This window comes from Pseudomonas antarctica (assembly GCF_900624995.1).
Classification (GTDB): domain Bacteria; phylum Pseudomonadota; class Gammaproteobacteria; order Pseudomonadales; family Pseudomonadaceae; genus Aquipseudomonas; species Aquipseudomonas antarctica.
Map to the genome: position 1 here is coordinate 1 of NZ_UYXQ01000006.1, position 55282 is coordinate 55282.

Consider the following 55282-nt stretch of genomic DNA (forward strand, 5'->3'; position numbering starts at 1 on the left):
GCCGCCGCCTCCTCAAACACGCCGACTGTCGGCATGGCCCCCGACGGCCGTTTTCTGCCGTGGTGGTACCGCAACGCTGATGGCAGCCTGGGCCTGGATAAACTCGCCGACGTCAACGACCAGAACATCCTCGCCACCGGCGTGCGCGCCAGCGAGTACTACCTGTGTTCCAAAGAGAGCAAGAAGCCCTGCGCCATCGACCCGGCCCCGTATAAGGTCGGCAATGCGATGGTGATGCTGGCCTCGTTTATCGAACCGATCATGATTGACGGCGCCTTCCAGGGCATCGTCGGCGCCGACCTGTCGGTCAATTTCATCCAGGACATGCTCACCCGCGCCGACCAGAACCTCTATGAGGGTGCCGGCGAGCTGGCGCTGATCTCCAGTAACGGTCGCCTGGTGGCCTACACCAAGGACGCCAGCAAGCTCGGTGAAAAAGCCACCGACCTCCTCGACAGTAACGAGCTGGCCAACCTCAGCCAGTTGAAAGTCGGCGAAGTGCGCTACGACATCGACAAGGAACACGGGCATATCGTGCTGTTCCTGCCCTTCAACATCGGCCAGGCTGAAGCGCGCTGGACCTTGATGATGCAACTGCCGCTGAGTGCAGTAATGGCCGATTCGCAGAAACTGCAAAGTGACCTGCAAGCCCAGCGCAAAACCGACACCTTCGGCATGGCCATGGTTGGCCTGTTGATCGCTGGCATCGGCTTGCTGGTGATCTGGCTGGTGGGCCACGGCATCGCCCGCCCGCTCAAGCAAATGGTGGCCATGCTCAACGACATCGCCCAAGGCGAAGGCGACCTGACGCGCCGCCTGACCAGCGACCGCGCCGATGAACTGGGCGCGATTGCCACAGGCTTCAATACCTTCCTGATCAAGCTGCAGGGCATGATTACCCAGGTGGTGAGTTCGGTGCAGAAGGTCAGCGATTCGTCGGAGCACACCGCCGACATCGCGATCCGCACCAATCAAGGCGTGCACAAACAAATGGTCGAGATCGACCAAGTGGCCACCGCCGTGCACGAGATGACCGCGACCGCCCAAGACGTGGCGCGCAACGCCACCCAGGCTGCGCAAGCTGCCAGCCACGCGGACCAAGCCGCGAGCCAAGGCATGCGCATCGTGCGCGACACCTCGACGTCAATCGGCGCGCTGGCGCAAGAAATCGGCCGCGCGGTCGTCGTGGTGCAAACCCTGGCCAAGGACAGCGAGAACATCAACGCGATCCTCACGGCGATTCGAGGGATTGCCGAGCAGACCAACCTGCTGGCGCTCAACGCCGCCATCGAAGCGGCGCGGGCCGGCGAGCAAGGCCGTGGGTTTGCGGTGGTGGCGGATGAAGTGCGCAACCTGGCGCAGAAAACCCAGAAGGCCACCGAAGAAATCCAGACCATGATCCAACAGCTGCAACAAGGCACGCGCGACGTAGTGAAGGTCATGGAAGACAGCCAGAACCGCACCGATGAAAGCGTGCAACATGCGGCCAAGGCCGCTGAAGCACTGGAGACGATTACGCAGGCAGTGTCGGTGATCAACGACATGAACACCCAGATTGCCAGCGCGGCTGAGGAGCAGAGCGCGGTGGCTGAGGATATCAATCGCAATGTGATCAATATCGGCCAGGTGGCTAATGAAGTGGCGGGCGGCGCGGATGAGTCCAGCGCAGCCAGTGCGGATTTGACCAAGTTGGCAGAGCAGCAGCGGCGGTTGATCAACCAGTTTAAGGTTTAGGGATTTACGCTGGTTTTGAGGCCGCTATCGCTGGGCTGCCTGCGATAGCGGCCAGTGAATCCAACCTCAGCCTGGGGTCAAGCATTCAGGCCCATTGAGCTTCGGATCATTGACCATATTGGCCAGAACCCGCTCGCGCAACGCAGCCGGCTCACCGGCCAACAAACCCTGCAACACATGCAACGGCGTCTGCGGATTCAGCCAGGCCTCTTGCCCCGCCGCATCCAGGATCAACGGCCGCCGCTGGCTCTGCGCCGCCTGTGTCACCACCGCCGTACTCAGCCACACCTGTTCCTGCACCGGATACGCTTCCCAGATTGCCGCAAAAAACAGCGTCGAGCCCTCCCCCGGCGTCAGCCAGTAGGGGCGCTTGCGCTGGGTGCCGCGCCATTCGTAAAAACCGTTGGCCGGCAGCAAGCAGCGGCGCTGGCGGAAGGCTTCGCGGAACATCGGTTGCTCGGCCAGGGTTTCGGCGCGGGCGTGGGCTGGGGTGCGGGAAAGGTCGGTCAGCCAGGGCGGCGTCAGGCCCCAGCGGGCGCGCGCCAGGGTGTGCTGGCCTTCGCTCAAGCGCTGGATCAGTACCGAATCATTCGGGGAGATGTTCCACTGGGCCTGCTGATCAGCCGGGAAGCCGGGCAAGGCAGCGAAGGCGGGATTCCAGCGAAACAGGGCATAACGTCCACACATGGGGTAACACGACTCTTGGGTAAACCGACCGACAGCCTAACAGACCAATACGTCGGGGAAGCTGTCGGGTTCATCGCCTGGCAGCGGTTGCGCACCGTTGTAAGCGGTAATCAGCTCGCGGGCGCAGGCGGCCTGGTCGTTGTCCACTTCCAGGCCAAGCAGGCCGAAAATCGGCAATTCGCCAGTACCACCGAGCAAATGGCGCCCCACCAAGTGCGCCTCGATGCCCTCACTGGCGAGCATCTGCTGCAACAGCTCGCCTTCCATCAGGTTTTCCGGTTCATAGATTCGCTGCATGGGCGTACCTGTCACTCGTTCTCGCTGCGTACCGAGAGCATCCATTCGTCATCGTGTACCTGCAGATCAAAGATAATTGGCCGGCAACACACCGGGCAGTCTTCAATGTATGACTGATCGCCGCCGGAAAGGTCCAGAACGGCCTCGGCCGGTTCACCACAATAAGGACAATCGTACGACTCGGTTTCCAGCATCGCGGTCTCCCAGGTGACTTGTGCGTATAATCGCCGGTCTATTTACAGGGCTATTCACGGCAGAGCCAATATTGCGGCCGCACCCTGATATTTCCTTTACTAACACTAGCCGTTTCTAACAAGAGAGCATGATGGGCGAATTCGATACCATCCGACCTTACAACGACAGCGAAGTCCCAGCAGTGCTGGCGCGTCTGTTCAGTGACAAGGCCTTTCTGGACATCCTGACCCACTTCCGCTTCCCGCGCTTTGCCGGTGCCTTGGGCTGGCTGCTCAAGCCGATGATCGCCCGCAAGCTGCGCCGTGAGTTCGCCGGCGTCACCACCGTGGCCACGCTGCAGGACAAAGTCGAGTACTACGTCGACCACACCATTGACCGCGCGACCGACGGCGTCACTTATACCGGCGTCGAGCAGCTCAAGTCCGGCACTGCCTACCTGTTTCTGGCCAACCACCGCGACATCGTGATGGACCCGGCCTTCGTCAACTACGCCGTGTACCACGCAGGCCTGCCGACGCCGCGCATCGCCATCGGCGACAACCTGCTGCAAAAGCCGTTTGTCAGCGACCTGATGCGCCTGAACAAGAGCTTCATCGTGCACCGCTCGATCACCGGGCGAAAGGAAAAGATGGCGGCGTATAACCTGCTGTCGGCCTACATCAACCATTCGATCCGCAACGACTGCCAGTCGATCTGGATCGCCCAGGCCGAAGGCCGTGCCAAGGATGGCGATGATCGCACCGAGTCGGCGATCCTCAAGATGTTCCACGTCAGCCGCAAGGACGAGCCATTTGCCGAGGTGATCCAGTCGTTGAATCTGACGCCGGTGTCGATCAGCTATGAATACGACCCGTGCGACACGGCCAAGGCCCGCGAGCTGTATATCCGCGCCACCACCGGCACCTACAGCAAGGCGCCAGGTGAAGATGATGTGAGCATTGCTTTGGGCATCACCGGCTATAAGGGCCGTGTGCATGTGAACTTTGCGCCGCCGATTACCGAGCGCTTTGAAGACACTAAACTGCTGGCGACGGAAATGGACCGGCAGATTCTCGGCGGCTATCGCTTGTTCCCGGTGCATTACCTGGCATACGCGCAATGGAGCGACGCCGACCCGCAATTGCAGGTGCCGACGGCGGCCGAGGTGTTCCCGGCTGATGAGTTGGCCAAGGCGAAGGCGGAGTGGGAGCGGCGCTTGAATGAGTGCCCGGCTGAGCACCGGCCGTTTCTGGTGGTGCAATATGCGACGCCAGTGCGTAATCAATATCGGGTTAAAGCGGGCATCGCACTGTAAACACCGGAACAAAATGTGGGAGCCGGGCTTGCCCGCGATCACGGTGTGTCAGAATCGAATCTATCGACTGACACACTGCTATCGCGGGCAAGCCCACTCCCACATTTAGTTTTGCAATGTTTTTACAAACGGGTGCTGAGCCAAGAAGCGACCAGTGCCAGCCCGAGGCAGGCAAACCCAACGCGGTAAGCCAGGCGATGCGCCCGTTCGGTGCGCACATCCAGAAACAACATCGGTTGGTCGATCGCGCGCGCTTCGCTTTGCGCGGTCAGCTCAGCCAGCGCGCGCTGCTCGCGCAGGCGGGTAATGAACAGCAGCGCTGCACCCGGGCAGGCTACCACTAAAGCCACAGCATTGATCAGCAGTGCGGGCAGCGCCATCGCAAACCTCAGTCGGACAGTGTTCTGGTATCCATTCAGATACAAACCTGAACGAGATTGGCCTCCTGCCGCGAAACGCTCCGTCCCCCATGTACGCTCAATGTATCCAGTAATTTACAGCGTCACCTGAACGTCACCTTAACAGGCCACTCTGTTGCCCTTCGAACGTTCGGGAGCTTGTCATGTTGCATGCGCAGAACCAGGATCGGCTGTATCTGATCGCCCAGACCGATGAGCAAGAGGCGCTGGTCGGCGGCTTGGCGTTTAATGTGCAGGATCGCCACTGGCTGGTGTATTGCGCGCTGGGCGGGCACCAGCATGCCGACCTGCCGGAGCTGGACTTGCTGACTGGCGTGAGTGTGCTGGACTTTTATGTCGAAACGGCTGCATGAACGTTACAGGCATAAAAAAACCGGGCTCATCACTGAGCCCGGTTCTTTTTTAAGGCGCCGGTTGGCGGTTACTGCGAGCTGAGCAGTTGACCGATGCTTGGGTCTTTGAACAGACGCGTCAGGGCGTCGCTCAGGACATCGCTGACCAACTTGGTGTTGGTTTCCTGGTTCGGCGACATGCCGAAGCGCTGATTCAGCGAAGCGCCGTAGCGGCCACTGTAGCGACGGGTACCGGCACTGACGTCGGACTTGAACGTCGCGCCGATGGAGGCTTCAGTCACATACAGGCCATCTTTGGGCGACTGGTATTTCAGCTCGGCCAGGGTGATGGTCAACTGAGGCGCGCTCGGCGAGTTGGCCGGGGTGAAGCCCAGCAGGCGCACCGCGGCTTCAGCCTGGGCTTGCAGCTTGGGCAGCACGTCTTGACCGGTGACCGAAATGAGCGCGGTCTCCGGGTACAGGCCACCGCGCGAACCCAAGGTCGGCGACGGTCGGCCATCCACTACACGCACCGACACCGGCTGGCCATGGCCGACAGGCGCCAACTGCGCGGTGACTTTAGGTTGCGGGCTGAGTTGTTGCGGGCTGTTGGCGCAGCCAACCAGGGTCAAACTGGTCACAGTGATCAAACCGAACAACAGGCGTTGCAACATACTCATTTCTCCAGGACTAGATGCAAACAGGCCGCCAGTATAACGGTGCGCACGCGCCACCCACCAGCCATCCTGAACGGCAGCTGAAGGCATGCTGAAATTACAATTTCACATAAATCCGTCATTCCAGTGTCATGGCACACTGGCAACCTTCAAGCATGTAACGTAACAGGTACAAAGCCATGCGCCTTCTCAAATCATTGTTCATGCCCCGCGCCCGTCATCGCCACTACGCCCTGCTGGACGCCCGCGGCCATTGCCAGGCCTTCAAGCAGTGCAGCTTGCCGCCCGTCGGTGAAGGCTGGGTTGAGGTCGCAGAGACCCACTTGGGCTGGATGCACCGCCCACTGCCGGCGAGCGCCCGGGTCAGCCCGAAAGTTACGCACGCGCAAACCCGGCATGCGTTGGTCTCCTGACCGAGACACGAATTAAAGTCATAAAACACGCCCATTTCCCTGGCGTTCTTCGCTACAATCTCCCCCCGATTATAAGGACGTCTCCTGATCGGGCCTCGCAGCATCGTTAATGCCTCGGTATTAACCCCCAAATCGCCCACAGAGAGCCGCCCACACAGATCGAGTGAAGCTGGCGCGCTTGCTGTTTTCTTTGCAAACCACCCGCCTTACCGAATCTGCCAGAGCTGCCATTGCGCTCGGCCACTTGAGTTGTTTGCCCGTTTTGCCGTGTATCGGCAGAGGTTTGCGGGCCAGGTGCCAGGCTGGGGCAGCCCTTTTTTGAGGTTCACGTCTTCAAAAGAGCGTGAAAAAAACGGGTTTTCACAACTTCACAAGAGTGTGGCGAGCAAATGAATAGTTTTGCGTTTGTACAAGCACCATCAGCGTCTGTAACAGCCCAACCACACAGGACCGAGTACTCCTCAAACACCGGAGCTTGAGCCTGTCCGCTATGGATTGATTGCACAAATCGCACGCGTTGACCATAAGTCGAATTGCCACAGGCGCCCATGAATGCGTTCATAGGCAGATTAGCCCGGCAGGAAGCGTGCGCTGAAGTTGCAAAGAATTGCGAAACGGACATGGCGATCCTGGCCATGGGTAACTTGGGGCAACACGTGAACCGCCCCGTCACTCCTGGCAGCCATGCCGTCAATTTGGTGCTGCAGATTTTGGAGACGCGTTAAATGGCGCATAACGAAGCAGTCGACGTAGTACTGGTAGGGGCCGGCATCATGAGTGCCACCCTGGCCGTACTGCTCAAAGAGCTCGACCCCGGCCTCAAGCTGGAAGTCGTTGAGCTGATGGATTCGGGTGCCGCGGAAAGTTCCAACCCGTGGAACAACGCCGGTACCGGCCACGCCGGGCTGTGTGAGCTGAACTACACACCGCAGGCCGCCGATGGCTCCATCGACATCAAGAAAGCCGTGCACATCAACACCCAGTTCGAGGTGTCGAAGCAGTTCTGGGCGTACCTGACTCAAAAAGGCACCTTTGGCTCGTCCAAATCCTTTATCAGCCCGGTGCCGCACCTGAGCTTCGTGCAGGGCGACAAAGGCGTGTCCTTCCTCAAGAAGCGCTTTGAAACCCTCAGCCAGCACCACGCGTTCTCGGACATGCACTACACCGAAGACCGCAGCGAGATGGCCGAGTGGATGCCGCTGATGATGCCGGGCCGCCCGCTCGACGAAAAAATAGCTGCCACCCGCGTGATGAACGGCACCGACGTCAACTTCGGCGCCCTGACCAACCAACTGCTGTCGCACCTGACCAGCGCACCGGATGCCCAGGTCAAGTACAGCAAGCGCGTCACCGGCCTCAAGCGTAACGGCGCGGGCTGGACCGTGAGCATCAAGGACGTCAACAGCGGCAACAGCCGTGAAGTGGACGCCAAGTTCGTGTTCCTCGGTGCCGGTGGCGCGGCCCTGCCGCTGTTGCAAGCTTCGGGGATTGAAGAAAGCAAAGGCTTCGGCGGCTTCCCGGTCAGCGGCCAGTGGCTGCGTTGCGACAACCCGGAAGTGGTCAAGCACCACCAGGCCAAGGTCTACAGCCAGGCTGCGGTGGGCTCGCCACCGATGTCGGTGCCGCACTTGGACACGCGTGTGGTGGACGGCAAGAAATCCCTGCTGTTCGGGCCCTACGCTGGCTTCACCACCAAGTTCCTCAAACACGGCTCGTTCCTGGACCTGCCACTGTCAATTCGTGCCGGCAACATCGGCCCGATGCTGGCCGTGGCCCGCGACAACATGGACCTGACCAAGTACTTGGTCAGCGAAGTGCGCCAGTCGATGGAGCAGCGCCTGGAATCCCTGCGCCGCTTCTACCCTGAGGCGAAAGCCGAAGACTGGCGCCTGGAAGTGGCCGGCCAACGGGTGCAGATCATCAAGAAAGACCCGAAAAAAGGTGGCGTACTGCAATTCGGCACCGAACTGGTCGCGGCCAAAGACGGCTCGCTGGCGGCGCTGTTGGGCGCGTCCCCAGGTGCTTCGGTGACCGTGTCGATCATGCTGGAACTGATCGAGCGTTGCTTCCCAGAGAAGACGGCCGGTGAGTGGGCAGCCAAGCTGCACGAGATCTTCCCGGCCCGGGAGAAAATCCTGGAAACTGACGCCGAGCTGTACCGCAAGATCAATACGCAGAACAACATCAGCCTGGAACTGGTTGAGCAAAGCAACGAAGCCGAAAGCTACGCTTGAGGACCTGACGCAGAGCGTCACAGGATGCATTCACGCGCAGAGCGTGGGAACGCTCAAAAAACGCCCTTCGGGGCGTTTTTTTATGTCTCGTATAATCAGCTGCGAGCGTTGTCGATCAGCGCGATGTACTCGGCAGCGTTGCGCTGATCCTTGATCAACTCGACGAATGTCTGGCCATGCTCGTCCTTGCCGTCCAGATCCAGGCCTGCTTCCTTGAAAAAGCCCAGGAAACGCTCGAAGTCGTCGATACGCAGGCCGCGGTAGGCCTTGATCAGCTTGTGCAGGGACGGTGAAGTCGCATCAACCGGCTCGAAGTCCAGGAACAACTTGATCTGGTCGTCGCCGATCTCGTCACCAATCACCTGTTTCTTATCTTTACGCATTACCGACTCCAGCCTGCAGACATTACACGGGAGAAGCAGTTTACCTGCGGGGCACACGCTTCGGAAGCGACGAAGAACCAATGTGCGAGCAAGCCAAGCACCACATTCGCTGACCTGCGGTCTCACTATTTAGCGCGAACAGCGCCAGTGTGCAGATCCGCCCAGATATGCCCGTTGGCATAACTGAGGAACTGCACATACACCGTGTCATTGCGCAGCAGGTCGACAATCACCCGGTACTGGGCCACCGGGTAAGACAACGTCAGGGTTTTACTGCCCTCATCGAACACCGCCTTTTTCAGGCTTTTGCTTTCGGGATCGAAATTGAGCACCACCTGAGCGATGGTCGCGCCTTTGTTCAAGGGTTTGCCCTTGAGGCGAATCATCAGCGGCGACGTCACCGGGATCGGCTGTTGAGTGGATTGCCGTTGGTTGCCCACCACCACCGCGTATTCGGTGATTTGCAGCAGTTGCTGCTGGTCAGGGGTTTCGGCGCGCAGCGTCAGGTCGTCAGGCGGCAGGAATTGTCTGTGCAGCGGCGCCGGGGCCGCCGCCAACGGCAAACTGAGGGTCAACGCCAGGGCGGCGCAGGTGCGTATCAACAGGCTCATGGGCCGCTCCGTGGAAGGTGGCCGAGCACTGTAGCTCAATCGAACTGAGCGAGCATCCAGCGTTGATACTCGGCGACACCAGCATCGCCTTCGCGCGGCGCCCAGGCAGGTGATTCGCCCTCGGCCAACGCTCGATAGGGCCCGGCCTTGCACTCGAACATCACACTGTCAGGCTCCAGCACCACCAAGCCATGAAACACACCCGGTGGCAGGTCAACGCCCGAGCATTCACCGCCCGCCTGCATCACGCGCTTGGCAATCACTTCGCCGGTGTCGCTAAACACCAACAGGCCCAGACTGCCCTTGAGCACCAACAGGGTTTCTGCCTTGTCGGCGCTCAGGTGGCGATGCGGCGGCACATACGTGTCGGGTTGCATTCCCACGGCCAGGCGGTGGCAGGGCTCTTCCATCTGATGGAAGTTGTGGTGGTGTCGACCCCGAGGGATGGCGGCCGCTTTCTCGGCCAATTCGGTGAACAGGGACTGATCAAGAAAGCGGACCATCGGTTACATCCCTTTAACGGCGAAGATCCCATTGGCGTTACGCCAGTAGCCTTTGTAGTCCATGCCGTAACCGAAGATGTAGCGGTCGATGCACGGCAGACCGACGTAATCGGCTTTCAGGTCCGGGCGAGCCTTGCGGTCGTGGTCTTTGTCGATCAGCACAGCGGTGTGCACGTTGCGCGCGCCGGCATGTTTGCAGAAGTCGATGATCGCGCCCAGGGTGTGACCTTCATCGAGGATGTCGTCGATGATCAGCACATCGCGGTCGATGAACGAGACTTCCGGCTTGGCTTTCCAGAACAGGTCGCCGCCGGTGGTTTCATTGCGATAACGGGTGGCGTGCAGGTAGGAGGCTTCCAGCGGGAACTGCAGGTGAGTGAGCAATTTACCGGCGAAGATCAGGCCACCGTTCATCACGCAGAAGACCACCGGGTTGGTGTCGGCCATTTCGCGTGTGATGTGAGCGCCGACCTTGGCGATTGCCTCTTCGACTTGCGCTTCGGTGTACAGGCAGTCAGCCTCGCGCATGATTTGACGGATATGCTCGAGATCAGCAGACATGGCGCTCTCCAAGGGGGTGCTGTGGCAAGAAAAGCGGGCAAAGGTACGCATGTGAGGCGCAACGATCAAGCCTTAATGGACTAACGTACTAGATGTCTATAGGACAACACCCTCGGATAGATTAATCTAGGCCGGTTTTTTTGCCCGCCGCCGGAGCTTTTCCCATGCCCACTCGCGAGATCCGCCACCCGCTGATCAGACACAAACTCGGCCTCATGCGCCGTGCCGACATCAGTACGAAGAACTTCCGTGAGCTTGCTCAGGAAGTCGGAGCGCTGCTCACTTACGAAGCGACCAAAGATTTGCCCCTGGAAACCTACGAGATCCCCGGTTGGGCCGGTCCCGTCCAGGTGGAGAAAATCGCCGGTAAGAAAATCACTGTAGTGCCGATCCTGCGCGCCGGTATTGGCATGCTCGAAGGCGTGCTCAGCCTGATTCCGGGCGCTAAAGTCAGCGCCGTCGGCGTGGCCCGCAACGAAGAAACGTTGCAGGCGCACACCTACCTGGAAAAACTCGTCCCGGAAATCAACGAGCGCCTGGCGATGATCATCGACCCGATGCTCGCCACCGGCAGCTCCATGGTTGCCACTATCGACCTGCTGAAAAAGGCGGGTTGCAAGGACATCCGCGCCATGGTGCTGGTGGCTGCGCCCGAAGGCATTGCCGCCGTCGAGAAGGCCCACCCGGACGTGCAGATCTACACCGCATCGATTGATGAGCGCCTGAACGAACATGGCTACATCATCCCAGGCCTGGGCGATGCCGGTGACAAGATCTTCGGCACCAAGCAGAAGGACGCCTGAGCATGCAGGATGAATTCAACGACCCGCTTTGGCGCCAGATCCTGTCTGGCGCACAGATGCTCTTCGTAGCATTTGGTGCGCTGGTGTTGATGCCGCTGATCACAGGCCTTGATCCAAACGTCGCCCTGTTTACCGCAGGCCTTGGCACGTTGCTGTTCCAGGTGGTGACAGGGCGGCAGGTGCCGGTATTCCTGGCATCGAGCTTTGCGTTTATCACTCCGATTATTCTCGCCAAAGGCCAGTTCGGCCTCGCGGCGACCATGGGCGGGGTGATGGCGGCCGGTTTCGTTTATACCTTCCTCGGTCTGGCCGTGAAGGTCAAAGGCACCGGTTTTATCGACCGCCTGCTGCCGCCGGTGGTGATCGGCCCGGTGATCATCTCCATCGGCCTGGCCATGGCGCCAATTGCCGCCAATATGGCGATGGGTAAGTCTGGCGATGGCGCCGAGCTGATCCATTACCAGACAGCCATGCTGATCTCGATGCCGGCGCTGCTGACCACCTTGATCGTGGCGGTGTTCGGCAAAGGCATTTTCCGCCTGGTGCCGATTATCTCCGGCGTATTGGTGGGCTTTGCCATGTCGTTCTACTTTGGCGTGGTGGACACCGCGAAGATAGCCGCCGCACCGTGGTTCGCCCTGCCTCACTTTACCGCGCCGGAATTCAACTGGCAGGCGATTCTGTTCATCGTCCCGGTGGCCTTGGCCCCGGCGATCGAACATATCGGCGGTGTGATTGCGGTGGGCAGCGTGACCGGTCGCGACTACCTGAAGAAGCCCGGCCTGCATCGCACCCTGCTGGGTGACGGCATTGCCACCACGGCTGCCGGGCTGTTTGGCGGCCCGCCCAACACCACCTACTCGGAAGTGACCGGCGCGGTGATGTTGACCAAGAACTACAACCCGAAAATCATGACCTGGGCGGCGGTGTTTGCCATCAGCCTGGCGTTTATCGGCAAGTTCGGCGCATTGCTGCAAAGCATTCCGATACCGGTGATGGGCGGGATTCTGTGCCTGCTGTTCGGCTCGATTGCAGCCGTTGGCATGAACACACTGATCCGCCACAAGATCGACCTGAGCGAAGCCCGCAATCTGGTGATTGTGTCGGTGACGTTGGTGTTCGGGATTGGCGGCGTGCTGGTCGGCACCGGCACTGGCCCGGATGATTTCGGCCTCAAGGGCATCGCCCTGTGCGCGGTGGTAGCGATTGGTTTGAACCTGCTGCTGCCGGGCAACGATGGCTGGAAAAACAAGAAGCCGGATGAGCCACTGCTCTAACTGACCCAACGCAAATCAGTGTGGGAGCTGGCCTGCCAGCTCCCACATTTGTTTTTCAGCGTAGGTTAAAGCTCCCCGAGCCCATCAATCAGCGCCTGGTTCTGCTCTGGCGTACCAATGCTGATCCGCAGGAACTGGGCAATCCGCGCCTGCTTGAAGTGCCGCACGATCACACCCTGCTCACGCAACTTGGCCGCCAAACCCGCAGCATCGTGCCGTGGGTGACGGGCAAAGATGAAGTTGGCCGCCGACGGCAACACTTCAAAGCCTTTACCTTCCAACTGAGCGACCAGCTTGTTACGGCTGTCGATCACCAGCTTGCACGTCTTCTCGAAATATTCACGGTCCTCGAACGCCGCTGCCGCGCCGACAATCGCCAGACGGTCCAACGGATAGGAGTTAAAGCTGTTCTTGACCCGCTCCAGCGCCTCAATCAGGTCTGGGTGACCGACCGCCAGGCCCACACGCAAACCGGCCAGTGAGCGCGACTTGGACAGGGTCTGGGTGACCAGCAGGTTGGGGTAACGGTCCACCAAGCTGATAGCGGTTTCACCGCCGAAGTCGATATAGGCTTCATCGATCACCACCACTGAATCCGGGCTGGCCTTGAGGATCTGCTCCACGGCGTCCAACGCCAGCACACAGCCGGTGGGTGCGTTCGGGTTGGGGAGGATGATCCCCCCGTTAGGCTTGGCGTAGTCCGCCACACGAATCTGGAACTGCTCATCCAACGGCACCGGGTCGGACGTGATGCCGTAGAGGCCGCAGTAGACCGGATAGAAGCTGTAGCTGATGTCCGGAAACAGCAGCGGCAAGTCGTGTTGGAACAGGCCGTGGAAGATGTGCGCCAGGACTTCGTCGGAACCGTTGCCGAGAAAAACCTTGCCGGCATCAATCGCGTAATACTTGGCCACAGCCTGCTTGAGCAGTTCGCTGTTGGGGTCCGGGTACAGGCGCAAGTTGTCGTTCAACTCAGCCTGCATCGCTGCGAGCGCCTTAGGCGAAGGGCCGTAGGGGTTCTCGTTGGTGTTGAGCTTGACCAGCTTGGTCAGCTTCGGTTGCTCGCCGGGCACGTAAGGTACGAGGTCCTTGACGAAGGGGCTCCAGAACTTGCTCATGTCTTAGTTACCTTCTTCAAGGATGCGGTATTCGGCGCTGCGGGCGTGGGCGCTGAGGGATTCACCACGGGCCAGCACCGACGCGGTCTTGCCCAGTTCGGAAGCGCCTTGTGGGGAGCAGAAGATGATCGACGAACGCTTCTGGAAGTCATACACCCCCAGTGGCGACGAGAAGCGCGCGGTGCCGGAGGTCGGCAGCACGTGGTTCGGGCCTGCGCAGTAGTCTCCCAGGGCCTCGCTGGTGTGGCGGCCCATGAAGATCGCACCGGCGTGGCGGATCGACGGCAGCCAGGCTTGTGGGTCGGCGACAGACAGCTCCAAGTGCTCCGGCGCGATACGGTTGGCCACTTCGATGGCCTGCTCCATGTCGCGCACCAGAATCAGCGCGCCACGGCCATTGATCGACTTCTCGATGATCTCGGCGCGATCCATGGTCGGCAGCAGCCTGTTGATGCTGGCGGCGACCTTGTCGAGGAACGCGGCGTCAGGGCTGACCAGAATTGCCTGGGCGTCTTCGTCGTGCTCGGCCTGGGAGAACAGGTCCATGGCAATCCAGTCCGGATCGGTCTGGCCATCGCACACCACCAGGATTTCCGAAGGGCCGGCGATCATGTCGATACCGACTTGGCCAAATACGTGGCGCTTGGCGGTGGCTACATAGATGTTGCCAGGGCCGACCACCTTGTCGACCTTCGGCACGCTTTCGGTGCCGTAGGCCAAGGCAGCAACAGCTTGAGCGCCGCCAATGGTGAACACCCGGTCAACACCGGCTATACAAGCGGCAGCCAGCACCAACTCGTTGATTTCACCGCGCGGCGTCGGCACCACCATGACCACTTCGGTCACACCCGCCACCTTGGCCGGGATCGCGTTCATCAACACCGACGACGGGTACGAGGCTTTACCGCCCGGCACGTACAGCCCCGCACGGTCTAGCGGCGTGACCTTCTGGCCCAGCACGGTGCCGTCGGCCTCGGTGTAGCTCCAGGAATCCTGTTTCTGTTTTTCGTGGTAGCTGCGTACCCGCGCCGCAGCCACTTCCAGGGCTTCGCGCTGCGGCGCGGTGATGCGCGTCAGGGCCAGCTCGAGGCGTTCGCGGGGCAGGATAAGGTCCGACATCGACGCGACATCGAGGCCATCGAACTGGCGAGTGAAGTCCACCAGCGCCGCATCACCGCGTTCGCGCACCGCCTTAATGATGTCGAGCACCCGCTGGTTGACCGAGTCGTCGGACACGCTTTCCCAGCTCAGCAGATGATCCAGATGGTGGGCGAAATCCGGGTCGGCAGCGTTGAGTCGGGCAATTGCAGTGGACGTGGTCATAGCGAGGGCCTCATAGGATTGGCAAAAATACTCAGGCGCCGAACGTTAGCAGTCGATCCGCTTGGGCACCTGAGAATTCTGGCTATGAGGCGGATAGACGGGCGCGACCTAGGGCCGCGCAGGTGAGTCAACCGCGGTGTCGAGACTCCACTGCTTTGCGCAGGGTGTCGATCAACGCCTGGATTCGGGCGTGTTGCATCTTCATTGAAGCTTTGTTGACGACCAGACGGGAGCTGATGTCGGCGATGAAATCCTGAGGCTCGAGCCCGTTGGCACGCAGGGTGTTGCCGGTGTCGACCACGTCGATGATCTTGTCGGCCAGGCCGATCAGCGGGGCCAATTCCATCGAGCCGTAGAGCTTGATGATGTCGACCTGACGGCCTTGCTCGGCGTAGTAACGCTTGGCGACGTTGACGAACTTGGTTGCTACGCGCAGGCGCCCTTTGGGCTCGACGTCACCGACACGGCCGGCGGTCATCAGCTTGCACAGGGCGATACGCAGGTCCAGCGGCTCGTACAGGCCCTGGCCGCCGTATTCCATCAGCACGTCTTTACCTGCCACGCCGAGGTCGGCCGCGCCATGTTCAACGTAGGTCGGCACGTCGGTAGCCCGAACGATCAACAGGCGAACGTCGTCCTGGGTCGTAGGGATGATCAGCTTGCGGCTCTTGTCCGGATTCTCGGTCGGCACGATGCCCGCTTCAGCCAGAAGCGGCAAAGTGTCGTCAAGGATGCGGCCCTTGGACAGTGCGATGGTCAACATGGGAAACGTCAGTCCTTCATCAGGCTATTGCTGTCCGGTCGCAAACGGCGCCAGACACAGATCGAGGCCATTACAGCCCCGACTTGAAACAAATTCAGCTAACAGCAAACCGTGGCGAGGGAGCTTGCTCCCGCGCCACACTTGCAGCGGGAACTAGCCCGGTACGCGGCGGATCTTGGCGCCGAGCATCTGCAGTTTCTCTTCGATGCACTCATAACCACGGTCGATGTGGTAGATGCGGTCGATCAAGGTGTCGCCGTCGGCGCACAGTGCCGAGATTACCAGGCTTGCCGAGGCACGCAGGTCAGTGGCCATCACTGGCGCACCCTTGAGCTTGTCGATACCCGTGACGATGGCAGTGTTGCCTTCGACCTGGATCTTGGCACCCATGCGGTGCAGTTCATAGACGTGCATGAAGCGGTTTTCGAAGATGGTCTCGATCACAGCACCGGTGCCTTCGGCAATTGCGTTCAAGGAAATGAACTGCGCTTGCATGTCGGTCGGGAACGCCGGGTACGGAGCGGTACGCACGTTCACGGCTTTTGGCCGCTTGCCGTGCATGTTCAGCTCGATCCAGTCGGAACCGGTGGTGATTTCAGCACCGGCTTCCTTGAGTTTTTCCAGGACGGCTTCAAGGATGGTCGGATCGGTATCCTTGACCTTGACGCGGCCACCGGTCACGGCAGCAGCCACCAGGTAGGTGCCGGTCTCGATACGGTCCGGCATCACTTTGTAAGTGGCCGAGTGCAGACGCTTAACACCTTCGATGGTGATCGTGTCAGTGCCGGCGCCGGTGATGTTGGCACCCATGGCGATCAGGAAGTTGGCCAGGTCGACCACTTCCGGCTCGCGCGCAGCGTTTTGCAGGACGCTGCGACCGTTGGCCAGGGCTGCGGCCATCATGATGTTCTCAGTGCCGGTCACGCTGACGGTATCAAAGAAGAAGTTCGCACCGCGCAGGCCGCCTTCCGGCGCTTTGGCCTTGATATAGCCGCCTTCAACGTCGATGACCGCGCCCATGGCTTCAAGGCCACGAATGTGCAGGTCCACCGGACGCGAACCGATAGCGCAACCGCCAGGCAGCGCCACTTCGGCTTCGCCAAAACGGGCAACCATCGGGCCCAGAACCAGGATCGAGGCACGCATGGTTTTCACCAATTCGTACGGGGCAATCAAGGTTTTGATGGTGCGCGGGTCAATTTCGACAGACAGCTTCTCGTCGATCACCGGTTCAATGCCCATACGACCGAACAGCTCGATCATGGTGGTGATGTCGTGCAGGTGCGGCAGGTTGGCCACGGTGACAGGGCCATCGCACAGCAGGGTCGCTGCCAGGATCGGCAAGGCGGAGTTTTTCGCACCGGAAATGCGAATCTCGCCATCAAGGCGGGCACCGCCGGTAATAATCAATTTATCCATAAGAATCTCGACGCCTTGGGGGCTCAGGTGCGCTCGGCCCAGGCCGCGCGGCTGAAAAATTTCATAGTGACCGCGTGGATGCTGCCATCGGTGATCCACGGGTTCAAATGGGCATAGATCTGCTGTTGACGCTTGACCGGGCTCAATGCCGCCAGTTCATCGCTAATCACGTTCAGCTGGAAATTGCAGCCTTCGCCTTCAACTTCTACGTTCGTTTCGGGCAGCTTTCCTTCAAGGAAGCTTTTAACTTCTAGGGCCTGCATGCTCAACCTCTATCGGCGCCCAGTGCGCACGGGTCGCACATCATACAAAAAAGCCCCGCGCCTGCGAACCCCGCATAGCAGGACTCTGACGGGGGGCTTCTTTAATAATGTGTATTAAGGATGTGCCAACAGCTCGGTCAAACCGGAAACTTCAGCAATTTTGCGCATGTCATCGGGCAATGCACGAATGCTGAGCGGCTTCTTCACCGCTTCGGCATCACGGATGAAGCACAGCAACAACGACAGGCCGACGCTGCTGGACTTGGTCACCGCCGAACAATCCAGCACCAGCGCAGGCGCGTTGGTGCTGTTGATCAGCGCTTGGCCTTGCTTGCGCAGGTCAGGCCCGGAGCGGTAATCCAGCACACCGCTGAGGAACAACTCACCAGCGTCGTCAAGACGAACAGCCGACTCGGTCATTGCGCAGGCTTCCCGGCAGCTTGCTTGTCGGTTTCTTCCTTGGCTTTGGCGACTTCACCGGCCCAACCATTAATGGTCTTGTCCAGGTTATTGCCATTGCGCTGCATGGCGTCAGAGAACTGATCGCGGAACAGCTTGCCGATGTTGATGCCATTGATGATCACGTTACGCAGCTTCCACTCGCCGTTGATCTTCTCCAGCGTGTACTGCACAGGATAGATGGCGCCGTTGGTACCTTTGACGGTCATGCCAACGCTGGTGCGGTCGCCCGACTCATCCTTGGCAGGGTCGACGGTAATGCCCTGGTTGTTGTACTCCAGCAGGGCGTTGCCATAGAACTGGAATAGGCCCTTCTTGAAGTTTTCCTGGAAGGTCTGCATCTGCGCAGGCGTGGCCTTACGCGAATACTTAACCGTCATGATGCTGCGGGAAATCCCTTCGGCATCGACCACCGGACCAACGATGGTATTCAGCGCATCGTAAAACTTGGTCGGGTCTTGCTTGTACTGCTCTTTGTTGGCGGTCAGGTCAGCCAACATTTTATTGGTCGTGTCCTGCACCAGATCGTGCGCAGAACCCGCCGCGTTGGCCATCATCGGCAGTGCTGCAAGCAGCACCAGCAGGCCACGTCGCAAGGTAGAGATCATGAACAGATTCCTCATTTGGCGTCTTTATTGACCGTATTGAGCAGGAATTTACCGATCAAGTCTTCAAGCACCAACGACGACTGTGTGTCGTGGATTGTCGAACCATCCTTGAGCAGGGCCGTTTCCCCGCCCACGCTGATACCGATGTACTTCTCGCCCAGCAGACCCGCAGTGAGGATAGATGCAGTAGAGTCAGTCGGCAGATTATCTACCTTCTTATCCACTTGCATCGTCACTCGGCCCGTAAAGCTGTCGCGATCCAGATCGATTGCTGTGACCTTGCCGATGGTTACACCGGCCATAGTCACTTTAGCTCTGACAGTCAAACCGGCGATATTGTCGAAGTACGCGTAAAGTTTATAAGTATCGGCGGTGGGGCTGGCCGACAGGCCGCTGACTCGCAGGGCCAGCAACAGTAAAGCCAGGATGCCAGCCAGCAAGAAAAGGCCGACACCGATTTCCACAGTGCGGTTTTGCATCAGAAATCTCCAAACATCAAGGCGGTCAAAATGAAGTCAAGGCCCAGTACCGCCAGCGAGGCGTACACAACGGTCTTGGTGGTGGCGCGACTGATCCCTTCTGAAGTGGGCTCACAGTCATAGCCTTGGAATACGGCGATCCAGGTCACTACAAAGGCGAAGACGATGCTTTTTATGATGCCGTTAAGCACGTCGCCGCTGAAAGTTACGCTGTTTTGCATGTTGCCCCAGTAAGAGCCGTCATAGACGCCCAACCAGTCAACCGCCACCCACGAGCCGCCCCAAATACCCACCACGCTGAAAATCATTGCCAGCAGAGGCAGGGAAATGAAGCCGGCCCACAGGCGCGGGGCAACAATGTACTTGAGCGGGTCCACGCCGATCATTTCCAGGCTGGACAACTGCTCGGTGGACTTCATGTTGCCGATCTCGGCGGTCAATGCAGACCCTGCGCGCCCGGCAAACAGCAAGGCGGTGACCACCGGGCCGAGTTCGCGCAACAGCGTCAGGGCGACCATCTGCCCTACCGCCTGCTCCGAACCGTAACTGGAGAGAATATTAAACCCCTGCAGCGCCAGCACCATGCCGATGAATATCCCGGAAACCACAATGATCACCAGGGACATCACGCCGATCGAATGCAATTGCTTTAGCAGCAGGCTAAAACCGCCGCCTATGCCACCGCGACCGAGCAACGCGTGAAAGAGGAATATCGTCGAACGCCCCAGCACCTCGACCAGGTCGATGCCGGAACGACCGAAAAGGCGAACCTTCTCGACTATAGATGTCTTGCGCATCAGCGCTTCCCCAGAAGATCTGAGCGGTAGTCCGCTGCCGGAAAATGAAAAGGCACCGGGCCATCGGGATCGCCGGTCATAAACTGGCGAATACGCGGATTATCAGCGTTCATCAGTTCTTCAGGCGTGCCCTGCCCCAGGACCTGGCCATCGCCGACTACATACAGGTAGTCGGCAATGCTCGCCGTTTCGGCCAAGTCATGGGACACCACGATACTGGTGATCCCCAACGCATCGTTGAGCAGGCGAATCAGACGCACCAATACGCCCATGGCGATCGGATCCTGACCTACGAAGGGCTCGTCATACATGAGGATCTGCGGATCGAGGGCGATGGCCCGCGCCAGGGCGACACGGCGCTTCATGCCGCCGGACAACTCGTCGGGCATCAGGTCGATGGCACCGCGAAGGCCGACGGCCTGCAGTTTCAACAACACAATGTCACGAATCATTTCATCAGACAGCTGGGTATGCACCCGCAGCGGAAACGCCACGTTTTCGAAAACATCGAGGTCGGTGAACAGCGCGCCGCTCTGGAACAACACGCCCATGTGCTTGCGCGCATCGAATAGATCGCTGCGCGACAACGTCGGCAGGTTCTGGCCGTTGACCCAGACTTCGCCGGCGCTAGGACGCAATTGCATGCCCATCAGGCGCAACAGGGTGGTCTTGCCGCAACCGGAAGGCCCCATGATGCCCGTGACCTTGCCGCGGGGAATGCGAATATCGACGTTATTGAAGATGCTGCGCGTCCCGCGCTTGAAGGTAAGGCCCTTCAGCTCGACCGCGTAGGCGTTATCGGCACTCATCTAATCTCCTTGGGATGCAGCCTTTCACTCAGACACCCTGTTTGCGACATTCGTTTGCGATGGATGCAATAATTAGCCACATGGGTTGGGCGGACCGAACTGGCGGCGAACTATATCACTGCTGGTACAGCGCGCCCAAGGCCGGAACTACGCTCGTTCAGATTCTGGACAGGGAAAAAACGCAGCTGAGCACCAATCTCAGGCGCCTGCAGAATAAAGCCTGACGAACTTGCGTGAGGGAATTGATCATTACCGCTATAATCGCCGACTTTTCGTCAGGCTATACGATTTCAGACATGAGCCAATCCAGCGACCTTATTCAATCCGCACAACGCACCATTCGCCTCGAGCTTGAAGCCGTAGAAGGTTTACTGGCCCATATCGACGCGGATTTCGTACGCGCCTGCGAGATGATTCTGGCCAGCAAGGGCCGCGTTGTCGTGGTGGGCATGGGCAAATCCGGCCACGTCGGCAATAAGATCGCCGCCACGCTGGCGAGCACCGGCACCACGGCTTTTTTCGTGCACCCGGCCGAAGCCAGCCACGGCGACATGGGCATGATCACCAAGGATGACATCATTCTGGCGCTGTCGAACTCCGGGACCACCAATGAAATCGTGACGCTGCTGCCGCTGATCAAGCGCCTGGGCATCAAGATGATCAGCGTCACCGGCAACCCGGAGTCCACGCTGGCCAAGGCCGCCGAAGTTAATTTGAATGTGCATGTGGCCCATGAGGCGTGCCCGCTGAACCTGGCACCAACCTCCTCCACCACCGCCGCCCTGGTCATGGGCGACGCCTTGGCGGTTGCTCTGCTGGAAGCTCGCGGTTTTACCGCTGAAGATTTCGCGTTTTCCCACCCGGGCGGCGCCCTGGGCCGTCGCCTGCTGCTTAAAGTGGAAAACGTCATGCACTCGGGCGATGAATTGCCCCACGTGCAGCGCGGCACTCTGCTGAAGGACGCGCTGATGGAAATGACCCGCAAAGGCTTGGGCATGACCGTGATCCTGGAAGCCGATGGGCGTCTAGCCGGGGTATTTACTGACGGCGACTTGCGCCGCACTCTGGACCGCACCATCGATATCCATACCGCTACTATTGATGCGGTCATGACGCCACACGGCAAGACCGCCCGCTCCGAGATGCTTGCAGCCGAAGCGTTGAAGATCATGGAAGACCACAAGATCGGCGCGCTGGTGGTGGTCAATGGCGACGACCGCCCGATTGGCGCCCTGAACATGCACGACTTGCTGCGTGCGGGAGTGATGTAAATGAGCAGCGACCTGTTGCAACGCGGTAAAAACATCAAGCTGGCGATTTTCGACGTTGACGGTGTGCTGACCGATGGCCGCCTATACTTTCTCGAAGACGGCAGCGAATTCAAGACGTTCAACACCCTCGACGGTCAAGGCATCAAGATGCTGATGGCGGCGGGCGTGCAAACGGCGATTATCAGCGGTCGGAAAACTCCGGTTGTGGAACGCCGTGCACAAAACCTGGGTATTGCTCACCTGTATCAGGGCCGCGAGGATAAACTGGTGGTTCTGGACGAGCTTCTTGGCCAACTCAACCTAAGCTATGAGCAGGTCGCCTACCTGGGTGACGACCTGCCCGACCTGCCGGTTATTCGCCGGGTGGGCCTGGGCATGGCCGTCGCGAATGCCGCGGCGTTTGTCCGCGAACACGCGCACGGCATTACTACCGCACGTGGTGGTGAAGGTGCCGCCCGCGAGTTCTGCGAGTTGATCCTGCGTGCCCAGGGCAGTCTTGAAGCGGCCCACGCCGCCTACCTATAGAGCGTTTTATGCTGAGCAAAAAGATTCGCAACTTTCTGTTATTCGCAGTGATTGCCGCGCTGTTCCTGGCGGTGGGCTACTGGAATATCAGCCCGGAGCGCTTCCTCGACAAGCCTGTAGCGGCCGTCGACGATAGCGCTATCGCCTACTACGCGATCAACGCTCACACCATACAGTTCCTGCCCGACGGCAAGGTTCAGTACGAAATGACCGCTGATAAAGTCGAGAACCTGAAGGCCACGGACGTCAGCCTGCTGACCAATCCCGACCTGAATCTTTACCGGGGTACCGAGTTCCCATGGCACGTCACCAGCAAGCGCGGTGAAGTGAACAAAGGTGGCACCCAAGTCGAACTGATCGACTCGGTACGTATTGCACGTACCGACGACAAGAAGCGTGACACCATCATTACCAGCAGTCGCATGACGGTTTTCCCACAACAGCAATATGCGCAGACCGAGCAAGACGTTAGAATCGACGGCGCTGGCGGTGTATCGACTGGCAAGGGAATGAAAGCGTATTTGAAAGAAAGCAGGATACACCTGCTATCGAACGTAAGAGGACAGTATGAGGCTCGTTAAAACCCTCCCTATTTTGCTCGGTCTGGGCGCAGCACTGGGAAGCGTGAGCGCCTGGGCTCTGCCGAACGATAGCCAGCAACCGATCCACATTCAGGCTGACGATGCGCAGCTGGATGACAAGCAAGGCGTCGCGACCTACACGGGCGGCGTGATCATCACCCAAGGCACGATGAAAATCACTGGCAACACGGTGACGCTCACGCGTACCCCAGCCGGCGATATTGACGTAGTGACGTCGGTGGGTAACTTGGCCTATTTCGAACAGAAGCAGGCGCCCGCCGATACCGCCCCGATGAAGGGCTACGGCAAGACCATCCAGTACCACGCCCAGCAGAACCGCATTGTCCTGATCGATCAGGCCAAAGTGGTCAGCACCGATGGCAACACCACAGAAGGTGAAAAAATCACCTATGACACCGTGAAGCAGATCGCTCAGGCCGGCCGTGCCAATGGCAACAAGGTCACCGCACCTCGCCCGCGTATCGACATGGTTATCCAACCGAAGAAGAAAGACGGCACCGCCCAACCTGCACCTGCACCTGCGAAGAAGGCGAACTAATGGCAACCCTGAAAGCCCAGCATCTGGCCAAGGCCTATAAAAGCCGCCAGGTCGTGCGCGACGTGAGCCTGTCGATCGACAGTGGCCAGGTCGTCGGCTTGCTTGGCCCAAACGGTGCCGGCAAGACCACATGCTTCTATATGATCGTCGGGTTGGTTCAGGCCGATCAGGGGCGCGTGCTGATTGACGACCTGGATGTCAGCCACCAGCCCATGCACGGTCGTGCACGCGCAGGTATCGGCTATCTTCCCCAGGAAGCGTCGATCTTCCGCAAACTGTCGGTTGCCGACAACATCATGGCGATCCTCGAGACCCGCAAGGAGCTCGACCGTGACGGCCGCCGCAAAGAGCTGGAAAGCTTGCTGCAGGAATTCCACATCAACCATATTCGCGACAACCTCGGCATGAGCTTGTCCGGTGGTGAGCGTCGTCGTGTTGAAATCGCCCGCGCCCTGGCTACCGCGCCGAAATTCATCCTGCTGGATGAACCGTTTGCCGGCGTCGACCCAATTTCGGTCGGCGACATCAAGCAGATCATTCACCACCTCAAGGCCAAGGGCATCGGTGTATTGATCACCGACCACAATGTCCGTGAGACGCTCGATATCTGTGAAACGGCTTATATCGTCAACGATGGTCAACTGATCGCCGAAGGCGATTCCGCCACCATCCTGGCCAACGAGCTGGTCAAGGAAGTGTACCTGGGCCACGAGTTCCGCCTGTAAGCACTGTGGTGTCTGGCCATATGCCAAGGCGCGCGGTAGTCAATAAAAACCTCGTTTTTTTTATTGTTACCGCGCTCTAGGCAAAGCCCCCGACATCAGGCATATAATTTGCTTATGTTTGGCGCTCACGCGCCCTGTCGTGGATGGCGCATTGCGCCGGCGAATAAGGTGTTAAGCCCCTGCCATGAAACCATCGCTAGTCCTGAGAATGGGCCAGCAGCTGACGATGACACCGCAGCTGCAACAGGCCATCCGCCTGCTCCAATTGTCGACCCTGGACCTGCAACAGGAAATCCAGGAGGCCCTGGAGTCCAATCCGATGCTCGAACGCCAAGAAGAAGGCGAAGACTTCGATAATGCAGACCCGCTGGCCGACAACATCGAGCAAAAACCCAATTCCGACGTGCAGGAACCCTCCTACCAGGAAACCGCTCCTACGGTGGATAACCTCGAGGAAGGCGACTGGAACGAACGCATTCCCAACGAGCTTCCCGTGGACACCGCGTGGGAAGACGTTTACCAGACCAGCGCCAGCAGCCTGCCGAGCAATAATGATGATGACGAGTGGGATTTCACCACCCGTACATCCGCCGGAGAGAGCCTGCAAAGCCATTTGCTGTGGCAACTGAACCTGGCACCGATGTCCGACACCGATCGCCTGATCGCCGTCACCCTGATCGACTGCATCAATAACCAGGGCTACCTGGACGAAACCCTTGATGAAATCCTCGAGGCCTTCGACCCGGAACTGGACATCGAGCTGGACGAGATCGAAGCCGTCCTGCACCGCATCCAGCAATTCGAGCCTGCCGGCATTGGTGCGCGCACCTTAAGCGAGTGCCTGCTGCTGCAACTGCGCCAACTGCCCGCCAAGACCCCTTGGCTCGCTGAGGCCCAGCGCCTGGTTACCGACTACATCGACCTGCTGGGCAGCCGCGACTACAGCCAGTTGATGCGCCGCATGAAACTCAAGGAAGACGACCTGCGCCAAGTCATCGAGCTGGTTCAGAGCCTCAACCCTCGCCCGGGCTCTCAGATCGAGTCCAGCGAAGCCGAATACGTCGTTCCCGATGTGATCGTGCGCAAGGATAACGAACGCTGGCTGGTTGAACTGAACCAGGAGTCAGTGCCACGCCTGCGGGTCAACCCGCAATATGCAGGCTTTGTGCGCCGCGCCGACACCAGTGCAGACAACACGTTCATGCGCAACCAACTGCAGGAAGCGCGCTGGTTCATCAAGAGCCTGCAAAGCCGCAACGAAACCCTGATGAAGGTAGCCACCCAGATCGTCGAGCACCAGCGTGGCTTTCTGGAATATGGCGACGAGGCGATGAAACCGCTGGTGCTGCATGACATCGCCGAGGCGGTGGGCATGCACGAGTCGACGATTTCCCGGGTGACCACACAGAAATTCATGCATACCCCGCGGGGTATTTATGAGTTGAAATACTTTTTCTCCAGCCACGTCAGCACCTCCGAAGGCGGTGAATGCTCGTCCACGGCGATCCGCGCGATCATCAAAAAACTGGTTGCTGCGGAAAATCAGAAAAAGCCATTGAGTGACAGTAAGATCGCTGGTTTACTGGAGGCACAAGGCATTCAGGTCGCCCGTCGAACCGTCGCCAAGTACCGCGAGTCCCTCGGGATCGCGCCTTCCAGCGAGCGTAAGCGTTTGATGTGACGGGCGGGCCATAGCGTTCCAGTGGCGGGTATTCCTACCCGCCGCTTTATGCACTGGCAACGAAGGAGAAGCTGTATGCAAGTCAACATCAGTGGACAACATATAGAAGTCACCCCTCCACTGCGCGACTATGTCGAGCAGAAGCTGAAGCGGCTTGAGGGTCATTTTGACAAGATCACCAATGTGCAAGTGATCATGAAGGTCGACAAACTCCAGCAGAAAATCGAGGCGACCCTCCAGATTCCCGGCGGCGAAGTTGTCGCCAATGCCGAGCATGAAGACATGTATGCATCAATTGATGCCTTGACTGACAAGCTTGACCGCCAACTTAAAAAGCATAAGGAAAAGCAGCAGAGCCTTCTTCAGGGCTCAGGCCGCTAACACTCCCCACCCATGATCCGACTTGAAACCATCCTGACCCCCGGCCGCTCCCTTGTGAACGTGCCGGGCGGCAGTAAAAAGCGCGCCCTCGAACAAATTGCCAACCTGATCGGCCGCGAAGTGCCAGAACTGGATACGCAAGCTGTGTATGAGGCACTTATCGCCCGTGAAAAACTCGGTTCCACCGGTTTTGGCAACGGTATCGCGATTCCTCACTGCCGCCTGCAAGGCTGTGAAGCCCCAGTGAGCGCCCTGCTGCACCTGGATGCCCCCATTGATTTCGACGCCATCGACGGCGCACCGGTCGACCTGCTGTTCGTTCTGCTGGTCCCGCAAGCCGCCACCGATGCACACCTGGAACTGCTCCGGCAGATCGCCAGCATGCTGGATCGCAAGGAAGTACGCGACAAACTGCGCAGTGCCAGCACCAACGAGGCGCTCTATCAGGTTGTCCTGGATGAACAAAACGGGCAGTAATCATGCGTTTGATCATCGTCAGCGGCCGTTCCGGCTCGGGTAAAAGCACTGCCCTCAACGTTCTTGAGGACAACGGCTTCTATTGCATCGACAACCTGCCCGCCGGGCTGCTGCCGGAACTGGCGGAGCGCGCGCTGATCCACACGGAACTGGCACAACCACTGGTGGCCGTTTCGATCGACGCCCGCAACCTGCCCAGCCACCTTGAGCGATTCCCGCAATTGCTCGAGGAAGTACGTGCCAAGCATATTCATTGCGACGTGCTGTACTTGGATGCGGACGAGGAGACGCTGCTAAAGCGCTTTTCCGAGACCCGGCGGCGCCACCCCCTGAGCAGTCCGCATCGCTCGCTGGCTGAAGCCATCGAGGACGAGACCACACTGCTGGGGCCAATCATTGACCTCGCCGATCTCAAGATCAACACCACCAGTCTGAACCTGTATCAATTGCGGGACGCCATCAAGCTGCGCCTGCTGAACCAGCCGGAGCCCGGCACCGCGTTTCTGGTCGAGTCGTTTGGGTTCAAGCGCGGTATGCCGGTGGACGCCGACCTGGTCTTTGATGTGCGTTGTCTGCCTAACCCTTATTGGAAGCCAGAACTGCGCGAACAGTCCGGGCTGGATCAGCCTGTGGCCGAATACCTGGCCGCACAGCCGGATGTAGAGGAGATGTTTCAGGACATCTCCAGCTACCTGCTCAAATGGTTGCCGCGTTTTGCTGCGAGCAATCGTGCCTATGTCACCATTGCCATCGGCTGCACCGGCGGCCACCATCGCTCCGTCTACCTGACCGAACGGCTGGGCCAGGTGCTGCAACAAACCCTCAAGAACGTCCAGGTTCGCCACCGCGACCTTAGCTGAAAGGAACACCCCCGCGATGCCCGCTCTGGAAATTGAAATCATCAACAAGCTGGGCCTGCATGCTCGCGCTTCCGCTAAATTCGTCGGCGTTGCCGGGCAATTTCCCTGCCTAGTCCGTGCCGGCCGCACGCCGGAGTCCATGGTGGACGGCAAGAGCATCATGGCCATGATGATGCTCGCCGCCGGTAAGGGCACCAAGATTCACTTGAAGACCGAAGGCGAGCAAGAACAGGAAGCGATGGACGCACTGGTGAAGTTGATCAATAACTTCTTTGACGAGGGTGAGTGAAACCACCCTTTGAGACGGGTGTGAGGCTGTAATAACGTCACCCCAACGCGGTATCCATCACCATCATTAAACAGAACCCGATGCACAACCCCAGGCTGGCAAGCTTTTCGTGACCGTTGCGGCGCGACTCAGGGATCACCTCGTGAGTCACCACCAGCAACATCGCCCCAGCCGCCAGCGCGAGCCCCAGCGGTAAAAATACCTGCGCCAGGCTCACCAACCATGCACAGAGCACAGCAAATACCGGTTCGACCAACCCTGACGCGGCGCCGATCAGGAACGCGTTGACCCGCGACATCCCTGCCCCAGCCAAGACCAGCGCAATCACCAAACCTTCCGGCACATCCTGCAGGGCAATACCCATCGCCAAGCTGTCGGCGTCCGGCATCCCACCACCTGCGGAGACGCCCACCGCCATGCCTTCCGGGATGTTGTGGGCAATGATGGCGAATACAAACAGCCAGATGCGTGGTGCGATCACCGGTTTATCCGGCGTGCCCACCAGCATTTCCGGGCTGGCACCAGAGACCTTGCGGTCGACCAGGTACAGCCCAAACGCGCCGAGTAAGATACCGAAGCTGATCAAACCACTGGCGGCCCAAGGCGAAAACCCCAGGCCTTGCGCGGCGGCAATACCTGGAACGATCAGCGAAAAGGCTGTGGCTGCCAACATCACTCCAGCACCAAAGCCCAATAACGTATCGCTGAGCGCCACCGGCATCCGACGAATCACCAGCACCGGCACCGCGCCCAGCGCCGTGCCGAGCGCGCAGATCGACCCGCCCTGCAAGGCACGCAGGATGCGCGGCTCAACGTCCAGCCAGACCAGCCCGTGGGCCACCAGCAATGCAGTACCTGCCAATAGCAGCAGCGAGCCAAACGCATAACGAAACATTCGTCGGCTGCTGATCGCCAGTGTTTCAGTGCCCATAGTCGGCCTTATATCTTGTTATAGGGTCAATATCAGGTCAAAGCGGCCTGGTAGCGTACGGCGACTTCCGGCCAATTGATCACGCTGTAGAAGGCGTTGATATATTCCGGGCGACGGTTCTGGTAGAGCAGGTAATAAGCGTGCTCCCAGACGTCCAGGCCGAGGATCGGCGTATTGCCGCTCATCAGCGGACTGTCCTGATTACCGCTGCTTTCGACCACCAGGGTCTTTTGCGGGGTGACACTCAGCCACGCCCAGCCACTGCCGAAACGCGTCAGGGCGGCCTTGGTGAAGGCTTCCTTGAAGCTGTCGAAGCCGCCCAACTGCTGCTCGATCGCTTTGCCTAGCGCACCCTCGGGTTGGCCGCCGCCTTTGGGTGACATCACCGCCCAGAACAGCGAGTGGTTCGCGTGACCGCCACCTTGGTTGATCACTGCGGCGCGCAGTTTTTCCGGCAGTTGCTGGACGCTGGACACCAGTTTCTCAATCGGCCAACCCGCAAATTCAGTGCCTTCGACCGCAGCATTCAGGTTGTTGATGTAGGTCTGGTGGTGCTTGGTGTAGTGGATTTCCATGGTCTGCGCATCGATATGCGGCTCCAGGGCATCGTAGGCGTAAGGCAGGGCAGACAATGTGTAGGTCATATCAATGTGCTCCGTAATGAGGAGTGATCGGTTGCGGCGCAGCACCACCCAGCAAGCGATGGGTACGCGGGTACTCGCCGTGATCGCTGATGAAGTTCAACAGTTCGACGTAGGTCTTGCTGCTCTGGCGCAACGCCGCCTCACGCAATTGCGGGCTCAGGCGTGGGTCCTGCAGGGTCTGCAACAGGCATTGGTGGATAGCACAAAGGTATTGCGCGCTTTCCTCAGGCTGGTTCAGACGAAGGTGCAGGTCCGCCAGGTTGTGATGGGAAATGACGCAAGCCGCCACCGCTTCGTCGGCATCCGCCCAGCGCTCGAATAACACTTGAGCCAAGGCCAGGGCTTGCAAATAGCCCTCGCGAGCGTCGACCAACTCGCCCTGCATAAAGCAGCGATTGGCCCGTTCGATCGTGCGTTTCCAGTGTTCCATGGTGAGCCTCCAATGCAGAGTCGGTGATTACACGCCGCCAGCCGTAAGCTTTTCCGGATCCAGCAGGATTTCCAATTGGCTACGCGGCAAGTCGGTGTGCTCGAGGGCGAGATCAATCACCGGCCGGCCTTGCTGATAAGCCGTCTTGGCGATTTCAGCGGCTTTCTGGTAACCAATAATCGGGTTGAGCGCAGTCACCAGAATCGGGTTGCGCGACAGCGCTTGCTTGAGCTTGGCTTCGTTGACCTTGAAGCTGGCGATAGCCTTGTCGGCCAGCAAGCGGCTGGAGTTGGCCAACAGTTCGAGGCTGCTGAGCAAGTTCTGCGCGATGATCGGCAGCATTACGTTCAGTTCGAAGTTGCCGGATTGGCCGGCAACAGTAATGACCGTGTCATTGCCGATCACCTGGGCGGCGACCATCGCGGTCGCTTCCGGGATTACCGGGTTGACCTTGCCCGGCATGATCGAAGAGCCTGGCTGCAGGCCTTCCAGCTCGATTTCACCCAAACCAGCGAGCGGGCCGGAGTTCATCCAGCGCAAGTCGTTGGCGATTTTCATCAGCGAGACGGCGGTGGCTTTCAACTGGCCGGACACGGCGACGGCCGTGTCCTGCGAACCGATCAATGCGAACAGGTTCTTGCCCGGGGTGAATTTCACGCCCGCCAGGCTGCTCAGTTGCTGGCTGAAACGCACGGCGAATTCCGGGTGGGCATTGATCCCCGTGCCGACCGCCGTGCCGCCCTTCGCCAGGGCCTGCAAGCTCGGCAGCAAGTCCTGCAAGTGACCGATATTGGCCTTGAGCTGCTGCGCCCAGCCGTTGAGCACCTGGCTCATGCGCACCGGCATGGCGTCCATAAGGTGTGTGCGGCCGGTCTTGATGAACGGGTGAACTTCCGCAGCTTTGTGTTCGATCACCTGCACCAGGTGCAGCAGAGCCGGCAACGTTTGCTCATGCAGCACCAACGCAGCGCTGACGTGGATGCTGGTCGGGATGATGTCGTTGCTGCTTTGGCCGCAGTTTACGTGGTCATTGGGGTTGATCGCCTCGCCCAGCAGCCGTGTGGCCAAGGTCGCAATCACCTCGTTGGCGTTCATGTTGGAGCTAGTGCCGGAGCCGGTCTGGAAGACATCCACCGGGAAGTGCGGCATGTAATCACCTTCAAGCAACCCTTGGGCGGCATCGACAATGGCTTTGCCCTGCCCTTCGCTGATCTGTTTGAGGTCGACGTTGACCTTGGCGGCAGCGGCCTTGGCCAGGATCAGAGCGCGAATGAATTGCGCCGGCATGCGTTGGTTGCTGATCGGAAAGTTGTTCACCGCGCGCTGGGTTTGCGCACCATACAAGGCCTCGGCGGGCACTTGCAGTTCGCCCATGCTGTCGCGTTCGATACGAGTGTTACTCATCGGAAGATCCTTGCACCAGGTCGGAGTGAGAAATAGAAGGCAGCAATTCGCAGGTCGCCAATTGCCAGGCAAAGGTCTGCCAGCGCTTAAGGCGGCAGGCACAGTGGGAGAGTTTTTCCAGGTCGCGCAGCGGGCGCCACGCCTGGTCCAGGCACATGGCGCGCCAATGCCAGGGCAAGGCGATATCGCTGGCGGTGTCGATCAGCAGGCGGAATGAGGTTTCAGCGATCGTCCACGGATGGGTCGCGGTGCAACACGCCAGGTATCGACCTTCATCGAGGTAATGTTCGATCAGGCGAGGCTCATTGGGATCAAGGCCGCAGCGAATCTGACGACTCATCCAGCGCCAGCTTTCCAGATAGGGATCCTCATGCAGGACAGAACTCATGATCCACACTCAATCGGTAATGATATTTATTATTAAATGATATTGAGAATCAAAACAAGTGCGGTAACACAAAACCCTGAAGGAAGGCCTCACGCACAAGCGTGGAAAGTGGACGAGTCGAGTAAAGGGCTCAAGCGGAGGGGGGAACAGAGAAATAACTGACATAAAACAGGCATGATTCAGCGCCTATTACTTAGGCGACCTGGCCTATCCTTTTTGCACACTCACCAAAAAACCTTATGGAAAGCACTTATGAACTTAACGGACTTTAAGACTGAACTTGAATCCACTATCAATTCGCTTGCCCAACGCATCATTGATGCAGGCCCAAAGATTGACCAGGCTACCCATGCAAAACTGGGCTTTTATTTATCCTTGCGACGAGTCACCAATAAAACAGGCAACCCCTCGGATATAGGACTGATGGACTCAATCAACGACACGCTGCAAAAACTGGACATCGTAAGTAGCAGCCAAAAGACCTTCCTTACCGACTTGATGGCCTCAGGCAAAACAGCCTGAAGCCATCATCGACTTAAACCAATTAACTGCCAGCGACGGTCATCCGTTCGATCAGTACCGAACCGGTGCGAATGTTGCTGCGCAGTTCCAGGTCATTACCCACGGCGACGATCTGCTTGAACATATCGCGCATGTTGCCGGCGATGGTCACTTCCTGGACAGCGAACTGAATTTCGCCATTTTCCACCCAGAAACCCGCCGCGCCACGAGAATAGTCACCGGTGACCATATTCAGGCCGTGGCCCATCAATTCGGTGACCAGCAGGCCGCGGCCCATCCGACGCAACAATGCAGCCTGGTCCTCGTCGCCATGGGTCACGAACAGGTTATGCACGCCGCCGGAGTTCGCGGTGCTTGGCAGACCCAGCTTGCGGCCAGCGTAAGTACCCAGTACGTAGGACACCAACTCGCCTTTCTCGACAAACGGTTTGGCGTAAGTAGCCAGCCCATCACCGTCGAACGACGAACTGCCCATGGCGCGCATGAGGTGCGGACGCTCGTCGATGGTCAGCCACTCGGGAAACAGTTTCTGGCCAATGGCGCCCTCAAGGAACGAAGACTTGCGGTACAGGTTGCCACCGGAAATCGCCCCGAGGAAACTGCCAAACAGCCCACCGGCCAGTTCGGCCGAGAACAACACCGGCACCTCACAGGTCGGCACCGGGCGGGCGCCCAGGCGGCTCGCCGCACGCTGCGCAGCACGCTGGCCAATGCTGACTGGGTCAGCCAGCAATTCGCCTTGGCGACTCACGTCGTACCAATAATCACGCTGCATCTGGCCTTCGGCTTCGGCGATCATCACGCAACTCAGACTATGCCGAGTGGAGGCGTAGCCGCCGATAAAACCGTGGCTGTTACCATATACACGGCAGCCCTGGTGAGTACTCAACGTGGTGCCATCGGCATTCTTGATGCGGGCATCGGTATCAAATGCCGCCGCTTCGCAGATCAACGCCTTTTCGATAGCCTGCTCGGGCGTGATGTCCCAAGCGTGAAAAAGATCGAAATCCTTCAAGTCCTTGGCCATCAGCGCCTTGTCGGCGAGACCGGAGCTTTCATCTTCGGACGTGTGCTTGGCAATCGCCAACGCCGCGGCAACCGTCTCGCGAATCGCATCCGACCCGCTGGCCGATGTACTCGCCGAGCCCTTGCGCTGCCCTACATACAAGGTGATACCAAAACCCTGGTCGCGATTGAATTCGACGGTTTCCACTTCCCGCTGGCGTACCGACGTCGACAGCCCCTGCTCCAGCGACACCGCTACTTCACAGGCACTGGCGCCCTGGCGCTTAGCCTCGGCAAGGATCTGCTCGACTTGTTCCTGCAGTGCCGGTAACGCTTGCGGACCGACGCTTTGGGCTGCACTCATGGTTTTCTCCACTCAAATTCTGCTTTCGGTTAAGGCCATCGAGCGACCGGGCCGGACAAGCGGCCCCCGACTGGTTATCATGGCGGCGTTTCTTTGCGGACTGCCACCATGGTTGATTCTTACGACGACTCCCTCGATGGGGAGAAAAGCAAAACCCAGGTCAAACGCGAGCTGCATGCTCTGGTTGACCTTGGCGAGCGCCTTACAACGCTCAAGCCGGATTTGGTTGCAAAACTGCCACTGACCGACGAAATGCGCCGGGCTCTGGCGGATGCGCCTAAGCACACCGCGAATATCGCGCGTAAACGGCACATCATGTTTATCGGCAAGCTGATGCGCGATCAGGACACTGACGCCATTCTGACTTTGCTCGATCAACTCGATGCCTCCACTCGCCAGTACAACGAACGCTTCCATAACCTGGAACGTTGGCGTGACCGCCTGATTTCGGGCGATGACGCTGTACTGGAGAAGTTCGTAGTGGACTATCCGGACGCGGACCGCCAGCAACTGCGCTCCCTGATTCGTCAGGCCCAGCACGAACTGGCGCAAAACAAGGCTCCGGCCACCAGCCGTAAAATTTTCAAGTACATCCGTGAGCTGGACGAGACTCAACGCGGCCTGCGCTGACCCTCTTCCCCGGGTGGCGATCTTCGCCACCCGAAGCTCCACTCTTACGACCCCGTGCCACCCACGGTGATCGCATCAATCTTCAAGGTTGGTTGGCCAACGCCGACCGGCACCGACTGCCCATCTTTGCCGCACGTGCCGACGCCGCTGTCCAGCGACAGGTCGTTACCGACCATCGACACCTTGCTCATGGCTTCCGGCCCGTTACCAATCAACGTCGCCCCTTTGACCGGCGCGGTGATCTTGCCGTCTTCAATCAGGTACGCCTCGCTGGTGGAGAACACAAATTTGCCGCTGGTAATGTCCACTTGGCCACCGCCAAGGTTGGCGCAGTAGATCCCGCGTTTTACCGAGGCGATGATTTCCTCCGGGTCGCTTTCGCCACCGAGCATGTAGGTGTTGGTCATGCGTGGCATCGGAAGGTGCGCGTAGGATTCGCGACGGCCGTTACCGGTACGCGCCACGCCCATCAGGCGGGCGTTGAGCTTGTCCTGCATATAGCCCTTGAGCACACCGTTTTCAATCAGCGTGGTGCACTCGGTCGGCGTACCTTCGTCGTCGACGCTCAGCGAACCACGACGACCGGCCAGGGTGCCATCATCAACGATGGTGCACAGCTTGGAGGCGACCATCTCGCCCATGCGCCCGCTGTAGGCCGAGCTGCCCTTACGGTTGAAATCGCCTTCCAGGCCATGGCCTACCGCTTCGTGGAGTAATACGCCGGACCAACCCGAACCCAGCACCACCGGCAATGTACCGGCCGGCGCAGGAATGGCCTCCAGATTGACCAGCGCCTGGCGCAGCGCTTCACGGGCGTAGCCCATGGCGCGATCGTCGGTGAGGAAATAACGGTAGTCGGTACGCCCGCCGCCGCCATGGCCACCGCGCTCGCGGCGACCGTTCTGCTCGACGATCACACTGACATTAAAGCGCACCAGCGGCCGTACATCCGCCGCCAGGCCACCGTCGGTGGAGGCCACGAGGATGCGTTCCCACACACCCGCCATGCTCACGGTGACTTGCTGGATACGCGGGTCGAGGGCGCGGGTAGCGGCGTCGATACGCTTGAGCAAATCGACTTTTTCCGCCCGGCTGATCACTTCCAGCGGGTTATTCGGCGCGTACAGCTGGGCCACGTCCTGGGTGCTGAAGGCCTGTACCGTGCCGTTCTGGCCGGCGCGGGAGATCGAGCGTGCCGCACGAGCTGCCAGGCCCAGAGCTTCGAGAGTGATAGCGTTACTGTACGCAAAACCGGTTTTCTCACCGGATTGCGCGCGCACGCCCACGCCTTGGTCAAGGTTGAAGCTGCCTTCCTTGACGATGCCGTCTTCGAGGGCCCAGGACTCGGAAATCTGCCCTTGGAAATACAGGTCGGCTGCATCGATGCCGGGCCCGGCCAGATCGCCAAGCACGGCTTGCAAGCTTTCGATGGTCACGCCACCGGGTGCCAGGAGGTGTTCACTGACTGAGGACAACAACTCGCTCATAGGTTTGGCCTTAAATTCATCGTTCCGAAGCAGGCCGCTGCGCGCCCTGCGAAAAAAAGCGCCGATGGTTGACCACCGGCATGCGCGCCCGTATCGACGCCTGTTCACTGCTATTGCGTTCGGCCAATAACACCGCTTCGCCTTGATTCTGTTGTGTCAGCACACGACCCCAAGGGTCGACAATAGCTGCATGGCCAAAGGTTTCCCGTGGGCCTGGGTGTACGCCGCCTTGAGCAGCCGCCAGCAGGTAGCACTGGGTTTCAATGGCTCGCGCGCGAATCAGCACATCCCAATGCGCGGCGCCGGTCACTGCCGTGAAGGCTGAGGGCGCGGTAATCAATTCAGCCCCCGCCGCACGCAATTCGCTGTACAGCTCGGGGAACCGCAGGTCGTAGCACACCGTCAGGCCCAAGCGACCCACCGGCGTGTCCGCTACCACCACATTGCTACCGAAAGCATAGTCGTCGGATTCGCGATAACGACCTCGAGCATCCGCCACGTCGACATCGAACAGGTGCAATTTGTCGTAACGGGCGACGATTTCGCCCTGATCATCGATCAGCAGCGAGCAGGCGTTGGACTTGGCGCTGGGTTGGTCCTTGGGCGGCAACGGCAATGTGCCAGCCACTATCCATAAGGTGAGGTCGCGGGCGGCCTGTTTCAACCATGGCAGGATCGGGCCTTCGCCCAATGCTTCGGCGCGACCGATATCGGCTACGTCACGGCGGCCCATGGCGGCGAAGTTTTCCGGCAGTACTACCAGCTTCGCGCCGCCCGCCGCCGCTTGTTCGAGTAAGCGCCGGGCCTGGGCCAGGTTGGCCAGGACATCACGCTGGCTGACCATTTGAATTACCGCAAAGGACATAGGCCGACACTCCGTAAAGGGCATGCGGCCATGCTACTCCACAGGCTCTCAGTTTGGTTTTTCAAATGGCTTGTCGAAAGTGATTTTGGGATCCTTCCACGGACCTTGCACCTTGTATTGCACGCTGGCGAAGCGCGAAACACGGTCACCGATCAACTTGTCAATCAAGAACAGTGCGCCACCAATGGCTGGCGCACCCACGATCAACGCGGCAATCGGCAAATTATTGGTCACCGGCAAGGTGACCAGCAGTTTGGCATCGACGCGGTCGGCCACCAGGTCCAAGGTGCCATTGAGCTCTAGGTTAGTGGAAGGCCCGGTCATGGTGATGGGCTCACGGGTCACAAACACACCATTACTGGCCGCGAGCAAACCTTTGACCCGGTCATAACTCAAACCTTTGCCGAGCAAGTCCGAGAAGTCCAGACGCAAACGGCGGCCGATGGAGTTGAAGTTCAGCAAACCAAATACTCGCAGAGCTTGGGCGCCGCCTTCCACTTCAACAAACTGGCCTTTGCGGAACGCCGCATCCAGGCTACCTGAGAAGCGCTTGGGCCCAACCCAGGCCGGCGACCCTGGCCAGCGACCATCCACGTCCAGATGGAATTCCTCGCTGGTCACCGTTGGCGCAAACCCCCAGCCCTTGAGCACATCGGCAATGTTCTTGCCATCCAGGCGGCCTTTGTACCAACTGCTGCTATCGCCTGGCGAACCTTCCCAACCACCAGCACCTTTGAGTTGCATGCCCTTGAGACCCAGGTCCAGGTTGTTGAAGGCCAGCCCCTTGGCGGTTGGCCGGATCTTCAGCGACCAGCCCCCCAAAAGATCCGGCCCCTGGAACAGTTGATCGATGGCGATATCCAGTGCCGGGATGTCTTTTGGATCAATATCAGCCAATGGGTCCGGTGCGTTCTCATCCGCCTGTGCCGTGGGGTCTACGGCCGGCAATTTCACGTACTTCAAGTTGATCGCAATGGGCGCGCCCTTGGCATCCAGCAGGTTCACAGCGCCCTTGGCCTGTAGGCTGTCGAGCTGTAAACCCCAGGCAGCCGGCTTGCGATCGAGTTGCAAATTGACGTGATCAAACTGGGTCCCAAAGCCGATCAGCTTGCCTACCTTGAAATCAGCGCCACTGAGCAGTTGTTTGGCACTGCCACCGGGATCATTGCCGGCGTAGCGGTTCACCAGCTTTTTCCAAGGGTCGATGTCCAACTCCGACAGCACACCGCGGATACGCAAGCCTTTTGCAGCCGGCAGCACCGCCCCCCCATTACCCAGAAATAACTCCCCGCGACCGTCATTGAATTTGTCTGGCGGCGAAGCAAAGGTAAAGCTCGCCAGCTCGCCGTAGTCGAACCAGTAACGACGCTCGGCGCCCTGCAAGGTCATGCGGAACACGCTGTCACGGCCTTGGCTTGCGGGCATGCCAAACGGTGCCGGCAGATCGATCGCTACACCTTTCATATTGGAGCTGACCATCAGTTGGCTATCCGCACCGTCCAGGGTCAGCTGTAATTGGTACGGGATATCGCCTGACACCGGCAGTGGCTGGGTAATTTTCAGCCAATCCGTCAGGCGCTTGACCGTGACCTGGCCCTTGGCGGCGACGCGCGTGCTGATATTGCCCGGTTTGCCATCGGCAAAAATTTGCGCAGTGATCGGTCGGTCGAACACCTGGGCCGAGATGTTCTGGCCACTCAGGCCTTTACCGCTGTCGAAACGGAAATTGCCTTTGAGCTGAGTCAGGTCCAGGGTCGGTTCGGCCAATTGCAGGCGAGACTTGTCGGTTTGGAAATCCACCACAATCTTCGGATCGGTGCCCTTGACCAACGGAATATCAAGGTCCAGCGTGCCCTGCAGGTCACCCTCACCTTTCCAACCAGCAAAGGTCGAACCAGTGCCTATCGGCGCCTCCTGGAGGATTTTCAAGCCATCGCCCAAGTTGCCCGCGAACCCACCGGTGATCAGTAGATGACTGTCTTTGCCAGCTGGCACGTGAGGAATATTGACGTAGACGTCCTTGACCTTGGTGTCGAGCAACTGACCCTTGCTCGCGAGGATGCGCACGCCGCTCTCCTCGACAAACACTTCGCCATTAACCTTGCTCACATGCGGCCAGCCTGGCTGGAACGCCAGTTCGGCGTCATGCACCTTGAAAAACAAGCTGATATTGCGTGCAGCCGGCAGCGCATCGTGGTTCAGCGAGCCTTGATATTGGAAGAAACCCTGGTCGACCGCACCCTTGAGAATCGCCGTACGCAGCCATTCATCCAAGGACGGGCTCAACACCGCCGGCAAATACTTGGGCGTGAAGCGGCCATCGCCATCGACCATCCCTACCCGCAGGTCCATGTAGTCTTCCTGACTGTGGTCAAAATGCAGACGAATCAAGAAGTCCGCAGCGATTTTACCCTCTTCACCCAATACCTTGATGTACGGCGCGATCAGGGTGAAGCCTTCCTTATCCAGCTTCCATGTCAGGCGCGCGTTGGCCTGGATGTACTGCCACGGTTTGGCGAAGATCGGGAACAGGTGCAGGGAAAAGTCCTTGCTGTCCATGCGCAACCCGCCGTGGCCCAAGTCGCCGCTGATGCTGCCGGATACGTTCCGCGCGGCCGGTGCGCCGAAGTAAGCATCGAAGCCGATACGCTCGAGGTTGGCGGCAAAGCTGACCTTTTGGTCGCTGGCGTCCTGGGGGCGGAAATCCACCAACACATTGCGCAGCAAGCCAGTCGCCTTCAGGTGTTCGATGGTGTTGGCAAGGCCTTCAGGCAAGGGTGCCAAGGCATTGAGCAATGGCGTGATGGGCGTCAGGTCCAGGCGATCGGCCTGCAGTTTCCAAACTTCCAAATCCTTGTCGGTGGCCAGGCTCTGCTGCAGTTGCAGGCGTGACTCCCAGCGCGTCTCACCGATGTTCATCGCCAGCGAATCAAACAGCACGCTAAGGCCGGTATCACTGCGTTGCAGGTAAGCCGTGAGGGCGAGGTTTTCGATATGCACCGGTTTACGGTCAGCGTAGCTGCCCTTCACCTGAGGCGAGTTGAGGCGAACCACGGCGTTTTGCACGGTGCCCTTGGCCCAGTCGAGCCAGAACTCGCCGCCCGCCTTGAATTGCGAAAGCTTCCATTGCTGGGTCAGCTTGGTCGGGATCCATTTGGCCCAGTCGTTTTGGGGAAGGCTCAGGTAAGCCTGGACTTGCGCGTCTTTCCATTCGCTGGCGCGGATACGCGTGCGCAGGCTCACAGCCAGTGGCTGACCGTCCGGCAGTATCAGGCGGGCGTCGAGGCGTTGGCGCGTGGCGCCGGTGTGCAGGCTCAGGCCCACGTAGGTCAGGGTCAGCGGCGCCTGGTCAAAGGGCTGCAACGTGACTTGGCTATCGAGCAAAGACACACGCTTGACCATCTGCATACGCTTGAGCAACTGCTCCGGGTCCAGCGGCTGGTCATCCTGCACCGGTAAGCCTTGCAGCGCCCAGCGCCCATCTTTATCTTCCTTGACGCTCAATTGCAGGCCGCTGACTTCCAGGTGGGCAAGGCGCACTTCACGGGCCAGCAGGCTGGCCCAGAGGTCCGGCACCCCTTCAACCTGATCCAGGCGCAAGGCACTACTGCCCTCGCCGACCATCACGTCGTGGGCCAGCAATACCGGCGCGAAGCCGCTCCAGCGCCCTTCCAGGCTGCCGATTTGCACAGGCATATCCAATGCGGCCTGGGCCTTGGCTTCGATTTCGGCGCGGTATTCGGCCACCAACGGGGTCAGTTCTCGACCCAGGCTCACGTACACCGCCGCCAACACCAGCAGCAAGGCGCACAAGCCCAGGCCCCAACGGGTCAAAGCGGCAAAAAAGCGTTTCATACGCTCCATGTCAGGCGACCCTCAAGGCAATAAGCGGACGGCAGATCAAGGTCTGTCGGTCTCGAAGAATGAAAGCGATTGGGGATCAGAGCAGCACCACGTCGTATTGTTCCTGGGAATACATGGTTTCGACCTGGAAGCGAATCGTGCGCCCGATAAAACCCTCCAGTTCAGCGACATTGCCAGACTCTTCGTCCAGCAACCGATCGACCACTTTCTGGTTGGCAAGCACTCTATAACCTTCGGCTTGATAGGCGCGTGCCTCCCGTAAGATTTCCCGGAAAATCTCGTAGCAAACCGTTTCCGGGGTCTTCAACTTACCGCGCCCCTGGCAACTGCTGCAGGGTTCGCAAAGCACTTGCTCGAGGCTCTCGCGGGTACGCTTGCGCGTCATCTGCACCAGGCCAAGCTCGGTGATGCCGATGATGTTGGTTTTGGCGTGATCGCGCTCCAGTTGCTTCTCGAGGGTCCGCAGCACTTGGCGCTGATGCTCTTCGTCTTCCATGTCGATGAAGTCGATGATGATGATGCCGCCCAGGTTGCGCAGGCGCATCTGGCGGGCAATGGCGGTGGCCGCTTCGAGGTTGGTCTTGAAGATGGTCTCTTCGAGGTTGCGGTGACCGACAAACGCGCCCGTGTTGACGTCAATGGTGGTCATGGCCTCCGCCGGATCCACCACCAGATAGCCGCCGGACTTGAGCGGTACTTTGCGCTCCAGGGCTTTCTGGATTTCGTCTTCCACGCCATACAGGTCGAAGATTGGCCGCTCGCCAGGGTAGTGCTCCAAGCGGTCAGCAATTTCCGGCATCAGTTCGGCGACAAACTGCGTGGTGCGCTGGAAGGTTTCCCGCGAGTCGATGCGAATTTTCTCAATCTTCGGGCTGACCAGATCACGCAGGGTACGTAGCGCCAGGCCAAGGTCTTCATAGATCACACTGGGCGCGCCGATGGTTTTGATCTGTGCGCCGATCTGGTCCCACAGGCGGCGCAGGTAACGGATGTCCATGAGGATTTCATCCGCGCCAGCACCTTCTGCGGCGGTGCGCAGAATGAAGCCACCCGCTTCCTTGATGCCCTCGGCAGCCACGCAGTCGCTGACCACCTTTTTCAGGCGCTCGCGCTCGGCTTCGTCTTCGATCTTCAACGAAATGCCGACATGGGCAGTACGCGGCATGTACACCAAGTAGCGCGAAGGGATCGACAACTGAGTCGTCAGGCGCGCGCCCTTGGAACCGATGGGGTCCTTGGTGACTTGCACCACCAGGCTCTGCCCCTCATGCACAAGCGCGCTGATGCTTTCAACCGCTGGGCCTTCGCGCAGGGAGATTTCCGAAGCATGGATAAACGCGGCGCGGTCCAGGCCAATATCGACGAATGCCGCCTGCATCCCAGGCAGCACGCGCACCACTTTGCCTTTATAAATATTGCCGACAATGCCGCGCTTCTGTGTGCGCTCGACGTGCACTTCTTGCAGAACACCGTTTTCTACCACCGCCACGCGCGATTCCATCGGCGTGATATTGATCAGAATCTCTTCACTCATGGCTGGGTCTCGTTCAGGCGTTTTCACAATAGTGACCGATCGCTTAAGGCTTGGCGCGCAAGTAAGGCGTTCAGCGCGCGGTAAGGTTTTGCCAACAGGGTATGCCGAATTGCTCGAGCAGTTGCGCGGTTTCGCACACCGGCAGGCCAACCACGGCGGAGTAGCTGCCATTGAGCCCGGCGACAAACACCGACCCGAGCCCTTGGATAGCATAGCCGCCGGCTTTGTCCTGAGGCTCGCCACTGTGCCAGTAGGTTGTAGCCTCCTCGGCAGAAATCCCGCGAAACCGTACGCGACTGCTTACACATCGAGTTTCGCAGCGCTCGCCGTCGGTGAGAGCAATGGCCGTGAGCACTTCATGTTCACGCCCTGCCAAGGTCGTCAGCATGGCCAGGGCATCCGCTTGATCCACCGGTTTGCCGAGGATCTGATCATCCACGATCACAGCCGTGTCGGCGCCTAAAACGCAGGCGCCCGCCGTTTTTTCAAGCGCCGCAAAACCCGCCGTGGCCTTGCCGCGCGCAAGGCGTTCGACGTAGGCAACAGCGGATTCGTTTGTAAGAGGAGTTTCATCAATCGCGGCGCTGACCACGGTGAAGGGCACACCGATCTGAGTCAGCAGTTCACGCCGCCTTGGGGAGCCCGAGGCCAGATAAAGCGAATTCATTCCAGACTCTCCCTGTAGGGTTCGATAACCAGGCAGAGCCTCGCAATCCATTCAATTGATTTTATAGCGACGAAGTAGCCCACGCAGACCAAAACTGACCCATGGCCACAGCAATGCACTGACCAGTGCCGGCAGCACCAACGCCAGGGTCGGCTGGCGGTTACCGGTCAATGCACTGAGCCACAGTTGCACCAACTGCGCCAGGCCGAAGATCACCAGGATCACCAAGCACTGCTGCCACATCGGGAACATACGCAACCGCTGCTGCAATGACAGCACCAGAAAGGTAATCAGGGTCAAGATCAACGCGTTCTGGCCCAGCAAGGTGCCATAGAGCACATCTTCCGCCAAGCCCAGGCACATCGCTGTGACCATCCCGACTTTGTGCGGCAAAGTCAGCGACCAGAACGCCAGCAGCAAGGCCAGCCATAAAGGACGCAGGATTTCCATGAATTGCGGCAACGGCGAAACGCTGAGCAGCAAGCCGATGGCGAACGTCAGCCAGACGATCCAGCCATTGTGCGAAGAATGAGTACCAGCCATTATTCCTCCCTCTGCCGCGTAGCTGCCGGGGTGGCAGCAGCAGGCGGTTTAGCCGCGGGGCTAGTGGCGGTTGGCGCCGGTGGTTTGGCTGCAGCCGGTTTAGCTGGGCGCGTGCTGTGAACCGCAGGCTTGACTGGCGTCGCCACTGGCGCTGTCGGGGCGGGTGTAGGCGCCGGCGGCCCCACGAACGCCGGTTTTGGCACCGTGGCAGGAATAATCGGCGTGGCGCCGTTCTGTTTGTCTTCCGCTTCCTGCGCCTGGGCCGCATCGTTGGCACGCTCCTCCGGCGTGCGGTTGTCGCTGAAGACCAGCAGCAGGTAACGGCTGCGGTTCAAGGCGGCAGTCGGCACGGCACGTACAATGGCGAAGGGCTGGCCGGAATCGTGGATCACTTCCTTGACTGTCGCCACCGGGTAACCCGCCGGGAAGCGCTGGCCCAAGCCCGAGCTAACCAGCAGGTCACCTTCCTTGATGTCGGCAGTGTCCGCCACATGACGCAATTCCAGACGCTCCGGGTTGCCGGTGCCGCTGGCAATGGCACGCAAGCCGTTGCGGTTCACCTGCACGGGGATGCTGTGAGTCGTGTCCGTCAACAACAATACACGCGAGGTGTAGGGCATCAACTCGACCACCTGGCCCATCAGGCCACGGGCGTCGAGCACCGGCTGACCGAGGACCACACCGTCGCGCTCACCTTTGTTGATGATGATGCGGTGAGTAAACGGGTTAGGGTCCATGCCGATCAACTCGGCCACTTCGACCTTCTCGTTGACCAGTGCGGAGGAATTGAGCAACTCACGCAGCCGAACGTTCTGCTCGGTGAGGGCCGCCAGCTTTTGCATGCGCCCCTGCAACAGCAGGTTTTCAGTCTTGAGTTTTTCGTTCTCGGCGACCAGCTCGGTGCGGCTGCCGAATTGGCTGGCCACGCCCTGGTAGAGACGTTGCGGCAGGTCGGTGATCCAGTAAGTCTGCATCAACACCAGCGACATCTGGCTACGCACGGGCTTGAGCAGTGCAAAGCGGGCATCGACCACCATCAGCGCGACCGAAAGCACGACCAGCACCAATAAGCGCACGCCCAATGAGGGGCCTTTGGCGAAAAGCGGTTTAATAAGCCGCTCCTCCCAGGCAAATGTTCTCTTTATTCATACGGCATCAAACCGGCCTGGATGCAGATTGAAGAAGATAAACGCCAACAGGCAGCACTGCAAAGTGCTGCCTGCGGGCGAAGCATGAACCCTCCAAGCGATCTTATTCGCTGGAGAGCAGGTCCATGGTGTGTTTATCCATCATTTCCAGTGCACGGCCACCGCCACGGGCGACGCAGGTCAGCGGGTCTTCGGCGACGATCACCGGCAGACCGGTTTCCTGGGCCAGCAGCTTGTCGAGGTCACGCAGCAAGGCGCCGCCACCGGTCAGCACCAGGCCACGCTCGGCGATATCGGAAGCCAGTTCCGGCGGCGATTGCTCCAAGGCACTCTTCACGGCCTGAACGATGGTAGCCAGGGACTCTTGCAGAGCTTCCAGCACTTCATTGGAGTTCAAGGTGAAAGCACGTGGAACGCCTTCGGCCAGGTTGCGACCGCGAACATCGACTTCGCGAACTTCGCCGCCCGGGTAAGCGGTGCCGATTTCCTGCTTGATGCGCTCGGCGGTGGATTCGCCGATCAGGCTGCCGTAGTTACGACGCACATAAGTGATGATCGCTTCGTCGAAGCGGTCGCCGCCTACACGGACGGATTCGGCATACACCACACCGTTCAGGGAAATCAGGGCGATTTCAGTGGTACCACCACCGATATCCACCACCATCGAACCGCGCGCTTCCTCAACCGGCAGGCCGGCACCGATCGCAGCAGCCATCGGCTCCTCAATCAGGAACACTTCACGGGCACCGGCGCCAAGGGCCGATTCACGGATGGCACGACGCTCAACCTGGGTGGACTTGCACGGAACACAGATCAGCACACGAGGGCTGGGCTGCAGGAAACTGTTTTCGTGAACCTTGTTGATGAAGTACTGCAGCATCTTCTCGCAGACACTGAAGTCGGCGATCACGCCGTCTTTCATCGGACGAATGGCGGCAATATTGCCTGGTGTTCGGCCGAGCATGCGCTTGGCCTCGGTGCCAACGGCAACGACACTTTTCTGATTACCATGGGTCCGAATGGCCACAACCGATGGCTCATTCAGAACGATACCGCGCTCGCGCACGTAAATAAGGGTGTTGGCAGTGCCCAGGTCAATGGAAAGATCGCTGGAAAACATGCCACGCAGTTTCTTGAACATGGGGAAAGGACCCTAGGCAACGCGTGGGTAAAAAAGTGCGGCAAACTCTAACAACGACAGGGATTTTGGGCAAGGCGCCAATGTGCTAAATTGGCCGACTTTCTGTGCACCAACCCCCACAATCGCGGCCATATGACCGTAGAAATGCGGTAGTGTTCCGACAATCTAACACACGGACGCCCTCCGTTCTGTTTTCCACTGGAGAATCCCATGGCGCTTGAACGCTCCGACGTGGAAAAAATCGCTCACCTGGCCCACTTGGACCTGGTTGAAGCCGATCTTCCACAGACCACCGCAGCCCTGAACAGCATTCTCGGGCTGGTTGACCAAATGCAAGCCGTGAATACCGACGGTATCGAGCCCCTGGCTCACCCGCTGGAAGCCAGCCAGCGCCTGCGCGCAGACGTTGTAACCGAGCGTAATAATCGCGAGGCCTACCAGTCCATCGCGCCAGCGGTCGAAAACGGCCTGTACCTGGTTCCGAAAGTCATCGACTAAAGGGAAAGAGCCTTTCATGCATCACATGACTCTGGCCGAGATCGCCCGCGGTCTCGCCGACAAAAAGTTTTCCTCCGAAGAGCTGACCAAGACCCTGCTTGCGCGCATCGCCGAGCACGACCCCAAGGTCAACAGCTTCATCAGCCTCACCGAAGCACTGGCGCTGAGCCAGGCCAAGGCCGCCGACGTACGTCGCGCCAACGGTGAGAATGGCGCGCTGCTGGGCGCACCGATTGCCCACAAAGACCTGTTCTGCACCCAGGGCATTCGCACCAGCTGCGGCTCGAAGATGCTCGACAACTTCAAGGCGCCGTATGACGCCACCGTAGTGTCCAAGCTGGCTGCCGCCGGGGCCGTGACCCTGGGCAAAACCAACATGGACGAGTTCGCCATGGGGTCGGCCAACGAGTCGAGCTACTACGGCGCGGTGAAAAACCCGTGGAGCCTGGAACACGTGCCCGGCGGTTCGTCGGGTGGCTCGGCCGCCGCCGTTGCCGCGCGCTTCCTGCCGGCTGCTACTGCAACCGACACTGGCGGTTCCATCCGTCAGCCTGCTGCCTTCACCAACCTCACCGGCTTGAAGCCGACCTACGGTCGCGTTTCCCGTTGGGGCATGATCGCCTACGCGTCCAGCCTGGATCAGGGCGGCCCCTTGGCACGCACTGCCGAAGACTGCGCAATATTGTTACAAGGTATGGCCGGGTTCGATAAACAGGACTCCACCAGCATTGATGAGCCCGTGCCGGACTACAGCGCCAGCCTGAATACGTCGATCAAAGGCCTGCGCATCGGCGTGCCAAAAGAGTATTTCAGCGCCGGTCTCGACCCGCGTATCGCCGAATTGGTGCACAACAGCATCAAAGCGCTGGAAAAGCTCGGCGCCGTGATCAAGGAAATCAGCCTGCCGAACAACCAGCACGCGGTGCCTGCTTACTACGTGATCGCACCGGCAGAAGCCTCTTCCAACCTGTCGCGTTTCGACGGCGTACGTTTCGGCTACCGCTGTGAAAACCCGAAAGACCTCACCGACCTGTACAAACGCTCCCGGGGCGAGGGCTTTGGTGCCGAAGTACAACGCAGGATCATGGTCGGTGCCTACGCCCTGTCGGCCGGCTACTACGACGCGTACTACCTCAAGGCGCAAAAAATCCGTCGCCTGATCAAGAACGACTTCATGGCTGCGTTTGAAGAAGTCGACGTGATCCTCGGCCCAACCACGCCGAACCCGGCCTGGAAGATCGGCGCCAAGACCGGCGACCCGATCGCCGAGTACCTGGAAGACCTGTACACCATCACCGCCAACCTCGCGGGCTTGCCGGGCTTGTCCATGCCCGCCGGTTTCGTCGATGGCCTGCCGGTCGGCGTGCAATTGCTCGCTCCGTATTTCCAGGAAGGCCGCCTGCTCAATGTGGCGCACCAGTACCAGTTGAACACCGACTGGCACACTCGCACCCCTACCGGCTTCTGAGGAGAACACTATGCAATGGGAAGTTGTGATCGGGCTGGAGATTCATACCCAGCTCGCCACCCAATCGAAGATTTTCTCCGGTAGCGCCACCACGTTCGGTGCAGAACCCAACACCCAGGCCAGCCTGGTTGACCTGGGCATGCCCGGCGTATTGCCGGTGCTGAACCAGGAAGCGGTGCGCATGGCAGTAATGTTCGGCCTGGCGATTGACGCCGAGATCGGCCAGCATAACGTGTTTGCGCGCAAGAACTACTTCTACCCGGACCTGCCCAAGGGCTACCAGATCAGCCAGATGGAATTGCCGATTGTCGGCAAAGGCTACCTGGACATCCCGCTGGAAGACGGCACGATCAAACGTGTCGGCGTGACCCGCGCGCACCTGGAAGAAGACGCCGGCAAAAGCCTGCACGAAGAATTCCCGGGCGCTACCGGCATCGACTTGAACCGTGCCGGCACGCCGCTGCTCGAGATCGTTTCCGAACCGGACATGCGCAACGCCAAGGAAGCCGTGGCCTACGTCAAGACGATCCACGCGCTGGTGCGTTACCTCGGCATCTGCGATGGCAACATGGCCGAAGGCTCGCTGCGTTGTGACTGCAACGTGTCGATTCGCCCAAAAGGCCAGGTCGAGTTCGGCACCCGCTGCGAGATCAAGAACGTCAACTCGTTCCGCTTCATCGAGAAGGCGATCAACAGCGAAGTTCGGCGCCAGATCGAGCTGATCGAAGACGGCGGCAAGGTAATCCAGCAAACCCGCCTGTACGACCCGAACAAAGACGAAACCCGCGCCATGCGCAGCAAAGAGGAAGCCAACGACTACCGTTACTTCCCCGATCCTGACCTGTTGCCGGTGGTGCTTGAGGACTCGTTCCTCAATGACGTGCGCGCCACCCTGCCGGAGCTGCCGCAGCAAAAACGCGAGCGTTTCCAGGCGCAGTTCGGCCTGTCGGTCTACGATGCCAGCGTGTTGGCGTCCAGCCGTGAACAAGCCAACTACTTTGAAAAAGTCGTGAGCATCGCCGGCGACGCCAAACTGGCGGCCAACTGGGTGATGGTTGAGCTGGGCAGCCTGTTGAACAAACAGGGCCTGGAAATCGACGAAGCGTCGGTGACCGCCGAGCAACTGGGCGGCATGCTGCTGCGCATCAAGGACAACACCATCTCCGGCAAAATCGCCAAGACGGTGTTTGAAGCGATGGCCAGCGGTGAAGGCACTGCCGACGACATCATTGAAAAGCGCGGCCTCAAGCAAGTCACCGACAGCGGCGCAATTTCGGCCGTACTCGATGAGATGCTGGCGGCCAACGCCGAACAGGTCGAGCAATACCGTGCGGCAGACGAAGCTAAGCGCGGCAAGATGTTCGGCTTCTTTGTCGGCCAGGCAATGAAAGCCTCCAAAGGCAAGGCCAACCCGCAACAGGTGAACGAACTGCTGAAAAGCAAGCTCGAAGGCTGATAGCGGTGAATGGTCCGAATGGGCTTTCATGCCCAGCTCGGACCCCTTGTGAGAGCGGGTTTGTGTGGGAGGGGGCTTGCTCCCTGCCACACAAACCCGCTGCCACATTTGTAATGGGGACTGACTTAAAATGAAGCGTCTACTCGGCCTCCTGGCCCTGTTCTCCCTGTTGGCTGGTTGCGCCAGCGGCCTCATCGACCCCAACGGCTACGACGAAACCGGCACCGCCTCCTATTACGGCGCCAAGCACCATGGCAAGCGAACCGCCAGCGGTGAACCGTTCAACCAGAACGCTTTGACCGCCGCCCATCGGCGCCTGCCCTTCGGTACCCAGGTCCAGGTGACTAACCTGGACAACAACAGATCCGTGGTGCTACGCATTAATGACCGCGGCCCGCATACCCGTGGGCGCCTGATCGACGTTTCACGCAAGGCTGGCGAACAACTCGATATGCTGGGCAGCGGCACTGCCCGGGTTCGCGTGCAAGCCATGAGCAACTAAGCAAGGGAGCTTTGGCCATTTCCGCATTAACCGCCCTCTCGCCTTTGAGTCTGCTCGAATTAGTCAGCGGCTTGCTGCTGCTGATCGTCGGCGCCGAAATCCTCGTGCGCGCCGCCGTGCGTCTGGCGGCCAGCCTCAAGGTGCGGCCACTGATCATCGGCTTGAGCATCGTTGCCTTCGGCAGCAGCGCGCCGCAGATGACCGTCAGCCTGCAGGCCACCCTGGCCGGCAGTACCGATATCGCCGTGGGCAGCGTGATCGGCAGCAGCATCTTCAACATCCTCGTAACCTTAGGCCTGTCCGCGCTGATCATTCCACTGCGGGTGTCGCGGCAACTGGTGCGCCTGGACATCCCGGTGATGATCTTCGCCGCCCTGCTCGTGTTTACCCTCTCGGCCAATGAACAACTGACGCCCGCTGACGGCCTGTTGCTGCTCGCAGCCCTGGTGGCCTACCTCGGCGTCTTGCACTACCAGACCCGCCATTCCCGCCGCCCGCGCACACTGGACACCGTGGCCAGCGCGCCCTGGCTGAGCTGCGTATTGCTGATGCTGGGCGGGTTGCTGATTCTGGTGCTGGCCGGGCATTTGCTGTTGGCCGCAGCGGTGGATGTAGCGAGCGATTTGGGCTTGTCGGAGCGTATCGTCGGCTTGACGTTGATCGGCGTGGGTACTTCGCTGCCGTGCCTGGCCACCTCGCTGATTGCCGCTCTGCGCGGCGAGCGCGAAATTGCCGTGGGCAACGTGATCGGCAGCAGCCTGTTCAACCTGCTCGGGGTACTGGGGTTTACCGCCCTGGTGGCGCCCTCGCCGCTGTCGGTGTCGCCCAACGCCTTGGACTTCGACCTGCCGGTGATGCTCGGCGTCATTGTGTTGTGCCTGCCGGTGTTTTACACCGGCTACCGGGTCACCCGTGCCGAAGGCCTGGTGTTTCTGGGCCTGTACCTGGCGTATGGGCTGCATGTGGTGTCGTTCACCTTCGGCATGCCGCTGGCCACCAAGCTTGAGCAATTGATGCTGTATTACGTACTGCCAGCGCTGGTGGCGTTCCTGTTGTTCACCTCGCTGCAAGCCTGGCGCCGCCAACACAAGAGGGAATCGCAATGAACGATCAGAAAAAGCCCGGGGTTGAAATGCGTCGTCAGGTCATGGGCGATGTGTTCGTTGATCGCGCTCTGGGCAACGCCACCGAGTTCACCCAGCCGCTGCAGGATTTCGTCAACGAACATGCGTGGGGCAGCGTGTGGAACCGCGAGGGTTTACCCTTAAAGACCCGCAGCCTGATTACCCTCGCCGCCCTCACGGCCCTCAAATGCCCGCAAGAGCTCAAGGGCCACGTGCGTGGCGCGCTGAACAATGGCTGCACAGTGGAAGAGATTCGCGAAGCGCTGCTGCATTGCGCGGTCTATGCCGGCGTGCCGGCGGCGATTGATGCGTTTCGGGCGGCTCAGGAAGTGATTGAGGCGTATCAGGCAGATAAGCAGTGACTGTTAGATAGCTTTCACGAGCACGCCCGCTCACACATTTGAATGTATTCACAGATCAAGATGTGGGGGTGGGCTTGCTCGCGAATGGCCTTCAAAACCGCCGTAAAACTCAGCTCCAACCACCCGCCTGCAACACAAAGATCCCGATGTTCGTGGTCACCGCCGCCATCAACGTAGTCATCACGATAATCGCCGCCGCCAGCTCATGGTTGCCCTGCGCAGCCCTGGCCATGACGAAACTCGCCGCCGCAGTCGGTGCGCCGAAATACAGAAACAAAATCCCCAGTTCCGGCCCTCTGAAGCCCAGCAGCCAGGCGCCTAGCGTCGCGAATACCGGCAGGCCAATCATCTTCACCAGGCTGGCACTCAGGGCCATGCTGCCGCTTTTGCGCAAGGCCGCCAGCGACAAGGTGCCGCCGATGCAGATCAGTGCCAACGGCAAAGTCATGTCTGCCAGGTACTGCCCGGACGACTCCAGCCACCCCGGCAGGCCGATCTTGAAAATCGCGAACGGTGCGGCCACGATCACGCTGATGATCAACGGGTTGGCTGCCACGCTTTTGAAGATGCTCCACGGGTCGGACTTGATCACCGGGCTGTACACCGCCAGCACGATGGTCGACAGCGTGTTGTAGAGCAGGATCACCAACGCCGCGAGGATTGCGCCGAGGGAGATGCCATAGTCGCCGTACATACTGGCCGCCAGCGCCAGGCCGATCACGCCGTTGTTACCGCGAAACGCGCCTTGGGTGTAGATGCCGCGGTCTTCGGGCGGGCATCGAAAGATCGCCCAGCCCCAGGCCAGGGCAAAGCTCAACAGCGTGGCAACGGCAAAGTAGATCAGCAAACCCGGCTTGAGCGCCGAGTGCAGGTCGGCGTGCAGGATGCCGAGGAACAGCAGCGCCGGCATGGTGACGTTGAACACCAGGGACGAAGCGGTGTGGATAAAGTTGTCGTTGATCCAGTTGATGCGCTTGAGCAGCACACCCAGGAACAGCATGGCAAACACCGGCGCGGTGATGGTGAGGGTGGTGAGGAAGATAGCCAGCATGCCGGGGAAAACCTTGGTGAGCGTCATCAGGTGGCTAATGATAAGCCATGCAGCCCTGCGGCGTCTGATTGGAGGCCTTCGTGAGCAAGCCCGCTCCCACACTAGACCGAGTTCCAGCATGAGCGTGCGGTCGAATGTGGGAGCGGGCTTGCTCGCGAAGCAGGCGACTGGGTCTCAAGTAATCGGCGCAGGGTTAAACAATGTGATGTCGTTATGCAGCTTGTGATGCTCCGCCCACGTCTGCTTTTTACCGCTGGCCACATCCAGGTAGAAGTGAAACAACTCCCAACCCAACTCCTCGATGCTCGCGCGCCCGGTCGCAATACGCCCGGCGTCGATATCGATCAAGTCGGGCCAGCGCTGCGCCAATTCCGTACGCGTCGAGACCTTCACCACCGGCGCCATTGCCAGACCATACGGCGTGCCACGCCCAGTGGTGAACACATGCAGGTTCATCCCGGCCGCCAGTTGCAAGGTGCCGCACACAAAGTCACTGGCCGGCGTCGCGCAAAAGATCAGGCCTTTGCGCTTGAAACGCTCGCCCGGGCCAAGCACGCCATTGATCGCGCTGCTGCCGGATTTGACGATGGAGCCCAAGGACTTCTCGACAATGTTCGACAAGCCGCCCTTCTTGTTACCCGGCGTGGTATTGGCGCTGCGATCTGCCTCGCCTTTGGCCAGGTAACGGTCGTACCAGTCCATCTCGCTTACAAGCGCTTGGGCAACTTCTTTGCTTTCAGCGCGCGATGTGAGCAGGTATATCGCATCACGCACTTCAGTGACTTCGGAAAACATCACCGTTGCCCCGGCCCGCAGCAGCAGATCCGAGGCGTACCCCAGCGCCGGGTTAGCGGTAATGCCGGAAAACGCATCACTGCCGCCACACTGCATGCCCAGGATCAGCTCCGACGCCGGCACGGTTTCGCGGCGGCGCTGGTCGAGTTTCCTCAAGCGCACCTCGGCCAGCGCCATGATCTGATCGATCATCTCGGTAAAACCGTGGCTGGAGTCCTGCAACCGATACAGCCACGGCTCGCTCAGGTCGACGGAGCTGTCGTTGTCATGCATCACCTGCCCGGCCTGCAACTTCTCGCAGCCCAGACTGATCACCAGCGCCTCGCCGCCCAGGTTCGGGTTGCGCGCCAGGTTGCGCACCGTACGAATCGGGATATACGCATCCGTCGCGGTGATCGCCACGCCGCAGCCGTAGCTGTGGGTCAGCGCCACCACGTCATCGACGTGCGGGTACTTGGGCAGCAACTCCTCCTTGATGCGCTTGACCGCATGGTCCAGCACGCCGGTGACGCACTGCACCGTGGTGGTGATGCCAAGGATATTACGCGTGCCCACAGTGCCGTCGGCGTTGCGGTAACCCTCAAACGTGAAGCCTTCCAGCGGCGCCTGGGTTTCAGGCACTTCGGTGGACAGCGGCAAGCTGTCCAGCGGTGGCGCGGTGGGCATGCGCAGTTGGTCTTCCTGCACCCAACTGCCACGCGGAATCGGCGCCAGGGCGTAACCAATGGTCTGGCCGTAGCGAATGATCTGACCGCCTTCGGGAATATCTTCCAGGGTCACCTTGTGGCTTTGTGGGATGAAATCCACGGTCACCAGGCCGTCCGGAAACGTGGTCCCGGCCGGTACGCCTTGGTCGTTGACCACGATCACCACGTTGTCGCGCGCGTGCAAACGGATCGAGCGCGGCGAGTCGGCATGTTCAATCAACTGCATTACGTCGCCCTCAGGAATGCGCTTCGGTAAGTTGGGTCAGCTCAGGCCCTTTGCTGCTTGGCGGCTCTTTTAGCACCACGCGCTTGATCGGGCCAACAATGACCAGATAACTGAACACAGCCACCAGCGCGTTGGCACCGACGAACACCAGGGCCCATTTGAATGAGCCGGTGGTGCTGATGATGTAACCGATCACGATAGGGGTGCTGATGGACGCCAGGTTGCCGAACATATTGAACAAGCCGCCACTGAGGCCAGCGATTTGTTTCGGCGAGGTGTCGGACACCACCGCCCAACCCAGTGCGCCGACGCCTTTACCGAAGAAAGCCAAGGCCATGAAGCCCACCACCATCCATTCGATATCCACGTAGTTGCACGCCACGATGCTGCACGACACCAGCAACCCACCAATGATCGGCGCCTTGCGCGCGAACGTCAGGGAATGGCCTTTGCGCAGCAGGTAGTCGGAAATCAACCCGCCCAACACCCCGCCGATAAACCCGCAGATCGCCGGCAGCGAGGCAATGAAGCCGGCCTTGAGAATCGTCATGCCACGCTCCTGCACCAAGTACACCGGGAACCAGGTGAGGAAAAAATAGGTGATGCCGTTGATGCAGTACTGGCCCAGGTACACGCCGAGCATCATGCGATTGGTCAGCAACTGGCGGATGTAGTCCCACTTCGGGCCGTCGGCTTTCTGGCCCTTGGCCTTGTCTTGATCCATATCGACCATCGCACCGTTCTCAGCGATGTACTTGAGTTCGGCCTCGTTGATCATCGAATGCTGGCGGGGGCTGTGGATAAGTTTCAGCCAGATCAGCGAGAACAGGACGCCGATACCGCCCATCACGATAAACACGTGCTGCCAGCCAAAGGTATAGACGATCCAACCCATCAGCGGTGCAAACAGCACCGTGGCGAAGTACTGCGCCGAGTTAAAGATCGCGGAGGCGGTGCCACGCTCAGCCGTAGGAAACCACGCTGCAACAATACGGGCATTTCCAGGAAACGACGGCGCTTCAGCCAAGCCCACCAAAAAGCGCAGCATGAACAGCGCAACAATCGCGGTGGAAACCCCGAACTCACCGACATAGCCTTGCAGCACGGTGAACAGCGACCAAGTGAAGATGCTCAGGGCGTAGACTTTTTTCGATCCGAACCGGTCCAGCAGCCAGCCACCGGGAATTTGCCCAGCCACATAGGCCCAACCGAATGCGGAAAAGATATAACCGAGGGTGACCGCGCTGATACCCAGGTCTTTTTGCAGGCTGGAACCGGCAATGGCGATAGTGGCCCGGTCGGCGTAGTTGATCGTGGTCACCAGAAACAGCATAAGCAGGATCAAATAGCGGACGTGAGTCGGCTTGGTCGCTTGCATGAAGATGTACTCCCACTAATTATTTTTTTTGCGGGTAATGGTTTTGTTGTATGTAGACATCGTTTCATGTGGGAGCTGGCTTGCCTGCGATGGCCTCACCTCGGTGTGACTGGCACACCGAGGTGACTGCATCGCAGGCAAGCCAGCTCCCACACAAGCCTGTGCCTATCGGGGCGTTTCCTACGAACCGATGTAGGCGGTCTTCACCACGGTGTAGAACTCTTGCGCGTAGCGACCCTGCTCGCGCGAACCATAAGACGAGCCCTTACGGCCACCGAATGGAACGTGGTAATCCACGCCGGCAGTCGGCAGATTGACCATCACCATCCCGGCCTGGGAAT

62 protein-coding genes (1 of these 62 cut by a window edge) are annotated in these 55282 nt (G+C 59.5%); 25 read left to right on the plus strand and 37 right to left on the minus strand.

The window, feature by feature from the left end; all coding sequences use genetic code 11:
- The coding region (locus E0F99_RS06135; RefSeq protein WP_130908728.1) for a methyl-accepting chemotaxis protein at positions 1-1734 on the plus strand (1734 nt) is incomplete at its 5' end.
- 66 nt (positions 1735-1800) lie between these two features.
- Here the strand turns inward: E0F99_RS06135 and E0F99_RS06140 are convergent.
- Genes E0F99_RS06140 through E0F99_RS06150 form a run of 3 tightly spaced genes read right to left on the minus strand, consistent with a single transcriptional unit; the run spans position 1801 to position 2912 of the window.
- Positions 1801-2421, minus strand: a complete 621-nt coding sequence (locus E0F99_RS06140) for an SOS response-associated peptidase (RefSeq protein WP_083360102.1) — start codon at positions 2419-2421, stop codon at positions 1801-1803.
- 36 nt (positions 2422-2457) lie between these two features.
- Entirely contained in the window at positions 2458-2718 is a 261-nt protein-coding gene (locus E0F99_RS06145) for a putative signal transducing protein (RefSeq protein ID WP_083360103.1), read from the minus strand.
- A gap of 11 nt (positions 2719-2729) precedes the next feature.
- Positions 2730-2912, minus strand: coding sequence for a CPXCG motif-containing cysteine-rich protein (locus E0F99_RS06150; RefSeq protein ID WP_083360104.1), 183 nt, complete (start codon positions 2910-2912; stop codon positions 2730-2732).
- 131 nt (positions 2913-3043) lie between these two features.
- Between E0F99_RS06150 and E0F99_RS06155 the strand changes: the two genes are divergently transcribed.
- Positions 3044-4207, plus strand: a complete 1164-nt coding sequence (locus E0F99_RS06155; protein WP_173667130.1) for a 1-acyl-sn-glycerol-3-phosphate acyltransferase — start codon at positions 3044-3046, stop codon at positions 4205-4207.
- Positions 4208-4329: 122 nt separating this feature from the next.
- Here the strand turns inward: E0F99_RS06155 and E0F99_RS06160 are convergent, their stop codons facing one another.
- Positions 4330-4587, minus strand: coding sequence for a hypothetical protein (locus tag E0F99_RS06160; RefSeq protein WP_083360106.1), 258 nt, complete (start codon positions 4585-4587; stop codon positions 4330-4332).
- 182 nt (positions 4588-4769) lie between these two features.
- Here E0F99_RS06160 and E0F99_RS06165 point away from each other — a divergent pair, with 182 nt between their 5' ends.
- Positions 4770-4979, plus strand: coding sequence for a hypothetical protein (locus tag E0F99_RS06165; RefSeq protein WP_083360107.1), 210 nt, complete (start codon positions 4770-4772; stop codon positions 4977-4979).
- Positions 4980-5047: 68 nt separating this feature from the next.
- Here E0F99_RS06165 and E0F99_RS06170 read toward each other — a convergent pair whose 3' ends face one another.
- Positions 5048-5632: a YajG family lipoprotein gene (locus E0F99_RS06170; RefSeq protein WP_083360108.1), complete on the minus strand. Its 585-nt coding sequence runs from the start codon at positions 5630-5632 to the stop codon at positions 5048-5050.
- A 182-nt stretch (positions 5633-5814) separates the two neighbouring features.
- Between E0F99_RS06170 and E0F99_RS06175 the strand changes: the two genes are divergently transcribed.
- Together E0F99_RS06175 and mqo are read left to right on the plus strand one after the other, a co-directional pair.
- Positions 5815-6048 (plus strand): hypothetical protein, encoded by a 234-nt coding sequence (locus tag E0F99_RS06175; RefSeq protein WP_083360109.1) that lies wholly within the window; start codon positions 5815-5817, stop codon positions 6046-6048.
- 725 nt (positions 6049-6773) lie between these two features.
- A complete protein-coding gene (gene mqo / locus E0F99_RS06180; RefSeq protein ID WP_083360110.1) occupies positions 6774-8282 on the plus strand; it encodes a malate dehydrogenase (quinone) in 1509 nt (502 codons plus the stop codon).
- Between the two features lie 95 nt (positions 8283-8377).
- On the opposite strand, the gene E0F99_RS06185 is transcribed toward mqo, so the two are convergent.
- From E0F99_RS06185 to E0F99_RS06200, 4 genes are all read right to left on the minus strand, one after another.
- Positions 8378-8665: a PA4642 family protein gene (locus E0F99_RS06185; protein WP_083360111.1), complete on the minus strand. Its 288-nt coding sequence runs from the start codon at positions 8663-8665 to the stop codon at positions 8378-8380.
- Between the two features lie 125 nt (positions 8666-8790).
- Positions 8791-9276 carry a hypothetical protein gene (locus tag E0F99_RS06190; protein ID WP_083360112.1) on the minus strand — a complete coding sequence of 162 codons (486 nt, stop codon included), beginning with the start codon at positions 9274-9276 and terminating at the stop codon, positions 8791-8793.
- 35 nt (positions 9277-9311) lie between these two features.
- Positions 9312-9779, minus strand: a complete 468-nt coding sequence (locus E0F99_RS06195; RefSeq protein WP_083360113.1) for a WbuC family cupin fold metalloprotein — start codon at positions 9777-9779, stop codon at positions 9312-9314.
- Positions 9780-9782: 3 nt separating this feature from the next.
- Positions 9783-10340: a hypoxanthine-guanine phosphoribosyltransferase gene (locus E0F99_RS06200; protein ID WP_083360114.1), complete on the minus strand. Its 558-nt coding sequence runs from the start codon at positions 10338-10340 to the stop codon at positions 9783-9785.
- A 164-nt stretch (positions 10341-10504) separates the two neighbouring features.
- On the opposite strand from E0F99_RS06200, the gene upp reads away from it, so the two are divergent.
- Entirely contained in the window at positions 10505-11143 is a 639-nt protein-coding gene (gene upp, locus E0F99_RS06205) for a uracil phosphoribosyltransferase (protein ID WP_017138223.1), read from the plus strand.
- Positions 11144-11145: 2 nt separating this feature from the next.
- A complete protein-coding gene (locus E0F99_RS06210; protein ID WP_083360115.1) occupies positions 11146-12420 on the plus strand; it encodes a uracil-xanthine permease family protein in 1275 nt (424 codons plus the stop codon).
- A gap of 65 nt (positions 12421-12485) precedes the next feature.
- Here the strand turns inward: E0F99_RS06210 and hisC are convergent, their stop codons facing one another.
- The 10 genes from hisC to E0F99_RS06260 all read right to left on the minus strand — a co-directional run bounded on the left by hisC (position 12486) and on the right by E0F99_RS06260 (position 20458).
- On the minus strand, positions 12486-13538 hold the full coding sequence (gene hisC / locus E0F99_RS06215; protein ID WP_083360116.1) for a histidinol-phosphate transaminase: 1053 nt from the start codon (positions 13536-13538) through the stop codon (positions 12486-12488).
- 3 nt (positions 13539-13541) lie between these two features.
- The gene (gene hisD / locus E0F99_RS06220; RefSeq protein ID WP_083360117.1) at positions 13542-14861 is read right to left on the minus strand and encodes a histidinol dehydrogenase; all 1320 of its coding nucleotides are present in this window, start codon (positions 14859-14861) and stop codon (positions 13542-13544) included.
- Between the two features lie 127 nt (positions 14862-14988).
- A complete protein-coding gene (hisG, locus tag E0F99_RS06225) occupies positions 14989-15624 on the minus strand; it encodes an ATP phosphoribosyltransferase (protein WP_083360118.1) in 636 nt (211 codons plus the stop codon).
- 153 nt (positions 15625-15777) lie between these two features.
- A complete protein-coding gene (gene murA / locus E0F99_RS06230; protein WP_083360119.1) occupies positions 15778-17043 on the minus strand; it encodes a UDP-N-acetylglucosamine 1-carboxyvinyltransferase in 1266 nt (421 codons plus the stop codon).
- 23 nt (positions 17044-17066) lie between these two features.
- Positions 17067-17306, minus strand: coding sequence for a BolA family protein (locus E0F99_RS06235; protein ID WP_008434291.1), 240 nt, complete (start codon positions 17304-17306; stop codon positions 17067-17069).
- A 114-nt stretch (positions 17307-17420) separates the two neighbouring features.
- Positions 17421-17726 carry an STAS domain-containing protein gene (locus E0F99_RS06240; RefSeq protein ID WP_083360120.1) on the minus strand — a complete coding sequence of 102 codons (306 nt, stop codon included), beginning with the start codon at positions 17724-17726 and terminating at the stop codon, positions 17421-17423.
- On the minus strand, positions 17723-18373 hold the full coding sequence (locus E0F99_RS06245) for an MlaC/ttg2D family ABC transporter substrate-binding protein (RefSeq protein ID WP_083360121.1): 651 nt from the start codon (positions 18371-18373) through the stop codon (positions 17723-17725). Before E0F99_RS06245 ends, E0F99_RS06240 begins: the two co-directional genes overlap by 4 nt.
- Before the next feature lie 11 nt (positions 18374-18384).
- Positions 18385-18852 (minus strand): outer membrane lipid asymmetry maintenance protein MlaD, encoded by a 468-nt coding sequence (gene mlaD, locus E0F99_RS06250; protein WP_010170575.1) that lies wholly within the window; start codon positions 18850-18852, stop codon positions 18385-18387.
- Positions 18852-19649: a lipid asymmetry maintenance ABC transporter permease subunit MlaE gene (gene mlaE / locus E0F99_RS06255; RefSeq protein ID WP_083360122.1), complete on the minus strand. Its 798-nt coding sequence runs from the start codon at positions 19647-19649 to the stop codon at positions 18852-18854. The genes mlaD and mlaE overlap by 1 nt, the downstream gene beginning before the upstream one ends.
- Entirely contained in the window at positions 19649-20458 is an 810-nt protein-coding gene (locus E0F99_RS06260; protein WP_003171811.1) for an ATP-binding cassette domain-containing protein, read from the minus strand. Before E0F99_RS06260 ends, mlaE begins: the two co-directional genes overlap by 1 nt.
- 296 nt (positions 20459-20754) lie before the next feature.
- Here E0F99_RS06260 and E0F99_RS06265 point away from each other — a divergent pair, with 296 nt between their 5' ends.
- The 10 genes from E0F99_RS06265 to E0F99_RS06310 all read left to right on the plus strand — a co-directional run bounded on the left by E0F99_RS06265 (position 20755) and on the right by E0F99_RS06310 (position 27807).
- Positions 20755-21729, plus strand: a complete 975-nt coding sequence (locus E0F99_RS06265; protein WP_083360123.1) for a KpsF/GutQ family sugar-phosphate isomerase — start codon at positions 20755-20757, stop codon at positions 21727-21729.
- Entirely contained in the window at positions 21730-22254 is a 525-nt protein-coding gene (locus E0F99_RS06270; protein ID WP_083360124.1) for a KdsC family phosphatase, read from the plus strand.
- Between the two features lie 8 nt (positions 22255-22262).
- Positions 22263-22835 (plus strand): LPS export ABC transporter periplasmic protein LptC, encoded by a 573-nt coding sequence (gene lptC, locus E0F99_RS06275; RefSeq protein ID WP_083360125.1) that lies wholly within the window; start codon positions 22263-22265, stop codon positions 22833-22835.
- On the plus strand, positions 22822-23394 hold the full coding sequence (gene lptA, locus E0F99_RS06280; RefSeq protein ID WP_083360126.1) for a lipopolysaccharide transport periplasmic protein LptA: 573 nt from the start codon (positions 22822-22824) through the stop codon (positions 23392-23394). The genes lptC and lptA overlap by 14 nt, the downstream gene beginning before the upstream one ends.
- The gene (lptB, locus tag E0F99_RS06285) at positions 23394-24119 is read left to right on the plus strand and encodes an LPS export ABC transporter ATP-binding protein (RefSeq protein WP_130908729.1); all 726 of its coding nucleotides are present in this window, start codon (positions 23394-23396) and stop codon (positions 24117-24119) included. Before lptA ends, lptB begins: the two co-directional genes overlap by 1 nt.
- Before the next feature lie 184 nt (positions 24120-24303).
- Positions 24304-25800, plus strand: coding sequence for an RNA polymerase factor sigma-54 (locus E0F99_RS06290; RefSeq protein WP_083360127.1), 1497 nt, complete (start codon positions 24304-24306; stop codon positions 25798-25800).
- Between the two features lie 75 nt (positions 25801-25875).
- Positions 25876-26181, plus strand: a complete 306-nt coding sequence (gene hpf / locus E0F99_RS06295) for a ribosome hibernation-promoting factor, HPF/YfiA family (protein ID WP_083360128.1) — start codon at positions 25876-25878, stop codon at positions 26179-26181.
- Positions 26182-26193: 12 nt separating this feature from the next.
- Entirely contained in the window at positions 26194-26658 is a 465-nt protein-coding gene (gene ptsN, locus E0F99_RS06300) for a PTS IIA-like nitrogen regulatory protein PtsN (RefSeq protein WP_083360129.1), read from the plus strand.
- Between the two features lie 2 nt (positions 26659-26660).
- The gene (gene rapZ / locus E0F99_RS06305) at positions 26661-27518 is read left to right on the plus strand and encodes an RNase adapter RapZ (RefSeq protein WP_083360130.1); all 858 of its coding nucleotides are present in this window, start codon (positions 26661-26663) and stop codon (positions 27516-27518) included.
- Positions 27519-27534: 16 nt separating this feature from the next.
- Positions 27535-27807 (plus strand): HPr family phosphocarrier protein, encoded by a 273-nt coding sequence (locus tag E0F99_RS06310; protein ID WP_083360131.1) that lies wholly within the window; start codon positions 27535-27537, stop codon positions 27805-27807.
- A 37-nt stretch (positions 27808-27844) separates the two neighbouring features.
- On the opposite strand, the gene E0F99_RS06315 is transcribed toward E0F99_RS06310, so the two are convergent.
- Genes E0F99_RS06315 through E0F99_RS06335 form a run of 5 tightly spaced genes read right to left on the minus strand, consistent with a single transcriptional unit; the run spans position 27845 to position 31604 of the window.
- Positions 27845-28738 carry a ZIP family metal transporter gene (locus tag E0F99_RS06315; protein ID WP_083360132.1) on the minus strand — a complete coding sequence of 298 codons (894 nt, stop codon included), beginning with the start codon at positions 28736-28738 and terminating at the stop codon, positions 27845-27847.
- Between the two features lie 32 nt (positions 28739-28770).
- Positions 28771-29382: a superoxide dismutase gene (locus E0F99_RS06320; RefSeq protein ID WP_083360133.1), complete on the minus strand. Its 612-nt coding sequence runs from the start codon at positions 29380-29382 to the stop codon at positions 28771-28773.
- A gap of 1 nt (position 29383) precedes the next feature.
- Positions 29384-29812 carry a hypothetical protein gene (locus E0F99_RS06325; RefSeq protein ID WP_083360134.1) on the minus strand — a complete coding sequence of 143 codons (429 nt, stop codon included), beginning with the start codon at positions 29810-29812 and terminating at the stop codon, positions 29384-29386.
- A gap of 27 nt (positions 29813-29839) precedes the next feature.
- Positions 29840-31216: a class II fumarate hydratase gene (locus tag E0F99_RS06330; RefSeq protein WP_083360135.1), complete on the minus strand. Its 1377-nt coding sequence runs from the start codon at positions 31214-31216 to the stop codon at positions 29840-29842.
- On the minus strand, positions 31209-31604 hold the full coding sequence (locus E0F99_RS06335) for a FagA protein (RefSeq protein WP_083360136.1): 396 nt from the start codon (positions 31602-31604) through the stop codon (positions 31209-31211). The genes E0F99_RS06330 and E0F99_RS06335 overlap by 8 nt, the downstream gene beginning before the upstream one ends.
- Before the next feature lie 252 nt (positions 31605-31856).
- Here E0F99_RS06335 and E0F99_RS06340 point away from each other — a divergent pair, with 252 nt between their 5' ends.
- On the plus strand, positions 31857-32126 hold the full coding sequence (locus E0F99_RS06340; RefSeq protein WP_083360137.1) for a hypothetical protein: 270 nt from the start codon (positions 31857-31859) through the stop codon (positions 32124-32126).
- Positions 32127-32148: 22 nt separating this feature from the next.
- Here the strand turns inward: E0F99_RS06340 and pmbA are convergent, their stop codons facing one another.
- On the minus strand, positions 32149-33495 hold the full coding sequence (gene pmbA / locus E0F99_RS06345; protein ID WP_083360138.1) for a metalloprotease PmbA: 1347 nt from the start codon (positions 33493-33495) through the stop codon (positions 32149-32151).
- Between the two features lie 108 nt (positions 33496-33603).
- Between pmbA and yjgA the strand changes: the two genes are divergently transcribed.
- Positions 33604-34125 carry a ribosome biogenesis factor YjgA gene (gene yjgA, locus E0F99_RS06350; RefSeq protein ID WP_083360139.1) on the plus strand — a complete coding sequence of 174 codons (522 nt, stop codon included), beginning with the start codon at positions 33604-33606 and terminating at the stop codon, positions 34123-34125.
- A gap of 44 nt (positions 34126-34169) precedes the next feature.
- On the opposite strand, the gene tldD is transcribed toward yjgA, so the two are convergent.
- The 8 genes from tldD to mreB form a co-directional block, all read right to left on the minus strand.
- The gene (tldD, locus tag E0F99_RS06355; RefSeq protein WP_083360140.1) at positions 34170-35612 is read right to left on the minus strand and encodes a metalloprotease TldD; all 1443 of its coding nucleotides are present in this window, start codon (positions 35610-35612) and stop codon (positions 34170-34172) included.
- A gap of 16 nt (positions 35613-35628) precedes the next feature.
- Positions 35629-36477 (minus strand): carbon-nitrogen hydrolase family protein, encoded by an 849-nt coding sequence (locus E0F99_RS06360; RefSeq protein ID WP_083360141.1) that lies wholly within the window; start codon positions 36475-36477, stop codon positions 35629-35631.
- Positions 36478-36525: 48 nt separating this feature from the next.
- Positions 36526-40341, minus strand: a complete 3816-nt coding sequence (locus E0F99_RS06365; RefSeq protein ID WP_130908730.1) for a YhdP family protein — start codon at positions 40339-40341, stop codon at positions 36526-36528.
- Positions 40342-40417: 76 nt separating this feature from the next.
- Positions 40418-41875: a ribonuclease G gene (rng, locus tag E0F99_RS06370; protein ID WP_053254407.1), complete on the minus strand. Its 1458-nt coding sequence runs from the start codon at positions 41873-41875 to the stop codon at positions 40418-40420.
- A gap of 70 nt (positions 41876-41945) precedes the next feature.
- Positions 41946-42542 (minus strand): Maf family protein, encoded by a 597-nt coding sequence (locus tag E0F99_RS06375; protein ID WP_083360142.1) that lies wholly within the window; start codon positions 42540-42542, stop codon positions 41946-41948.
- A gap of 51 nt (positions 42543-42593) precedes the next feature.
- Positions 42594-43085: a rod shape-determining protein MreD gene (mreD, locus tag E0F99_RS06380; RefSeq protein ID WP_083360143.1), complete on the minus strand. Its 492-nt coding sequence runs from the start codon at positions 43083-43085 to the stop codon at positions 42594-42596.
- On the minus strand, positions 43085-44149 hold the full coding sequence (gene mreC, locus E0F99_RS06385; protein WP_408003453.1) for a rod shape-determining protein MreC: 1065 nt from the start codon (positions 44147-44149) through the stop codon (positions 43085-43087). Before mreC ends, mreD begins: the two co-directional genes overlap by 1 nt.
- Before the next feature lie 187 nt (positions 44150-44336).
- The gene (mreB, locus tag E0F99_RS06390; protein WP_002555108.1) at positions 44337-45374 is read right to left on the minus strand and encodes a rod shape-determining protein MreB; all 1038 of its coding nucleotides are present in this window, start codon (positions 45372-45374) and stop codon (positions 44337-44339) included.
- 210 nt (positions 45375-45584) lie between these two features.
- Here mreB and gatC point away from each other — a divergent pair, with 210 nt between their 5' ends.
- From gatC to E0F99_RS06420, 6 genes are all read left to right on the plus strand, one after another.
- Positions 45585-45872, plus strand: coding sequence for an Asp-tRNA(Asn)/Glu-tRNA(Gln) amidotransferase subunit GatC (gene gatC, locus E0F99_RS06395; RefSeq protein ID WP_083360145.1), 288 nt, complete (start codon positions 45585-45587; stop codon positions 45870-45872).
- 16 nt (positions 45873-45888) lie between these two features.
- Positions 45889-47340, plus strand: a complete 1452-nt coding sequence (gene gatA / locus E0F99_RS06400) for an Asp-tRNA(Asn)/Glu-tRNA(Gln) amidotransferase subunit GatA (protein ID WP_083360146.1) — start codon at positions 45889-45891, stop codon at positions 47338-47340.
- Positions 47341-47350: 10 nt separating this feature from the next.
- The gene (gatB, locus tag E0F99_RS06405; RefSeq protein WP_083360147.1) at positions 47351-48796 is read left to right on the plus strand and encodes an Asp-tRNA(Asn)/Glu-tRNA(Gln) amidotransferase subunit GatB; all 1446 of its coding nucleotides are present in this window, start codon (positions 47351-47353) and stop codon (positions 48794-48796) included.
- A 130-nt stretch (positions 48797-48926) separates the two neighbouring features.
- On the plus strand, positions 48927-49298 hold the full coding sequence (locus E0F99_RS06410) for a septal ring lytic transglycosylase RlpA family protein (RefSeq protein ID WP_083360148.1): 372 nt from the start codon (positions 48927-48929) through the stop codon (positions 49296-49298).
- Positions 49299-49348: 50 nt separating this feature from the next.
- Positions 49349-50404, plus strand: a complete 1056-nt coding sequence (locus E0F99_RS06415) for a calcium/sodium antiporter (RefSeq protein ID WP_173667161.1) — start codon at positions 49349-49351, stop codon at positions 50402-50404.
- The gene (locus E0F99_RS06420; RefSeq protein ID WP_083360149.1) at positions 50401-50784 is read left to right on the plus strand and encodes a carboxymuconolactone decarboxylase family protein; all 384 of its coding nucleotides are present in this window, start codon (positions 50401-50403) and stop codon (positions 50782-50784) included. Before E0F99_RS06415 ends, E0F99_RS06420 begins: the two co-directional genes overlap by 4 nt.
- Positions 50785-50893: 109 nt before the next feature.
- Here E0F99_RS06420 and E0F99_RS06425 read toward each other — a convergent pair whose 3' ends face one another.
- The 4 genes from E0F99_RS06425 to E0F99_RS06440 form a co-directional block, all read right to left on the minus strand.
- A complete protein-coding gene (locus tag E0F99_RS06425; RefSeq protein WP_083360150.1) occupies positions 50894-51835 on the minus strand; it encodes an AEC family transporter in 942 nt (313 codons plus the stop codon).
- Between the two features lie 174 nt (positions 51836-52009).
- Positions 52010-53563, minus strand: coding sequence for a galactarate dehydratase (garD, locus tag E0F99_RS06430; protein WP_083360151.1), 1554 nt, complete (start codon positions 53561-53563; stop codon positions 52010-52012).
- Between the two features lie 10 nt (positions 53564-53573).
- The gene (locus E0F99_RS06435; RefSeq protein WP_083360152.1) at positions 53574-54941 is read right to left on the minus strand and encodes an MFS transporter; all 1368 of its coding nucleotides are present in this window, start codon (positions 54939-54941) and stop codon (positions 53574-53576) included.
- Between the two features lie 180 nt (positions 54942-55121).
- On the minus strand, positions 55122-55282 hold the final stretch of the coding sequence (locus E0F99_RS06440) for an aldehyde dehydrogenase family protein (protein WP_083360153.1). Its footprint extends 1285 nt past the window's final position; the window shows 161 of its 1446 coding nt (coding positions 1286-1446); the start codon falls outside the window, past its right edge — the gene reads right to left on this strand; its stop codon occupies positions 55122-55124.

Bases quoted from the DNA above. Each gene is read 5' to 3' on its own strand.
- E0F99_RS06140 (WP_083360102.1), bottom strand. From the start codon at position 2,421: ATGTGTGGACGTTATGCCCTGTTTCGCTGGAATCCCGCCTTCGCTGCC.
- E0F99_RS06145 (WP_083360103.1), bottom strand. From the start codon at position 2,718: ATGCAGCGAATCTATGAACCGGAAAACCTGATGGAAGGCGAGCTGTTG.
- E0F99_RS06150 (WP_083360104.1), bottom strand. From the start codon at position 2,912: ATGCTGGAAACCGAGTCGTACGATTGTCCTTATTGTGGTGAACCGGCC.
- E0F99_RS06155 (WP_173667130.1), top strand. From the start codon at position 3,044: ATGGGCGAATTCGATACCATCCGACCTTACAACGACAGCGAAGTCCCA.
- E0F99_RS06160 (WP_083360106.1), bottom strand. From the start codon at position 4,587: ATGGCGCTGCCCGCACTGCTGATCAATGCTGTGGCTTTAGTGGTAGCC.
- E0F99_RS06165 (WP_083360107.1), top strand. From the start codon at position 4,770: ATGTTGCATGCGCAGAACCAGGATCGGCTGTATCTGATCGCCCAGACC.
- E0F99_RS06170 (WP_083360108.1), bottom strand. From the start codon at position 5,632: ATGTTGCAACGCCTGTTGTTCGGTTTGATCACTGTGACCAGTTTGACC.
- E0F99_RS06175 (WP_083360109.1), top strand. From the start codon at position 5,815: ATGCGCCTTCTCAAATCATTGTTCATGCCCCGCGCCCGTCATCGCCAC.
- mqo (WP_083360110.1), top strand. From the start codon at position 6,774: ATGGCGCATAACGAAGCAGTCGACGTAGTACTGGTAGGGGCCGGCATC.
- E0F99_RS06185 (WP_083360111.1), bottom strand. From the start codon at position 8,665: ATGCGTAAAGATAAGAAACAGGTGATTGGTGACGAGATCGGCGACGAC.
- E0F99_RS06190 (WP_083360112.1), bottom strand. From the start codon at position 9,276: ATGAGCCTGTTGATACGCACCTGCGCCGCCCTGGCGTTGACCCTCAGT.
- E0F99_RS06195 (WP_083360113.1), bottom strand. From the start codon at position 9,779: ATGGTCCGCTTTCTTGATCAGTCCCTGTTCACCGAATTGGCCGAGAAA.
- E0F99_RS06200 (WP_083360114.1), bottom strand. From the start codon at position 10,340: ATGTCTGCTGATCTCGAGCATATCCGTCAAATCATGCGCGAGGCTGAC.
- upp (WP_017138223.1), top strand. From the start codon at position 10,505: ATGCCCACTCGCGAGATCCGCCACCCGCTGATCAGACACAAACTCGGC.
- E0F99_RS06210 (WP_083360115.1), top strand. From the start codon at position 11,146: ATGCAGGATGAATTCAACGACCCGCTTTGGCGCCAGATCCTGTCTGGC.
- hisC (WP_083360116.1), bottom strand. From the start codon at position 13,538: ATGAGCAAGTTCTGGAGCCCCTTCGTCAAGGACCTCGTACCTTACGTG.
- hisD (WP_083360117.1), bottom strand. From the start codon at position 14,861: ATGACCACGTCCACTGCAATTGCCCGACTCAACGCTGCCGACCCGGAT.
- hisG (WP_083360118.1), bottom strand. From the start codon at position 15,624: ATGTTGACCATCGCACTGTCCAAGGGCCGCATCCTTGACGACACTTTG.
- murA (WP_083360119.1), bottom strand. From the start codon at position 17,043: ATGGATAAATTGATTATTACCGGCGGTGCCCGCCTTGATGGCGAGATT.
- E0F99_RS06235 (WP_008434291.1), bottom strand. From the start codon at position 17,306: ATGCAGGCCCTAGAAGTTAAAAGCTTCCTTGAAGGAAAGCTGCCCGAA.
- E0F99_RS06240 (WP_083360120.1), bottom strand. From the start codon at position 17,726: ATGACCGAGTCGGCTGTTCGTCTTGACGACGCTGGTGAGTTGTTCCTC.
- E0F99_RS06245 (WP_083360121.1), bottom strand. From the start codon at position 18,373: ATGATCTCTACCTTGCGACGTGGCCTGCTGGTGCTGCTTGCAGCACTG.
- mlaD (WP_010170575.1), bottom strand. From the start codon at position 18,852: ATGCAAAACCGCACTGTGGAAATCGGTGTCGGCCTTTTCTTGCTGGCT.
- mlaE (WP_083360122.1), bottom strand. From the start codon at position 19,649: ATGCGCAAGACATCTATAGTCGAGAAGGTTCGCCTTTTCGGTCGTTCC.
- E0F99_RS06260 (WP_003171811.1), bottom strand. From the start codon at position 20,458: ATGAGTGCCGATAACGCCTACGCGGTCGAGCTGAAGGGCCTTACCTTC.
- E0F99_RS06265 (WP_083360123.1), top strand. From the start codon at position 20,755: ATGAGCCAATCCAGCGACCTTATTCAATCCGCACAACGCACCATTCGC.
- E0F99_RS06270 (WP_083360124.1), top strand. From the start codon at position 21,730: ATGAGCAGCGACCTGTTGCAACGCGGTAAAAACATCAAGCTGGCGATT.
- lptC (WP_083360125.1), top strand. From the start codon at position 22,263: ATGCTGAGCAAAAAGATTCGCAACTTTCTGTTATTCGCAGTGATTGCC.
- lptA (WP_083360126.1), top strand. From the start codon at position 22,822: ATGAGGCTCGTTAAAACCCTCCCTATTTTGCTCGGTCTGGGCGCAGCA.
- lptB (WP_130908729.1), top strand. From the start codon at position 23,394: ATGGCAACCCTGAAAGCCCAGCATCTGGCCAAGGCCTATAAAAGCCGC.
- E0F99_RS06290 (WP_083360127.1), top strand. From the start codon at position 24,304: ATGAAACCATCGCTAGTCCTGAGAATGGGCCAGCAGCTGACGATGACA.
- hpf (WP_083360128.1), top strand. From the start codon at position 25,876: ATGCAAGTCAACATCAGTGGACAACATATAGAAGTCACCCCTCCACTG.
- ptsN (WP_083360129.1), top strand. From the start codon at position 26,194: ATGATCCGACTTGAAACCATCCTGACCCCCGGCCGCTCCCTTGTGAAC.
- rapZ (WP_083360130.1), top strand. From the start codon at position 26,661: ATGCGTTTGATCATCGTCAGCGGCCGTTCCGGCTCGGGTAAAAGCACT.
- E0F99_RS06310 (WP_083360131.1), top strand. From the start codon at position 27,535: ATGCCCGCTCTGGAAATTGAAATCATCAACAAGCTGGGCCTGCATGCT.
- E0F99_RS06315 (WP_083360132.1), bottom strand. From the start codon at position 28,738: ATGGGCACTGAAACACTGGCGATCAGCAGCCGACGAATGTTTCGTTAT.
- E0F99_RS06320 (WP_083360133.1), bottom strand. From the start codon at position 29,382: ATGACCTACACATTGTCTGCCCTGCCTTACGCCTACGATGCCCTGGAG.
- E0F99_RS06325 (WP_083360134.1), bottom strand. From the start codon at position 29,812: ATGGAACACTGGAAACGCACGATCGAACGGGCCAATCGCTGCTTTATG.
- E0F99_RS06330 (WP_083360135.1), bottom strand. From the start codon at position 31,216: ATGAGTAACACTCGTATCGAACGCGACAGCATGGGCGAACTGCAAGTG.
- E0F99_RS06335 (WP_083360136.1), bottom strand. From the start codon at position 31,604: ATGAGTTCTGTCCTGCATGAGGATCCCTATCTGGAAAGCTGGCGCTGG.
- E0F99_RS06340 (WP_083360137.1), top strand. From the start codon at position 31,857: ATGAACTTAACGGACTTTAAGACTGAACTTGAATCCACTATCAATTCG.
- pmbA (WP_083360138.1), bottom strand. From the start codon at position 33,495: ATGAGTGCAGCCCAAAGCGTCGGTCCGCAAGCGTTACCGGCACTGCAG.
- yjgA (WP_083360139.1), top strand. From the start codon at position 33,604: ATGGTTGATTCTTACGACGACTCCCTCGATGGGGAGAAAAGCAAAACC.
- tldD (WP_083360140.1), bottom strand. From the start codon at position 35,612: ATGAGCGAGTTGTTGTCCTCAGTCAGTGAACACCTCCTGGCACCCGGT.
- E0F99_RS06360 (WP_083360141.1), bottom strand. From the start codon at position 36,477: ATGTCCTTTGCGGTAATTCAAATGGTCAGCCAGCGTGATGTCCTGGCC.
- E0F99_RS06365 (WP_130908730.1), bottom strand. From the start codon at position 40,341: ATGGAGCGTATGAAACGCTTTTTTGCCGCTTTGACCCGTTGGGGCCTG.
- rng (WP_053254407.1), bottom strand. From the start codon at position 41,875: ATGAGTGAAGAGATTCTGATCAATATCACGCCGATGGAATCGCGCGTG.
- E0F99_RS06375 (WP_083360142.1), bottom strand. From the start codon at position 42,542: ATGAATTCGCTTTATCTGGCCTCGGGCTCCCCAAGGCGGCGTGAACTG.
- mreD (WP_083360143.1), bottom strand. From the start codon at position 43,085: ATGGCTGGTACTCATTCTTCGCACAATGGCTGGATCGTCTGGCTGACG.
- mreB (WP_002555108.1), bottom strand. From the start codon at position 45,374: ATGTTCAAGAAACTGCGTGGCATGTTTTCCAGCGATCTTTCCATTGAC.
- gatC (WP_083360145.1), top strand. From the start codon at position 45,585: ATGGCGCTTGAACGCTCCGACGTGGAAAAAATCGCTCACCTGGCCCAC.
- gatA (WP_083360146.1), top strand. From the start codon at position 45,889: ATGCATCACATGACTCTGGCCGAGATCGCCCGCGGTCTCGCCGACAAA.
- gatB (WP_083360147.1), top strand. From the start codon at position 47,351: ATGCAATGGGAAGTTGTGATCGGGCTGGAGATTCATACCCAGCTCGCC.
- E0F99_RS06410 (WP_083360148.1), top strand. From the start codon at position 48,927: ATGAAGCGTCTACTCGGCCTCCTGGCCCTGTTCTCCCTGTTGGCTGGT.
- E0F99_RS06420 (WP_083360149.1), top strand. From the start codon at position 50,401: ATGAACGATCAGAAAAAGCCCGGGGTTGAAATGCGTCGTCAGGTCATG.
- E0F99_RS06425 (WP_083360150.1), bottom strand. From the start codon at position 51,835: ATGCTGGCTATCTTCCTCACCACCCTCACCATCACCGCGCCGGTGTTT.
- garD (WP_083360151.1), bottom strand. From the start codon at position 53,563: ATGCAGTTGATTGAACATGCCGACTCGCCGCGCTCGATCCGTTTGCAC.
- E0F99_RS06435 (WP_083360152.1), bottom strand. From the start codon at position 54,941: ATGCAAGCGACCAAGCCGACTCACGTCCGCTATTTGATCCTGCTTATG.